Consider the following 57,671-nt stretch of genomic DNA (forward strand, 5'->3'; position numbering starts at 1 on the left):
TAAATAAGCCATCAAATGCCATATGAATTCCTCTTTCCAACGATATCAAGCATCTTGGTACTTTCGTATTTTTTTTCTTAATGTATCTGCATTTACTATTTTTAAGCTTCCGCAAATACTCTTTTGGTATGTTTATCATAGCATTTTTTAGGTGAATATTAAAATATAGCTTCAATTGTGGTAGAATTAGCTTTTACTTTATCCAAATTTTTTTGGAGAGTCGTCATAATCGACAAAGCTTATGTTATAATAATCCCAGTATGCAAAGAAAGGTGTGACGAACCTTGGTGCGTAGTATGACTGGTTTTGGCAGAGGTGTCACAACAACTAGAGACTTTCAATTAACCGTGGAAATGCGCTCGGTCAACCATCGTTTTTTAGAAATTAATGCAAAATTTCCGAAAGAATGGCTTGAAGCTGAAATTTTTGCAAAGAAACTAATTACTCAAGCTTTGTCACGCGGCAAAATTGATGTGATGGTATATGTGAAGGACTTAGAGAACGTAGAGCAATCTATTGAGATTAATTGGTCATTAATTGAAGCGTATCGTAAGGCAAAAGAGCAATTAGCAAGTAAAGTACCACTTGAAGAAAAATGGACGATGCAAGAGCTTTTATCGTTAGAGCAGGCACTTGTACAGCAAAAACCCCAGATTACACCAGAGGATTTGCTCAGTGCTGTTGAACAAGCGATTTCACAAGCAATTGAACAGCTCGTTCAAATGCGTGAGCGTGAAGGGCAAGAATTACAAGAGGTTGTTGTACAATATAAGGAACAGTTAATGGAGCAGGTCAATCAGATTCGTTTGTGTTCTTCACTTGCTGTTGAAAAATATCGTACACGATTAATAGAGCGAATTAATGAAGTTGCAAATGGCACATTGCTAGAAGATCGTTTACTGGCGGAAGTAGCAATTTTTGCAGAACGAGTAGACATCTCCGAAGAGTTAGACAGATTAGATAGTCACTTCAATCAACTGGAGGAAACATTACTTGAAAAGATTTCGGTTGGGCGTAAATTGGACTTTTTAATGCAGGAAATACATCGCGAGATTAATACGATTGGTTCAAAAAATCAATCTACAGAAGCAGCGGTTGCTGTTGTTCAGGCGAAAACAATTTTAGAAAAGATGCGTGAGCAAGTGCAAAACATCGAATAACTTGCACGTATCTGTTATAAATTAAGGGAGATATAGAGAATAAATGATAAAAGAACGTGGATTATTAATTGTTCTGTCTGGCCCCTCTGGTGTAGGTAAAGGGACAGTGCGAAAAGAATTATTTTCTCAGCCGAATACGAATTATGAGTATTCCATCTCGATGACAACACGAAATCCTCGCGAAGGTGAAGTAGATGGTGTAGACTATTTTTTCAAGACACGTCATGAATTTGAAGTGTTAATTGAACAAGGTGGCTTATTAGAGCACGCTGAATTTGTCGGTAACTATTATGGAACACCATTAGCTTATGTAAATGAAACACTTGATGCAGGTCGTGATGTATTTTTAGAAATCGAAGTGCAGGGTGCAGCACAAATCCGTAAAAAAGCACCAGATGCCTTATTTATTTTCTTAGCCCCTCCAAGTTTAACGGAATTAAAAGATCGTTTAGTTGGACGTGGGACAGAAACAGAGGATATCATTGCCAAACGAATCGCTACTGCAAGTGAAGAGCTTGAAATGATGAGCTTGTATGATTATGTTGTGGAAAATGATGAAGTGACGAATGCCTGTGATCGTATAAATGCGATTATTAAAGCCGAGCATTGTCGTAGAGAACGTGTTGAAAAAAGATATTTGTCAATGTTGAGAGGAGAATAAAACAATGCTATACCCATCAGTAGACGCTTTAAAAAAAGAAATCGATTCAAAATATTCATTAGTGAGCCTTGCTTCTAAACGTGCTCGCCAAATGCAAGAAGAGCAAGACACAGAACGCTTACACAAGTATGTTTCCCATAAATATGTAGGGAAAGCACTTGAAGAAGTAGCGGCAGGTGTACTTACGAAAGTATCACAGGATGAGTCAACTGTGTATGAGGACGAAATCTAACATCGTGTAAAGTGCTTTACTATGTTTACAAGCATGTTAGTCTAGTTAGCAGTTGATTTTGATTATACAGAATGCCGAAAGCTCCCAGGGAATCCTTCTTTGGGAGCTTATCGTTTGAAAGGACGACACCTAACATGAATAAAAATATTTTACTTTGTGTTTCAGGCGGGATTGCCGTATACAAGGCTGTGGCACTCGTAAGCAAGCTATCACAAGCAGGAGCCAATGTAAAAGTCATCATGACAGCTTCTGCTAGAAAGTTTGTAAATCCATTAAGTTTTCAAGTGATGTCCAAAAATGATGTTTATTTTGACACGTTTGATGAAAAAGATTCAAGTGTGATTGCTCATATAGACTTAGCAGACTGGGCTGATTTAATTTTAGTAGCGCCTGCTACAGCAAATATAATAGGAAAAATGGCCAATGGTATAGCAGATGATATGATCACAACAACCCTGCTTGCTACGACAGCACCCGTATGGATTGCACCAGCCATGAATGTACACATGTACGACCATCCAGCGGTAAAACGTAATTTGGATAGGCTATTAGCTGATGGCTACAAATTTATTGAGCCTTCCGAAGGGTTTTTAGCATGCGGCTATGTCGGGAAGGGACGTCTAGAGGAGCCAGAAAAAATCACTGCACTTGTTCAAGATTTTTTTTCGGGAAAAACTAAACAACTGACAGATAAAACAGTCATAGTGACAGCAGGTGCCCTGCATGTACCATTGGATGAACAGCATGTAATTAGCCCACAGGCAAATGGAGCCATAGGACGAGCTTTAGCACATGAAGCAAGAATGCTAGGCGCACATGTAATTGAAATAGAAAATTCTAATTTGTTTGATGCTATACAGCAACTAGAAGCTTATAAAATCCAATACCCTCAAGCAATATTAATCCATGCGGCAAATGTGCCGACTATAAAGGAAACGCCGATCATTTCGGTAGAAGGCATAAAAGCGATCACTTTCGGACAAAAAGTGCAAGGAACACCAATGCTTAACATACTTTCTGAAAGTTGGATTGATTTTAGTGAAAAAGCGCAGCTTAACGGACAGTTTTTAGCTACAATGAACCCACAACTTTTTGCTCAGACATTATGGTCTTATATTATAAAGGGTGAGGAACAATGAGCTTTTTGATAGCAGAGATCATTGTAGATGTCTCTACTTACCATGTAGACCGTCCATTTGATTATCAAGTACCTGTAGAATGGGTTAGTGTTATCGAATTAGGAAGTCGTGTTAAAGTGCCATTTGGTCCACGAAATGTCCTGGGTTTTGTTGTTGGATTGAAGAAAGAAACAGATGTACCGTTAAATAAACTAAAGGCAATCAATCAAATTTTAGATATGGAGCCAGTCCTGACAGAAGAGATGTTGCGAATGGCGAAGTGGTTGAAGAACGATACGATTTGCTATGAAATAGATGCCTTACAAGTGATGTTACCATCTGCACTTCGAGCCAAGTATGAAAAAATGATTAAGCTACAACAAGGTCAACAATTGCCACTAGAGGTACAGGCTATATTCGGCAAGCGTCAACGGGCAAATTTTAAAGAATTTGAACGAGCAGGTTTACTACCCCTATTAAAACATTTGGTTGCAGAAAACATTGTTACAATCGAAAATGTTGTCAAGCAACAGGGAAATGTGAAAGAAATTCGAATGGTTCAAATAACAGCAGACCAACAACTTATTGAACATGCTTTAGAGCAGTCATCCAGAGCAGTTAAACAACGGCTATTACTGCAATGGATGTGCCAACACTTAGGAGAGGTTTTTTCTCCTCAACAAATTTGTGATGAAGCAGGGGTCTCTATATCAGTATTAGAGGCAGTAATTGACAAGGGAGCTGCTCAATTTATTCAAGAGGAAGTATTTCGTGATCCATTTACGAAGGAAGTTTCACGTACACAAGCCTTACAATTAACGGGAGAGCAACAGGTTGCTCTCAAAGCTATTACTACAGCTATGGATCAGCAAATAGCGCAAACCTTTTTATTACATGGTGTAACAGGGAGTGGCAAAACAGAGGTTTATTTGCAGGCTATTCAAAAGGTATTAGAAGAAGGAAAAGAAGCCATTATGTTGGTACCTGAAATCTCTTTAACTCCACAAATGACCGAACGATTCCGCAGTCGCTTTGGTGAGCTGGTTGCTGTGATGCATAGTGGATTATCTGTAGGGGAGAAATATGATGAATGGCGTAAAATCCAACAAGGCAAAGTGAAGGTCGTAGTTGGAGCTCGTTCAGCTATTTTTGCTCCCTTTACGAATATAGGGCTTATTATATTGGATGAGGAACATGAATCAACTTATAAGCAAGAAGATTCACCGCGTTATCATGCAAGAGATGTAGCCATCTGGCGTAGCGAATTTTATAACTGTCCTATTATTTTAGGGAGTGCAACACCAGCATTAGAATCATTTGCAAGAGCTAAAAAGGGAGTATATAAGCTACTCTCCTTAAAACATCGTGCTTTACATCAGGCTTTGCCGACTGTTTTTATTGCAGATATGCGTGAAGAGCTGAGACAGGGTAATCGTTCGATGTTTTCCCAATCACTGATTGAAGCAATCCGTTTAAGACTTGAGAAAAAAGAGCAAATGGTGCTGTTTTTAAATCGTCGTGGCTATTCATCATTTGTACTCTGTCGAGATTGTGGAACAGTTGTCCAATGTCCAAATTGTGATATTTCATTAACCTATCATCGAACAACTGAAAAATTGAAATGTCATTATTGTGGTTACGAGGAACATGTTCCTCAAATATGTCCGCAATGTCAAAGTGATCATATTCGTTATTTTGGTACAGGTACACAAAAGGTGGAAGAGGAACTGTACAAGTTGTTTCCTGAGGCAAGAGTATTACGTATGGATGTAGATACTACGAAGCATAAAGGGGCACATGAAGAAATATTGGAGACATTTGGGGCAGGGCAAGCAGATATTTTGCTGGGTACTCAAATGATCGCGAAAGGTCTGGATTTTCCAAATATTACACTTGTCGGTGTACTTAGTGCTGATACATCCTTACATTTACCTGATTACCGCGCAGCAGAGCGAACATTTCAGCTATTAACACAGGTAAGCGGCCGGGCTGGGAGACATGACAAGCTAGGGGAAGTCATCATTCAAACGTATACACCTGAGCATTACGCAATTGAATTAGCTAAAACCCAAGAGTATGAACCATTTTATGAACGTGAGATGTTTTTACGTCGCAGATCCAACTATCCACCTTATTATTTTGTAGCTCTTATTCAATTATCCCATGAAGATGTCATGATGGCTGCTGAATATGCTGGTCGAGTGGCTGATTGGTTACGAGGAAACTTATCGAATCAAGTAGCAATAATAGGACCAACAACTGCGAGTATTGCTCGTCTCCAAAATAGATATCGTTATCAATGTTTGATAAAATATAAAATTGAACCAAATCTAATTCCCGTGTTACAACGTTTACTTGCTATGTATAGAGCAGAGTGGATTAAACAAGGAATATTAATGACGGTAGATTTAGATCCGTCTACTATATAGTTAGCGTGTAAGAATAGCACGATTTTTAATAAAAGTATCAATTAGCTAGTGCACTAGCTTTAAAGCAGAAATGAGGAAATAATAATGGCTATAAAAAAAGTAATTGAAAACCCTGCAAAAGTACTATCAACACCGTGTGCTGAAGTGACAGAAATTAATGATGAAATTATTACATTACTGGATGATTTATATGACACTATGGTGGAATATGATGGCGTTGGAATTGCGGCACCACAAATAGACGTAGGGTTACGGGTAGCAATTGTTGAACTAGGTGAAGAACGTGATATTTTAGAAATGATTAATCCAACTGTCGTTGAAACGGACGGAGCAGAAGTAGATATTGAAGGATGCTTGAGCTTTCCAGGGTTATATGGAGAAGTGGAACGTCCTAGTTATGTCAAAATTGAAGCGTGTGATCGTGAAGGACGTGTTTATGAATTAGAGGCAGGTGGCTTTGATGCCCGTGCGATTTTACATGAAATTGATCATTTAGATGGTGTGCTTTTCGATTCAAAAATCAAGCGTATTGTCACAGCAGAAGAATTAGAAGAAATGTACGCTGAAGAGGAGGAATAAAATGACATCTATCGTTTTTATGGGGACACCTGACTTCTCCGCACCTATTTTGCGTATGCTACATGATGAAGGATATGCTATTAAAGCAGTTGTAACACAACCAGATCGTCCAGTTGGGCGTAAGCGAGTATTAACACCGCCGCCAGTAAAGGCAACAGCTTTGGAACTTGGCTTGCCAATTATTCAACCTGAAAAATTGCGTGGCTCCGAGGAGTTACAGCAGATTCTTGCTTTACAGCCTGATCTAGTAATAACAGCAGCATTTGGACAGATACTACCAAAAGAATTATTAGATGCACCAGCTCTAGGCTGCATTAATGTCCATGCCTCACTATTACCAAAATATCGTGGAGGGGCTCCAATTCACCAAGCCGTCATGGATGGTGAAAAAGAAACAGGAGTAACAATCATGTATATGGCAGAAAAGCTTGATGCGGGAGATATTATCTCTCAAAAAGCAATCCCTATTGAAGAGGATGATCATACTGGTGGACTTTTTGATAAGCTAAGTATGGTTGGCTGTGAATTACTTAAGGAAACACTTCCTTCAATTATAAATGGTACAAATAACCGTATAGTTCAAGATGAAGCACAAGTTACCTTTGCGCGTAATATTTCAAGAGAACAAGAACGGATTGATTGGACCAACGATGCTATTACTTTATACAATCAAGTGCGTGGTCTTCATCCGTGGCCTGTTGCTTATACCACTTTTGAGGATGGTAATTTTAAAATTTGGTGGGCAACGATTGGCAAAAGTAAGCATGAAGCTAATCCAGGTACAGTGGTGGCCATTGCTAAAGATCATTTTGAGGTAGCAGCTAGCAACGGGACAACTTTAGCATTATATGATGTGCAACCAGCTGGAAAAAAGCGTATGACCGCAGAGGAATATTTACGTGGGACAGGTTCTAAATTACAGATTGGGGACCAATTTAAATGAGTAAAAAAAGTGTAGTGATTTGGGATGGCAATGTACGAGATGCCGCATTGTCAATTCTATTAGCAGTTGATAAAAATCAGGCTTATAGCAACTTATTGCTAAATGAAACAATTAAACGACATAAAATTGAAGCAAAAGATCGTGCTTTATTGACTGAAATAACGTATGGAACTTTACAGCATAAAATGACACTTGATTATTACTTAGAGCCATTTATTCGTGGTTCAATTGATCATTGGGTTCGCTGGTTATTAAGAATCTCGTTGTATCAAATCCATTATTTAACACGTATTCCTCCACACGCTGCAGTAAACGAAGCAGTAGAAATTGCCAAGCGTCGAGGGCATCGTGGGATCGCTTCTATGGTCAATGGCATATTAAGATCCGTGTTACGCGGTGGAGTCTCTTCAACAGATGACATAGCAGATCCAATTGAGCGTCTTTCTATAGAAACAAGTCATCCAATGTGGTTAGTTCAAAGATTTGTTGATAACTACGGTCTTGAAGTAGCGACTGAAATGTTGCATGAAAATAATAGACCGCCTGTGCAGACTGTGCGTGTTAATACAACAAAAGCAACTGTTCAGCAAGCAATTGCCGAGTTAGAGGCAGAAGGATTAACGGCTAATCAAAGCGATGTTATACCAGAGTGCTTATACATTACAAACGGTCAACCAGCTCGTACAAAAGCCTTCAAAGAAGGTATAATTACTATTCAGGATGAAAGTTCAATGATACCTGCTAATGTGCTAAAACCAGCTCCAGGTATGCGTGTCTTGGATATGTGCGCGGCACCTGGTGGAAAAACAACACATATTGCCGAAATAATGAAAAATGAAGGGTCTATTTTAGCAACAGACCTTCATCCACATAAATTAGATTTAATCGACCATAATACTGAACGTCTAGGGCTTGATATTGTTGAAACAGCCCCAATAGATGGACGGAAAGCACCAGAATTTTTACAAGCAGCGTCTTTTGATGCTATCTTAGTCGATGCACCATGTAGTGGACTAGGAGTTATGCGACGTAAGCCAGATATTAAGTATACAAAGCGAGAAGAAGATTTAGAAAGTCTTCAAAAAATCCAATTAGCTTTACTTGATGCTGCAACGAAAGTTTTGAAAACAGATGGTAAGCTTGTATATAGTACGTGTACAGTAGACATACAAGAAAACGAAGGCACTGTGAAAGCCTTTTTAACAGCACATCCAGAAATGGAAGCTATACAACTAGAATCTTTACCAACAAAATTAGCGGAAAAGCAAGCTAATGGCATGCTTCAAGTCTTTCCACAAGACTTTGGCAGTGACGGTTTCTTTGTCGCCGCCTTTCGTAAAAAAGGAGAATCCAACTAATGGTGGATCAAGAGAAATTTAATGAACGTATTAACGATTTAGTCGAAGAAGCAGAAGAAAAGCCCGTTCGACGTGTAAAAAAAGAAAAGCCAAATTTAAAAGAATCCATTTATTCATTACAACCTCATCAATTAGAAGAATGGCTAAAGGAAAATGGCGAAAAGCCTTTCCGTGCTGCTCAAATTTTTGACTGGCTGTATAATAAACGTGTAAAGACATTTGAAGAAATGTCAAACCTTTCAAAGGGATTACGCGAAAAACTAACTGCAAATTTTGCATTATCCACACTATCAACCATTATTAAACAAGAATCTAAAGATGGTACCATTAAATTTTTATTCCAATTACAAGATGGCTATTCAATAGAAACTGTGTTAATGCGCCATGAATATGGAAATTCTGTCTGTGTAACAACACAAGTAGGTTGCCGAATTGGCTGTACGTTTTGTGCATCCACTTTAGGTGGTTTGAAGCGACATTTATTAGCAGGGGAAATTGTGGAGCAAGTTGTCAAAGTCCAACAAACATTAGATGAATTGGGCGAGCGAGTATCTCATATTGTCATTATGGGTATTGGTGAACCTTTCGATAACTATGATGCAATGATGAACTTCTTAAAAGTGATCAATCATGAAAAAGGTTTAAATATCGGAGCACGTCATATCACGGTTTCAACATCGGGTATTGTACCTAAAATTTACCAGTTCGCAGATGAACAATTACAAATTAACTTTGCTGTTTCTCTGCATGCGCCAAACCAAGAAGCACGTCAAAAGCTAATGCCAATTGCCCGTGCTTATAAATTGGAAGAATTAATGGAAGCAGTGCGATACTATACAAAAAAAACAGGTCGACGAGTGAGTTTCGAGTATGGACTGATGTCGGGTGAAAATGATTCAGTAGAAATAGCAGAGGAACTATCTGCTTTAATTAAAGGAATTAAATGTCATGTCAACTTAATTCCTGTAAACTATGTACCAGAACGTGATTATGTTCGTACATCTCGTAGTCAAATTTTTGCTTTTGAAAAAACATTAAAGAAAAATGGTATTAACGTAACGATCCGCCGAGAGCAAGGTTCAGATATCGCTGCTGCGTGTGGTCAATTACGTGCACAAGAGAGATCTGAAGAAACGAGGTGACCAGTATTGGAATACACAGTCGAAAGTGATATTGGTTTAAAACGATCCATTAATGAGGACCGTGCTGCATTCTTTAAACGTCCAGATGGGCTTGCACTAGCACTTGTAGCGGATGGCATGGGTGGTCATAATGCTGGTGATGTAGCAAGTGATATGGCAATTCAACAAATGGAATCCTTTTTTTTACAGGCAGACACACATCATTTTGTATCCACAACATCAAAAAAAGAATGGTTATTACAAACAGTTAAGCAATTGAATAAAACAATATATGACTATTCTTTATCACATGAAGACTGTAAAGGAATGGGCACGACATTTATTGCAGTGTTAATCGAAGAACAACATTGCTTCATTGCACATGTGGGGGACAGTCGTGTGTATTATTTCTTTGAAGATGGTGCACAACAAATAACAAGAGATCATTCATATGTGAACGTCTTGGTCGAAAATGGTGAGATAAGCGAAGAAGAGGCTTTGACACATCCAAAGAAAAATTTCATCTTAAAAGCGGTTGGGACAGAGGACACAATCGAACCAGACTTTTATGAAGTAGATTTAGCATCAGAATCGTATTTACTCATTTGTTCAGATGGATTAAGCAATAAACTAACTGTTTATGAAATGGCATCGATCATTACGTATCCAGACTCCATTAAGGAAAAGGGACGTAAACTTGTAGAATTAGCAAATGCCAGCGGGGGAGAAGACAATATCTCCCTCGTGCTATTAACAAAAAGGGATGAGGAGGTGTAAGAATGCTTGTAGGTAAAAGAATTAGTGACCGCTATAAAATTATAGAACTCATTGGTGGCGGAGGTATGTCCAATGTTTATTTAGCACACGATATGATCTTAAATCGTGATGTAGCCATTAAAATATTACGCTATGATTTTTCCAATGAGGATGAATTACATCGACGTTTTCAACGTGAGGCACTGTCTGCTACAAGTCTTACACATCCGAATATTGTTAGTGTTTATGATGTAGGTGACGATGGAGATCTACACTATATTGTGATGGAATATGTTCAAGGAAAAACATTAAAGCAGTACATACAAGAATTTGCACCAATTTCTCCTGCAAGAAGTGTGCATATTATGAAGCAATTAACGTCTGCCATTGCTAATGCCCATGAAAACCATATTATCCACCGTGATATTAAACCGCAAAATATTTTAATGGATGCGGAAGGTAATGTGAAAATTACGGATTTTGGTATTGCCATGACGTTAAGTGCTACATCATTTACTCAAACAAATTCTGTGCTTGGCACAGTGCATTATTTATCACCGGAGCAAGCTCGCGGCGGTACAGCTACAAACAAATCAGATATTTACGCACTCGGTATTGTATTATATGAATTATTAACAGGTGAACTTCCATTTTCTGGTGAATCAGCTGTTTCAATAGCACTTAAGCATTTACAAGCCGAAACGCCTTCTGTCCGTGCTTTTGATGCAACGATTCCCCAAAGCTTGGAGAATGTAGTATTAAAGGCTACTGCCAAAGATTCATCCCATCGTTATACGACAGTGGAAGAAATGTATGAAGATTTGGAAACTGTACTATCACCATCTAGAATCAACGATCCCAAATTTGTCATACCTGTAGATAATGATGTAACGAAGGCTATTCCCATCATTAAAGAGCAGATGCATAAAAAAGACGAAGATTTAACTAAAACAAGAGTTATTGAACCAATTATGGAAGCTAAAGCTCCTTCTCAACCACAACCTAAAAAGCCTGTAGAAAAGCCAGTTCCTGTTAAGGCAAAGAAGAAAAATTGGCCCAAATATGTTGCTGGACTATTCATTGCTGTGATTGTCATTTTCTTATTCTTTATTTTTGCAAAAGATTTATTTAGCCCGAAAAAAGTGGCTATACCAGATGTAGCAAATTTAACAATAGAGGAAGCGACAAAAAAATTAGAAGCAGATGGATTTGTTGTTGGTGAAGAGCATCAGGAGCGAAATCATGAGGAAATTGAAAAGGGGAAGGTTATTGAAACGGACCCATCAAAAAATTCATTACGTGAAAAAGGCTCAGAGGTAGATTTAATCGTTAGTTTAGGTGTAGAGATGACGACTGTAGATAATTATGTAGGACAAAATTATAGTCAAGTTGAAGCTTTAATAAAAGGAAAGTATAAAGACGTGGTAAAAGAGGATGTCCCTTCTAATGAGCCAGAAGGAAGTATCATTGAGCAAAGCATCCCTCCAAATTCTGAGGTAGTAGCGAAAGAAGAAACAATCACGTTTAAAGTTAGCCAAGGAGTTAGAATGGTAAGGGTTGAAAACGTTGTAAATTATACGAAAGCGGATATGGATGACTATGTGAAAAGAGTAGGCCTCAATTGGCGTATATCTCGTGAAGAACATCATGAAACCATCCCAGCTGGGAGTGTAATTTCGCAATTGACAAAAGCGGGTACTATGGTAGAGGAAGGTTCTATGATATCGGTTGTAATAAGTAAAGGGCCAGCGAAACAGCCTGATAAACTACGTCTAATACCTGTAGTCATTGAGTATAAACCTACAGAAGAGGGAATAGCTCAAAATATTCGAATTGAAATTCAAGATAAAAATCATACATTGTCTGAACCTGTTGAAGTATTTGAAATTTTAGGTGATACGCCATACAACATTCAGCTTACAATTGAAGATGGCAAAGATGCGAGTTATAGAATAATTCGGGATTCAGAAATAATTTTAGAAGGCAAAGTTCATTATAATGATGTCGATTAAGGAGGAATTGGATGGCGCAAGGCCAAATAAGAAAAGCATTAAGTGGTTATTATTATGTATTTGATGGACATCAACTGATTCAATGTCGAGGACGTGGGGTATTTCGTAATCGTGGCGAATCCCCACTCGTAGGCGATATTGTAGAGTATACAATGGAAACTGAAGGCTCTGATGGGACAATACAAAAGATTTTTGAGCGTCAAAATGAATTAGTACGTCCGCCAATTGCGAATATTGATCAAGGTATTTTGGTGTTTTCCGTAAAGGAACCGAATTTCAATACCATTTTACTGGATCGTTTTTTAGTTGTGTTAGAATCCTTCCATGTACATCCTATTATTTGTTTAACAAAAATGGATTTGCTAGAAAATGATGAACGTGATGAATTACAAAATTATATAGCAGATTATGAAGGCATGGGCTATACAGTTTTGCAAACATATAAAGATGAAGAAGAATTAGTAAAACGATTACGTCCTATTTTAAAGGGAAAAACCACCGTTTTAGCGGGCCAATCGGGCGTTGGCAAATCAACTTTGCTTAATACGCTCATTCCAGAGTTGAACTTAAAAACGGGTATTATCTCCCAAAGCTTAGGACGGGGTAAACATACTACTCGTCATGTTGAACTGATAGAAGTCTGTGATGGTTTATTGGCAGATACTCCTGGATTTAGTTCCTTTGATTTTGACGAAATTGAGAAAGAAGAATTAGGTGTATGTTTTCCTGAAATGGCTAGAGTAGCGGATGATTGTAAATTTAGGGGTTGCTTACACTTGAAAGAGCCAAAATGTGCAGTAAAGGCAGCAGTAGAAGCAGGGGAAATTCGTGACTACCGCTACAAGCATTATGAACAATTTATGCAAGAAATTATGGATCGAAAGCCGAGGTATTAATGATGATACAAATAGCACCATCAATTTTAGCAGCAAATTTTGCAAAGTTAGGTGAAGAAGTAAAGGAAGTAGAGCAAGCAGGTGCACAACTTATTCATATTGATGTAATGGATGGTCACTTTGTACCGAATATCTCATTTGGTTCCATTGTATTGGATGCTATCCGTCCATTAACGAAGTTACCATTAGACGTGCATTTAATGATAGAAAATCCAGACCAGTATATTGAACTGTTCGCAAAAGCTGGAGCAGATTATATTACGGTACATGTAGAAGCATGCCGTCATTTACATCGAACAATTCAATTAATCCGTTCTTTTGGAGTAAAAGCGGGTGTCGTATTAAATCCACATACACCGATAGACTCAATTCAACACATTTTAGAAGATATTGATATGGTATTATTAATGACTGTTAATCCTGGATTCGGTGGACAAAAATTTATCCATTCTGTTATACCTAAAATTGAAGCATTATCAACATTGATTAAGGAGCGTGGCTTAGATATTGCCATTGAAATTGATGGTGGTATTACTGCTGAAACAATTGTGCCATGTGCACAGGCTGGAGCGACAATTTTTGTAGCTGGGTCAGCTATCTATAGTAAAGAAGATCGAACAGCTGCTCTTCAAGAGATTTTACTAGCTGGAGAGGCAGCGATTAAAGGATGACGACAGTCGTTGTTTGTGCAGGTGGTCCAAAAAATGAGCTATGTTCATTTTCATCGTTTCAGCAACAACAGGATGTTGTGTTTATCGGGGCTGATCGTGGTGCTTTATATTTAATTGAGCAGGGAATTACACCTCATGCCATTGTTGGTGATTTTGACTCTTTAACGGATGAAGAATATCGACAAGTGATGGCACAAACCAATGATCAACAACGTTTTCAAGAAGAGAAAAATGAAACAGATACGGATTTAGCTTTGCTTAAAGCCTATACGTTTGCACCACAAGAAATTGTTCTGACAGGTGTGACGGGTGGGCGTTTAGATCATTACGAGGCAGCTGTTCGTTCTATTTATCGGTTACAAAAAGAGCATCCTCAAATTGAGCTAAAGATAATCAATCATACTAATATGTTGCAATTTTTACTACCAGGTACACATACAATTTATGCGGATGATCGATACCGATACTTGTCTTTTTTTGCTCACGAGGAGCCTATTCAAGATGTAACTTTACGACAAGTAAAATATGAAACAACGAATGAGGAAATTTCCTTAGGAACATCTCGATTTACAAGTAATGAAATAATAGGAACTTCAGGGTCTATATCTTTCTCGCATGGCATATGTTTAATGATAAGAAGCATAGATTAGCGTAAGGGGGAGAGAGTCCTGAAAGTATATACGTTCCAATTGCCGAAATTCGTGAGTAGTATCACGCGTACGTGTATTAACCTATTTAAAAAAGATAAGAAAGTAAAAAAATCCGACTAACACTAGTCGGATTTTTTTACTTTCTTCTAGAATACTAATCAAGAAAAAAATCGATTGCGCTCAATGCGAAATCGATTTTTTAGAAGCAGCGATTAAACGCGCTCGATTTTACCTGATTTTAATGCACGAGCAGAAACCCATACACGTTTTGGTTTACCGTCAACTAAGATACGAACTTTTTGAAGGTTAGCACCCCAAGTACGTTTGTTAGCGTTCATAGCGTGGGAACGGTTGTTACCAGTACGAGCTTTACGTCCAGTGATTACACATTGTTTTGGCATGTTGTATTCCCTCCTTACTGTTGATGCTGAAAGATTATTATTTCAGTTCGGTATTTCACATACCATAATAATTTAACATACGATGGCGTTCAGTGCAACAGTTTTCACATAACCTTTCAAGAAAAAAACCTTTACAGACATAAAACGTTTATGAAAAGTAGAGAAGTTTAATGGGGAATAGTTCTCCTAACCTTTTCCTCGATAACCAAGTTTCAGTGATACACGTCTACCAGTATCAACTAATCGCTCAATTAATGTATTAATATGATCTTGAGAGACATTAAAGTTTACAAAACTAATACTGACTGCTCCTATCACTTCACCAAAACCATCTAAAACAGAGACAGCAATAGAGGAAGTACCTGCAGTTCGTTCTCCGTGACTTATTGCATAGCCTTGTTGTCGAATTTGATGAAGCTGTTCCTCTAATTCGGCCATTTCATCTTTAGTTACTAGTTGCTCTAGTATTTCTTTGGATTGAATCACGGACATTGAGGCAAGTATGGCTTTATTGGCCGCTCCGATATGCATAGGTATGCGAATACCCAACTGATCATAAATACGAATCGGATTTGCTGCACTGTCTATTCGTTCTATAATAATCGTATCTAATCCAGCTGGTTTACTTAAATAAACGCTTTCTTCAACCTCTCTGGCTAATCGTTCTAACTCAGGTCTGATTTTGCTAATATAATCCATCGTATCATACACCTGTAAGCCAAGTTCCATCCATATGGTTCCAAGCCGATAATATTTAGTCTGTTCATCTTGCTCAATCATCCCTTGTTTAATCATGGCTTTTAAAATTCTATGTAAAGTACTTAGCGGTAAATCGCATTTTGTAGAAAGCTCTGAAATGGACAAGCTACTGTCATTTGCATCAGCAGCTAAAACCTTGGCAATTGTCATCGCTCGCTCTAATAATTGCATTTGTCCCACCTCCCTTCATCCTATTTTATTTTTATTCTCCATCTACGTCTAGTTTCAATATTCCCAGAAAAATCAGAAGTCTAAACAAAGGCTTTATTTTAATACACGAAAGCGACAAAAGAATCCTTTTAGGCTTATTTAATAAATGTTTTACGGCTCTTTTTCCAAGGGTGAATGCAAGCTAGATTAAAAGAAAAATTAAAAGTTTTCTAAATATATTGACAGTATAGCATAAAACGAATATATTCTTCATATAAACTTTCCTCTTAACGGAAACGTTTTCCACTACACGGAAAAGAGGTGAAAGGAATGCATTATTGTTCATCAATGTATGCGCCTTTGAAACACGTTATTGTAAAAGATCCAAAAGATGCTTTCCAAAGCCAAACACATCTTAGTAAGGAATGGAAAACATTTAACTACTTATCTGAGCCTAATTATGAAGAAGCTCTAAGCGAATACGTTGAATTTATTGGGATTCTTGAAAGGTATGTTGAGACTATTGAATATCTGCCTAAAGCAGATGAAGTAGGATTAGATTCTCTTTATGCACATGATCCAGTTAAATTCACACCAAATGGTGCCATTATACTGAAATCAGGCAAAAAATTAAGACAACCAGAAGCAGCAGTATACAAGGACTTTTTACGGCAAAAAGGTATACCAATAATTGGTGAACTTACTGGAGAGGCAGTTTCAGACGGTGGAGATATTGTTTGGCTAGATAATCGAACGCTCGTTGTGGGTAGAGGTTATCGAACAAACGATGAAGCCATTCGTCAGTTAAAGGAAATGACAGCCGATATGGTAGATGAATTTATAGTTGTACAACTACCACATGATCTTGGTGAAGCTGAATGTTTACATTTAATGTCTTTCATAAGTATGGTAGACCGAGATTTAGCTGTTGTGCATTCGCGTTTAATGCCAGTATTTTTCAGACAACTGCTAATTGAGCGGGGCATCCAGCTAGTAGAAGTACCTAAAGATGAATACGATTCGTTAGGCTGTAATGTGTTAGCGCTTGCACCGAGGGTATGTGTGATTCCTCAAGGCAACAAAGAAACAAAGCAACAGCTACTTGATGCTGGAGCCACTGTGTACGAATATAAAGGCGATGAAATTACTGTTAAAGGAACAGGTGGGCCGACTTGCCTAACTTGCCCAGTAGTAAGAGGATAAAGGAGAAGATGAATATGTTTAAAAATGTTATTGTTAAAAATCCAGGAAATAGTTTTGTAAACGGTTTAACAACTAGTGATTTAGGAAAGCCCATTTTAGAAAAATTATTTGAACAACATGAACACTATGTAGAGGCTTTAAAAAAATGCGGTGTAGAAGTTACACATTTACCAGCAAACGAAGCATTTCCAGATTCAACATTTGTAGAGGATACAGCTGTATTAACGCCTGAATTTGCTATTATATCGAATCCTGGAGCAGCAGCTCGTAACCGCGAAATTGAAGAAATCGAACCAGCTGTAAAGCAATTCTATGAAAAAATTTACTATATTAAAGGTTCAGGAACACTTGATGGCGGAGATGTACTACAAGCAGAGAAAAAGTTTTACGTAGGGATCTCAGATCGCACAAATGAAGAAGGCGCTCAGCAATTTAAAGAGATTGTTGAACAAGAAGGCTATGAAGCAACTATTATTCCATTAAAAGAATTCTTCCACTTAAAAACTGGAATTGCCTATGTTGGGGAAAATCGTATGGTGTTAGCTGGTGAATTTGTCGATCATCCTGCATTTGAATCTTACGAAAAAATCGTGATTCCTAAAGAGGATGAATATTCAGCTAACTGTATTCAAGTAAATGATTATATTATTATCCCAGCTGGCTATCCAGAAACAAATCGTAAATTACTGGACCTTGGCTATCAAATAATTGAACTTGATATGTCTGAATTTAGAAAACATGATGGTGGTTTAAGCTGTTTATCATTACGTTTTTAAGTAAATCTAACAATACCCAATCAATTTAAAAGAGAAAATTGATTGGGTACTTTCATTCTAGAAAAATCAGAATATTTAATATTTTTACATTATATGGGAAGTAGGGATGGATGTTGAATAAAGGGGATCAGCTTCACAATAATCAATTAAAACGTTCGATGAAAAGTCGTCACTTGTTAATGCTTTCACTTGGGGGGGTAATTGGAACAGGTTTATTTTTAAATGTAGGCTATACCATTAACCAGGCAGGACCCGGAGGTGCACTGATTGGTTACTTATTTGGTGGCTTAATTTTGTTTATGGTCATGAATTGCCTTGGGGAATTGGCTGTTTACATGCCTGTTACAGGCTCTTTCCAAACATATGCAACACGTTTCATTAGTCCTTCAGCTGGTTTTTCATTAGGTTGGATGTATTTTGTCGGGTCTGCTGCCACAGCGGGCGTTGAATTTACGGCTGCAGGTATTTTAATGCAGCATTGGTTTCCGAGTGTACCAATTTGGATATGGTGTGCTGTGTTTATGGTTCTTTTATTTGTCTTAAATGCTTTAACAACGAAGGGCTTTGCTGAAGCAGAGTTCTGGTTTGCTAGTATAAAAGTTGTTGCAGTGATTGCATTTATCATTATTGGTGGAGCGGCAATCTTTGGTTTAATTCCATTAGCAGATCGACCTACCCCACATCTCACAAATTTAGCACCTTCTGGTTTATTCCCAGCAGGTATTACGATTATTTTTGTCACAATGATGAATGTAATTTTTTCTTATCAGGGATCAGAGCTGGTGGGGATTGCAGCAGGGGAGACCGAGAACCCTGAAAAAAATATTCCAAGAGCGATTCGTACGATTCTATTTAGAATCATCGTTTTCTATATTGCTTCCATTATTGTATTATCAGCAATATTCCCAGCATCAGAGCTTGGGCTGATGGAAAGTCCATTTGTCACGTTAATGAATTTAGCTGGTGTACCATATGCCGCTGGTATCATGAACTTTGTTATTTTGACAGCTATTTTATCAGTCGGTAATTCATGTTTATATGCATCAACACGTTTATTATTTTCCATGTCACAAGAGGGGATGGCGCCCAAGTTATTTGGTCGATTAACGAAAAATAAAGTACCTTTAAATGCGCTTATTTTTACGATGGTATTCTCACTCTTATCTTTATTAACTAGTGTTATGGAAGCGGATGCTGTATTTGTATTACTAATGTCGGTAGCAGGTATATCTGTCACAATTTCATGGATGGGGATATGTGCTTCTCAGTTAATGTTCCGTTATCGCTATGTGAAGTCGGGAGGAAATGTGGCTGATCTAAAATTTAAAACACCACTATTCCCGTTGATTCCAGTATTTTGTATAATCTTTTGTGTTTTAATTTTAGTATTTTTAGCGTTTGATCCAACGCAAAGGATTGGTTTACTATACGGGATTGGCTTCTTTATTGCCTGTATGATCTTTTATCAATTGAAATTAAAAAAAGCGGCGACTGCTGCTACAGATAGCAAAAATGAAGAAACACTAGAAGTTCGTTAATCGTACCTCTAACGAAGGGGAGTTAAAGGAGAATTTTATGAATACTTTTATGTGGGATATACCCGAAAAACTACGTGCCCTATTATGTGAGCTTGTGAGCTGGGAAAGCCGAACATTAACGGAGGGCGAAAATAAATTTGCCTTTCGCTTAAAAGATAAATTGTTAACGCTTCCATATTTTGAAAAGCACCCAGACTTGATTGAATTACATGATGCTGGACTTGGCAGGAATGCAGTGACAGCCTTCTATAAGCATCCAACGGCAACTGAAACTGTTGTGTTAATTAGTCACTTTGATACCGTGCATACGGAGGAATATGGTGAACTAGAGCCGTTAGCCTTTTCTCCAGAAGAACTAACGAAAAAGCTAATGGAACCTAAATACCTAAAAGATTTACCAGAGGCAGCTCGCATTGATTTGGCGTCTGGAAATTATTTATTTGGACGCGGCACAATGGATATGAAAATGGGTCTTGCCTTACACATGCAGTTGATCGAAAAGGCAAGCTTTGAGCAATGGCCGATTAATTTGATTTTAACAACGGTCCCTGATGAGGAAGTCAACTCTGCTGGTATGAGAGCGGCTGTTGTGGAGCTGGTGAGACTGCGGGAACAGCATGGCTTAACCTATAAATTATTTTTAAATAGTGAGCCATCGTTTTCACAAGGGCCATCGGATACGAATGAATATATTTATTCAGGTACAATTGGTAAAATCATGCCTGCTGCTTTGTTCTATGGAAAAGAGACACATGTCGGCGAGCCATTAAAAGGGATGACGGCTCCCTTTATCGCTTCCTATATGACACAGCATATGGAGTGGAATCCCCTTTTCCGTGAAACAGATTTAGGAGAAAGCACACCACTACCCGTCTCTCTACAATTAAAAGATTTAAAAATGGAGTATTCTACACAAACACCATACCGTGCGGCGGCACTTTACAATGTCTTCTTGTTAAAACGGACAGCGGCAGAGGTAATGGCTATTTTTGAGGAAGTTGCGTTACAGGCAATGGCTGCATGCAATACGCACTATCAGGACATTTGTACACGCGAAAATGTTCAGGGTGTGGGCAAGGTAAAGGTCTTACGCTACGAGGCATTATTGGAGCATGCGATCCATAAGCTAGGGGCTGAGGAAGTACAAGCGATTAAGCAGCAGGTTCAGCAGCATCGTGCATGGGATGATCGTGAAAAATCCATTCGCATTGTGGATCAGCTCATGATTCGCTGTCAGGAATTAGCACCTGCCACAGTTCTGTTATATGCACCACCTTACTATCCAGCCATTAATTCATCCAACCATCCATTAGTGAAACAGTCGATTGAATTAATGAAGCAAACAGCTCAAACATTTGATATTGAGGTGGAGCAGATCCACTACTTTAACGGAATTTGTGATTTAAGCTATGTCAACTATTCAGATGCATCCAATGAGTGGCTAGCATTTGAGCGGAACACACCTGTATGGGGCGATACGTACCATATTCCATTCAAAGAGATGGCAGCATTACAAGGTCCTGTCTTAAATGTCGGTCCATTTGGTAAGGATGCCCATCAAAAAACAGAGCGATTGCATGTGGATAGTGCGTTTAAAGAGATGCCTGTTATGATTGACACGCTTATTAAAAGCCTATTTTAGCCATATAAATTTTTTTAGATTTAATTGAATACAATGTAAAAAGTTGATGCTATAAAGGTATCAACTTTTTTATTTATCAGAAAAATTTAGATTGACTTGTATTTTTTGTTATGATGACGATACATATAGGACATTATAATTATTTGAAAGCGGGCATGAGGAGAGAGCATGATGGAAAATCAAGAAAAATTAGCTTTTTCTATTCGCGAAGAAATGGTTCAGTCGAATTTAAAAGGGATGAGAATAGTTGCTTGGACACTCATGTATGTATCAGCCATTATTTCGTTAATACATTACGGAGAGGTATTTTTTGTGAAGGCGGAAAGAGCCATGGTTCCCGTCTATATTGCCATTCATAACGCCATGTTTTATATAGATGTTGCAGTATTATTGTTTATCCGACAAAAGCGAATTCATATTACTCCTGTTACTATACAGAAGTATGAACGGTTGGTTGTTGTTTATATCTACACAATAATGCTATTGATTACTGCGATATCGATATTGGATGTTTACTTCTTCCGTCATGCAGCACTGTATGAGGTTATTTTAATCATTATTTGTACAGTATTCGCATTACCTTTACGAAAAATTATCTGGATTATTTTGCTTTCTGCATCAGCCATTATTGTGAGTGCATATATGAGTGCTGGAATATCGAGTGAAAATATAAAAATTATATTACCCATGTCCTTATTAATACCTATTGGTGTAATGATTCAATATCAAACCTATAAGGTTCGTAAACAAATCCATACCCAGCATATTTTATTGAATGAGGAAATGACCAAAACGAAGCGACTATCAGAATTGTTGGCTATTAAAAATAATGAATTAGCAGAGCAAGCATTAAAAGATTCTTTAACGAATCTACCTAATCGACGTGCATTTAACCAAAAATTGAATAAGATAGGACAGCAACTTTATCAAACACAACCTTTAACAGTCATAATGATTGATATTGATTGCTTTAAAAAATTTAATGATTATTATGGTCATTTGCAGGGAGATGCAGCAATTGTCAAAGTCGCATCTCTATTGGAGGAAATTGCAGGGAAGTATAATGCATTTGTTGCCCGTTGGGGTGGCGAGGAATTTGTTATGATAAGCCAGCATACTCATAAGGTTGCTGAACCTGTATGTGAAGAAATCTTAGAAGAAATTCGACAACTTAATATACCGCATTTACAATCTACTATTGCCCAACAAGTTACTGTTAGTATTGGAATGTGTCAAGCTAAAATCGCAAAATATGAGCATTTACAAACATGTTGTGAATTAGCTGACCAAGCGCTATATTTGGCAAAGCAAAACGGACGAAATAACTATTTCTGCAAAATGGCAATTTTTGATGAAGAAGCAAATGCGTCTATTTGAAGTCAGAAAACGTTGCTACGAAGCCCTTCAATACCCCCTTAGGTTGCTTAAATTATAACGAAAGTGTTACAATATAGTTTAGTCAAAAAGAGCCAAGGGGGCATTTCTATGTCAATTGAATTAAACAATGAATTCGGCCAAATTGATATTTCAACAGATGTACTTGCACAAATTGCTGGTGGAGCTGCTGTAGAATGCTACGGTATTGTTGGCATGGCATCTAAACATCAAATTCGTGATGGTCTAACTGATATTTTACGTAAAGAAAACTTCGCAAAAGGTGTTGTAATTCGACAACAGGACGACGATTTACATATAGATATGTACATTATTGTTAGTTACGGGACAAAAATTTCGGAAGTGGCTTATCAAGTACAATCGAAAGTGAAATATACAGTAGATAAAACATTAGGTATGAGCGTAAAATCTGTCAATATCTTTGTACAGGGCGTTCGTGTAGCGAATTAAGAGGAGGAACTAAATCGAATGCAGTCTTTAGACGGTATAAAGTTTGCTGAAATGGTACAAATGGGGGCGCATCACCTTTACCAAAATGCAAATTATGTAGATTCATTAAATGTTTTCCCCGTTCCAGATGGTGATACAGGTACAAATATGAACTTATCGATGACATCTGGTGCAAAGGAAACAGAGCATGCTGCCTCAGAGCATATTGGTAAAACAGCACAGGCATTATCAAAAGGCTTGTTAATGGGAGCGCGTGGGAATTCAGGCGTTATTCTATCTCAATTATTCCGTGGTTTTGGGAAGTTTATTGAGAAGGAGTCAACAATTGATGCAAAGGGCTTTGCTGGAGCATTCCAGGCGGGGGTTGATACGGCATATAAAGCTGTTATGAAGCCAGTAGAAGGAACGATATTAACGGTGGCACGTGAAGCTGCAAAAAAAGGTGTAGAAGTAGCAGAAACTGAAAACGATATCATTGCCGTAATGGAAGCTTTTACAGCAGAGGCAAAGGCATCGCTGGATCGTACACCTGAACTACTGCCTGTTTTAAAAGAAGTAGGTGTGGTAGATAGTGGTGGTCAAGGCTTACTATTTGTGTATGAAGGATTTTTAGCTTCCTTGAAGGGGGAGGCTCTTCCAGAGAAAAATGACGCGACGCTAGATGATTTAATCAATGCAGAACATCATAGAGCCCAAGATTTCATGAACACTGCGGATATTGAATTTGGTTACTGTACAGAAGTAATGGTACGCTTAGAAGAAGGAAAAGAACCTTTTAATGAAGAACAATTCCGTAATGAATTAAATCCTTTAGGTGATTCTTTACTTGTTATTTCAGATGAGGAAATTGCGAAGGTTCATATCCATTCCGAGCAACCAGGTTCTGTTTTATCAATTGGCCAAAAATACGGTAGTCTTATAAAAATTAAAGTTGATAATATGCGTGAGCAGCATTCAGCAATCGTTGGCGAGGAACATAAAGCCCCTACGCCTGCTAAAAAAGTAGAAAAACATCCATATGCTATTGTAACGATTGCTATGGGTGAGGGTGTGGCTGAATTATTGCGCTCTATCGGTGCTTCCTATGTCATTGAAGGCGGTCAAACAATGAATCCTTCAACTGAAGATATCGTGAAGGCTGTACAAGAAATCGGTGCAGAGAAAGTATTAATCTTACCGAATAATAAAAATATAGTGATGGCAGCGGAGCAAGCGGTTGAACTATTAGAAATTGATGCAGCAGTAGTTCCTACAAAGACGATTCCTCAAGGAATGGCAGCGATTTTAGCGTTTAACCCAGAGGCGGCTGTTGATGTAAATAAAAAAACAATGTCAGAAGCATTTACAAATGTGAAGACAGGTCAAGTTACCTATGCAGTGCGTGATACATCTATTGATGGTGTTGAAATTCACAAAGATGATTTTATGGCATTGGCAGAAGGGAAAATTGTCCTTTCTACACCAGCACTAAAGGATGCAGCTGAAAAAGTAATTAAGGATTTAGTCGATGAAGATGCTGAGATTGTTACAGTCATTTATGGTGAAGATACAACTGAACAAGCTGCCTCTGAGTTGGTAGCTTTCATTGAAGAGAACTATCCGGATGTGGAAGTTGAATTATTTGATGGTAAACAAGGGTTATATCCATATATTATTTCAGTAGAATAATTACATGCTACTTTGCTATTCCGTAAAGAAAGCAGTGCACAAAACGTGTACTGCTTTTGTTTATGCTACAAAGAGAATATTGGATTAAATTTATTAAAAACGTACTAAATATGAATCATTCAATGTACGTACCCACAGGATATAAAATTTGGAAATATTGGAATGTCAACGCTTTCGTAGTTGTGTATATATGGTACGGACAATAAATAAGCATAAATATTTACTATAAATTATAGTAGTGGTAATTTTCTGAAAGTTGATAAATTAAATGCTTTACTTTTATAGTAACTATCAAGCATGATATAAATAAAAATAAATATTATTATACGGATAGAATAGAGGGGTGTTTGTATGAAGTTTACTTCAGTATTTGATATTATTGGACCAGTCATGATTGGGCCCTCCTCCTCTCATACGGCAGGAGCAGCTCGCATCGGGCGTGTTGCAAGGGATTTATTTGGTAGACAACCTAAATGGGCAAAAATTCATTTATATGGATCGTTTGCAGAAACGTATAGAGGGCATGGTACAGATGTTGCGATTGTAGGAGGCTTATTAAATTACGATACATTTGATGATCGTATTAAAACGGCATTTGAAGATGCTAAAAAAGCAGGATTAGAATACGAATTCATTCCTGAAACAGCTAATACCGAGCATCCAAATACGGCTCGACTTGTCATTGGAGACGATGAAGGGGAAATGTCAGTAGTCGGTATTTCAATTGGTGGCGGAAAAATTGAAGTCAGTGAAGTCAATGGCTTTAAATTACGTTTAACTGGTGGTATGCCAGCTATTCTTGTTGTTCATGATGATCGTGCTGGCTGTATTGCCAATGTAGCCAATTGCTTGGCGATGCATGAAGTCAACATTGGGCATATGGAGGTATCACGTATCGAACGTGGCTTAACTGCTTTAATGGTAATTGAAGTTGATCAAAACATTGAGGATAAGGTGCTACAGCAAATATCTTTAATTCCATATATTACAAAGGTCTCGAAAATTAATAACTAAGGAGGTGTCCTGTGATGGACGTTTTATTTCATAATGTTCGGGAACTTGTTGAACGAGCAGAGAAAGAAGATAAATTAATATCAGAAATTATGATTGAACAAGAAATATTGATAACTGGTAGAACGCGTGAAGAAATCATCCGGCAAATGGATCGAAATCTAACAGTGATGGAAGAAGCAATTGAACGTGGATTACAAGGTGTGCAATCAGTAACAGGTTTAACTGGTGGGGATGCCGTATTACTTCAAAATTATATTGCACAAGGAAAGTCACTTTCAGGTGATTTATTATTAGATGCAGTAAGTAAAGCGGTTGCAACTAATGAAGTAAATGCTGCAATGGGAACAATCTGTGCAACACCAACAGCAGGTTCAGCAGGTGTAGTGCCAGGAACACTGTTTGCAGTAAAAAACAAACTAAATCCAACTCGTGAGCAAATGATTCGTTATTTATTTACGTCAGGAGCATTTGGATTTGTGGTAGCCAATAACGCTTCCATCTCTGGGGCTGCGGGTGGTTGTCAGGCTGAGGTTGGTTCAGCTGCAGGTATGGCTGCCGCTGCTATTGTCGAAATGGCTGGAGGTACACCACAGCAATGTTCAGAAGCGTTTGCCATTACACTAAAAAACATGCTAGGTCTTGTTTGTGATCCAGTGGCTGGCTTGGTTGAAGTGCCTTGTGTCAAACGTAATGCTATGGGTGCATCTAACTCCCTTGTAGCGGCGGATATGGCACTTGCTGGTGTAACAAGTCGTATTCCATGTGATGAAGTAATTGGTGCTATGTATCGCATTGGACAATCTATGAGTCCTAATCTTAAAGAGACGGCACGAGGCGGTCTAGCAGCAACACCAACTGGTAAGGCGATCAGTAAAGCCATTCTTGAAAATGGTGGCTTACAAAGCATTAAAGCACTTCAATAAATATAAGAAACATGCTATCTAAATAGGTAGCATGTTTTTATGTTGGTTGATAACTTACTGGAAAGAAAAAACCTCTTACGTACATAGTCGATTTAAGTATAATTAAATTTTAATAAGGAAATGTATTTATCTTAATTATATAGCAGGGACGTGAATAGAGATGGATTTGCGTAATTTGAAAACATTTCATGTTGTTTCAACTTACCTCAACTTTACAAAAGCGGCTGAAATTCTTAATTATAGCCAGCCTACAATTAGCCAACAGATTAAAGCGTTAGAGGAAGAGTTAGGGCATATCTTAATTAATCGAATGGGTAAGAAGATGTTCCTTTCTCAAGTAGGAAAAATAGTAAAGGAACATACAGATCAATTATTTGGGATTATTGAAGAAATGGAACAGGATTTGAAGAATTTCGAAAAGCCATTTGGTCATTTGACAATCGCTGCACCAGAGTTTTATTGCGGCTATTATTTATCACATATTATCGGCTCGTTTTTAAAACAGTACCCTCAGGTAAACCTAAAACTTCTTTGTGCCAATAGTAAAGAAACAGCCAAACTTGTGAGTTCAAACCAAGCAGATATAGGTTTTGTAGCTGGATCCCCTAGTTACGCTGGTGTAGAGGGGATTTTATTGGAGGAAGAGGATTTAGTATTGGTTGGAAATCCACTTATTATAAAGGATCGTACTGTGCAGGAAATATTTGATGATTATCCCTTTATAACCTATGGAATGGATGAGTGTATTGTCAGTTGCCTGCAAGAAATTAAGTGTAAGCCACAAACAATAGTGGAATTTGGAAGCGAGGAAGCAATTAAGAGAGCAGTAATGGAACAAGTGGGTCTAGCCTTGTTGAGTGATATTATTATTCAAAAAGAGGTAACCAAAGGGAGTCTTCAAGTTCTGTACCGATTCCCTAAAAAGTTACCCACTTATTTAATTTTTCCTCAAAATGCTAAAACATTTAGTAATGTAAGTACATTTATTGATTTAGTTAAAGACACATGGAAAACAATTTAATTGGTTTGTATATCGAAAAGAATGAAAAGAATGTTGCTGCCTGGTGAAATCGCAGGGATGTAACGTTCTTTTTATTTGTAATTTTTTTGATGTATCCCAAAGAATTTATATGTAAATTTATCAATAGTAACTATTCAAAATAGTAATTTTTTATTTATTTTTTTATCAATTACAATAAATAAGACGGAAATTTCAAAAAAAGGGGATGGCTTTTTATGTTGGAGAGATATGTTACGTATTGATAGTGGACATAAAAATTTGTTTTTATTCAATGATTCAACTAAGGAGGATGGCGGATGAGTAAATTTATAGCTAATAAAGAAATAGAGCAACAAAAAGGAATTAATGTTTATGTGTTAATCTTTTGCCTTATTGTTATATCATCCATTTTAACGTATTTTATTCCAGCTGGTTCATTTCAACGGGAAGAAGTTAATGGACGTCAAGTGATTCAACCTGGGACATTTAGTTTTACAGATATGAACCCCATTGGATTTTTGGATATTTTTAGCAGTGTACATTCAGGCATGCTGCAAGGAGCAAGTATTATTTTCTTCGTATTGATTGTAGGAGGTACCTTTGGAATACTATCAGCCACAGGGGCATTAGAATCCTTTATCGCCATGCTATCTGTAAAAATGGCAAAACGCGAAATGTTAATAATACCAGTATTAATGTTGTTTTTCGCCTGTGCTGGGTCATTAATGGGGATGTCTGATGAAACGATTGTATATGTAGGAATTCTTGCACCGCTTGCTGTTGCCCTAGGGTTTGATGCAATTACAGGTTTTGCAATTGTTATTCTTGGTGCATCTGTCGGATTTTCGGCAGCTGTTATGAATCCGTTTACAGTAGGAATAGCGCAAGAGATTGCGGGCTTGCCATTATTTTCAGGAATTGCTTTTCGAATTGTCATTTTTATTGTCTTATACACAGTAGCAACAATATATGTTTATCGCTATGCAAGAAAAGTGAAAAATAATCCTAAACTCGGCTTTTATGGAAATTTTCGCAATGATGAGGGTGATTTCGTACAGGGGAATTCGAAAATGGAAATAAGACATAAGCTTGTTATGGCTACATTTCTTTTGAATTTTATCGTATTAATGTACGGGGTTGTAAAACTAGGTTGGTACATTACTGAAATAGCTGGTTTATTTTTATTGTTTGGTATTTTAATGGGGCTTATTGGCAAATTATCACCTTCGCATATTGCTAATTCATTTATGAAGGGTGCAGGTGATTTAGTAGGTGGCGCTCTTATCATTGGGTTAGCTCAGTCTATTTTAGTGATTTTCAATAACTCAGGATTAATTGATACAATTCTCTTTTACACATCTGCATTGCTTGATTCAGTTCCACCTGCACTAAATGCTGTAGGGATGTTTATCTTCCAGTTATTTTTAAATTTTTTAGTACCATCAGGAAGTGGACAGGCTGCCTTAACGATGCCAATTATGGCACCTTTATCAGATATGATCGGTGTTACAAGACAAACAGCCGTACTTGCCTATCAATTTGGCGATGGTATGTCGAATATTATATTCCCAACAGTAGGTTTTTTAATGGCGGGATTATCAATTGCGGGTATTCCTTGGGGTAAATGGATAAAGTGGATTTTTCCGTTTATGCTTATTCAAGTAACAGTTGCGGTAATATCGCTCATTATTGCACAAGTCATACAATACGGACCTTTCTAAAGGAGTTTAACAATGGAAATAATGAATATAAAAAAATTAGCAGAAAAGGCAATAGAGGATCGCCGTCATCTGCACCAATACCCAGAGCTTTCTGGTGAAGAATACGAAACAAGTGAGTTTATTCGTAAAAGACTAGAGGAGTTAGATATAGAAATTCTAGATTATGAACCTCCAGGTGTAGTGGCGTTTATAAAAGGGACAAAGGGAACAAAAACTATTGCATTACGTGCCGATATAGATGCCTTACCTATAAAAGAAGAGGGAGACAAACCGTACATTTCAGACAGGCAAGGTGTTGCTCATATGTGTGGCCATGATGGTCATACAGCGATTTTATTAGCAGTTGCAACATGGATAAGCTTAAATAGAGAGAAAATCGAGCCGAATATCAAGCTTATATTTCAATCAGCAGAGGAAATCACCCCAAGTGGCGCTGATTTATTAATTCAAAAAGGTGTGTTGGAAGATATAGATGCTATTTTTGGCATTCACTTATGGCAAGGTTTAGAGAAAGGGAAGATAGGTTTAACACATGGACCGATGATGGCTTCTATTGATGATTTTGAAATTATCATTCAAGGGTATGGTGGTCATGGTTCGATGCCACATGAAACAATTGATCCTATTTATATAGCTAGCCATTTAATGCAAGCTTTTCAAAGTATCATAAGTAGAAATGTCAATCCTATCGATGCGGGTGTCATTACAGTTGGTAATATACAAGCGGGAACCACTTATAATATTATTCCTGATACGGCAAAATTAACTGGAACGATCAGAGCATTGACACCGAACACTGTAAAAATCATTAAATCGAAAATGGTAAGTTTAACAGAAGGGATTTGCCGAGCATTTGGAGCAGAAGGAAAAATCGATTTTATTTTAGGAACACCTCCGCTCGTCAATGATCCAACACAATCACGATTTATTGAATCGATTGTACGGGAACAATTCGGAGATACCGCATTTAAGGTAGTCGAACCAGTCATGGGTGGAGAAGATTTTTCTTATTATTTACAACATAAGCCTGGAGCATTTGTTTTTGTAGGTATGGGTGGTGAAAAAAGCCAATATCCACATCATCATCCACGATTTGATCTAGATGAAGATGTTTTCCCTGATGCGATTCAACTATTTATAAATATTATCTTGCAACATAAATAATCAGACTATTTATACGAAAAGGAGTTTTACATCGTGATAAAAAAGATTGAAGTGTTTGCAGCACGTTTACAATTAAAGGAACCCTTCGTTATTTCTTATGTTCATTTAGATGATATGCCAACTATTCTTACCAGAATCGAGACGGATGAGGGTGTAGTTGGCTGGGGTGAAGCTGTGCCTGATCAAAATGTGACGGGTGAAACTTGGGAGAGCACGTATCACGTTATTAAACATGAACTAGCACCATTACTGATTGATGAAGATCCATTTGCAGTAGACCGTATCCATAAAAAGTTTAATGAAAAAATTGATGGAGTCCCTTCAGCAAAAGCCGCATTGGACATTGCACTCTACGATTTGATGGGGAAAATGACTGGTCAACCAGTTTATCAATTAATTGGTGGAAAAGCACATGAGGAATTACAGGTACCAAGAGTGATTAGCATTAAGAGTCCTGAGGAAATGGCTAAAGATGCAAGTGAATTTGTAAAATCGGGTTTCCGTAATATTAAAATAAAGGTTGGTACAAATGCTGATTTAGATATTGCTCGTATTCGTGCGGTAAGAGAAGCAATAGGTGAGGAGGTGCAACTGCGAGTAGATGCCAATCAAGGTTGGAATAGAATGGAGACACTAAAAGTAATAAGAGAAACTACAGCTTGTCATGTAGACTGGTACGAGCAACCTGTAAAAGCACATGATTTAAGAGCGTTAAAAGAAATCAGAGCCCTTTCACCTTGTAGTATTATGGTAGACGAAGGTGTTCATAATATTTATGATTTAGTCGATGTCATAGAAATGCGTGCTGCCGATATGCTAAATATAAAATTAATGAAATCAGGTGGAATCTATCCAGCTTTAGCGCTTGCAAGTCTTGCGGAGGCTGCAGAGATGCCTTGCCAAGTTGGCTCTATGGTTGAATCAGCAATCGGAACAATGGCTGGGGCACACCTAGCCATCAGTAAGTCGATTATCCATACAAACGAGATGGTCGGACCATTAATGTTTGTAAAAGATGTGGCAAATGTTACATACTATAAAGACATCCTGCAGTTAAGTGATAAAGCTGGATTAGGAATAGAAGTTGATGAGCAATATGTGAAAGAAATTACATGTTTCTCCTGTGAAATTAAATAATCAAAAGTTTAACCCTATCAATCATTGGTAGGGTTTTTGCTTATGTGTAGGGTTAGGGAAATAATTTATGGTACATTAGATAGAGAGAGTATAACACTACATAAACAATCAATGAAGGGAGTTGTGGGATAAGATGACTGAATTATATGGACCCGTCAATGAATTAAAAGGCGTCGGGAAAGAAACAGCAGCCCATCTTGAATCACTAGGAATCAATACAATAGCTGATTTATTATGGACGTTCCCACATCGACATGAAGATTTTCGTTTAAAAGATTTAGCGCAAACACCACATAACGAACGGGTTACAGTTGAGTGTAAGGTGGAGCGGGAGCCTACGATTTTATTTTTAGGTCGTAATAAGTCAAGACTCCAAGTAACTGTTTTAGCAGGAAGACATTTAGTAAAAGTCGTATTTTTCAATCAGGGCTATTTAAAGCAAAAGCTTGTACCTGGTTCCATTATTACGGTGACTGGTAAATGGGATCGAGGTAGACAAGTAATCAATGGCACTTCAGTTACATTTGGTCCTAAAACAGATCAAGTTGACTTTGAGCCTGTCTATAGTCTGAAAGGCTTGATCCCCCAAAAAAGATTTCGAAAATATATGCGACAAGTGTTAGACGATTGTGGAGAAGTACTGCCAGAGACCATTCCATATTATTTACAAGAGTCGTATAAGCTTGTTTCAATAAGAGAGGGCTTGGAGGGTATTCATTTTCCACTGGATGCTGGGCATGCTAAACAAGCAAGGAGACGCTTTGCCTATGAGGAGCTATTAAACTTCCAATTGCGTATTCAAGCTTTACGGAAAATAAGGAAGGATAGTGAACACGGTACAGTTATTCAATTTAATGTGCATAAGTTACGAGATTTTATCGCTTCCTTACCCTATGAATTAACGAATGCTCAAAAACGCGTGGTGAATGAAATTTGTAAGGATTTGAAGGAGCCGCATCGAATGAATCGCTTGCTACAAGGGGATGTAGGTTCGGGTAAAACCGTTGTAGCAGCAATAGGGCTATATGCAGCCGTAACAGCAGGTTTTCAAGGAGCCTTAATGGCACCAACTGAAATATTAGCAGAACAGCACTTAGAGAATTTGAAAGAATGGTTCCAACCATTTGGCGTTCGTGTTGCACTCTTATCCGGGTCCACTAAAACAAAAGAGCGACGTGTGATCTTAGCTGATTTGGCAAATGGAGATCTTGATATTGTTATTGGTACACATGCACTAATCCAGCCAGATGTTGTTTTTCATAAACTTGGCTTTGTCATCACGGATGAACAGCACCGCTTTGGTGTGGAGCAACGACGTATTTTGCGTGATAAAGGGGAGAATCCCGATGTGCTTTTTATGACAGCTACCCCGATACCACGAACATTAGCTATTACTGCATTTGGGGAAATGGACGTATCGATGATTGATGAAATGCCAGCAGGGCGTAAGCAGATTGAAACGCATTGGATGAAGAAAGAACAATTCGGCTCCGTTTTATCTAAGCTAGAATTAGAGTTAGCGGCTGGAAGACAAGCCTATGCGATTTGTCCGCTTATCGAGGAATCCGATAAGCTTGATGTTCAGAATGCTGTGGAAATTTATGAGCAGCTAGCGACTTACTTTAAAGATCGTTATCATGTCGGTTTAATGCATGGACGTTTATCAGCTGATGAAAAAGATGCGGTTATGCGTGCTTTTAGTGAAGGGACTATTCAAGTTTTAGTTTCTACAACCGTTGTAGAGGTAGGTGTAAATGTACCAAATGCTACCTTTATGCTTGTCTATGATGCTGAACGCTTTGGCCTAGCGCAGCTGCATCAGCTTCGAGGTCGTGTTGGTCGTGGTGAGCACCAATCATACTGTATTTTACTTGCAGATCCTAAGTCTGATGAGGGGAAAGAACGTATGCAATCGATGACAGAAACAAATGATGGTTTCCGTTTAGCTGAAAAAGATCTTGAATTAAGGGGACCAGGAGACTTTTTTGGTAGAAAACAAAGTGGTTTACCTGATTTTAAAGTAGCTGATTTAGTACATGATTATCGTATATTGGAGACCGCAAGAAAAGATGCCTCAGAGATGCTTGAAACAAAAGCATTTTGGCAGGATGACGACTATCAATACTTGCGTAAAATGCTAGAAGATACTGGTGTTTTACAAGGAGAGCGCTTCGATTAATCTGAGAAGCTTGTTAGCACAGAAAGAATGTAAGTACTTGATTTCAAAACAAGTCTTGCATTCTTTTTTTAACCTCTATATACTGATATTAGTACCAAGTGCTAATAACAACTCAAAAGGTGGCGAATGAAGTTGAGACGAACGAAAAAAGAGCGACAGCGACTACTATCTGAAACGATAGCTGAAAATCCATTCGTCACAGATGAACAGCTAGCAACACAGTTTCAGGTAAGTGTCCAAACAATTCGTTTAGACCGTATGGAATTATCAATACCAGAATTACGCGAGCGAATTAAAGATGTTGCTTCAAAAAACTATGAAAATGAAGTAAAATCTCTCCCGATTGATGAGGTAATTGGGGAGATAGTAGATATTGAATTAGATCATCGAGCACTCTCGATTTTTGATGTACAAGAAGAGCATGTTTTTCAGCGTAATGGCATCGCACGTGGGCATCATTTGTTTGCGCAAGCAAATTCATTAGCGGTTGCAGTAATTGATGACGAACTAGCACTAACCGTACATTCCAATATTACGTTTGTGAAACCTGTACGAGCTGGAAATCGTGTTATTACAAAAGCGATTGTTATCGGACGAGATGAACAAACACATCGAACAAAAGTTGAGGTAACATCTACCGTTAATGGTGAAACCGTTTTTGTTGGTGAGTTTGATATGTACCGCACGAAAGGTAAAGGTGAGTAACAATGAAATTAGCGCTTGATGGAATGGGTGGAGACAATGCACCAAAGTCAGTTGTTGAAGGTGCACTTTTAGCATTAGAGCAAATTCCAAACTTAGAAATTCAACTATATGGTCATCAAGATAAGCTGGAACCATTTTTAAAACAACATGATCGATTAAAGGTTATACATTGTGAGGAAGCAGTAGAAGGAACTGATGATCCTGCCCGTGCTGTTCGTAGAAAAAAGGATTCTTCCATGGCACGTATGATGGATGCAGTAGAAGAGGGTAAAGCAGATGCTTGCCTTTCTGCAGGGAACACAGGGGCCCTGATGGCGGGTGGCCTATTTAAAGTAGGTCGCATTGAGGGAATAGCTAGACCAGCATTAGCTACAACGCTACCAACATTAGACGGTAAAGGGTTTTTGATGCTTGATTTAGGGGCAAATGCAGATGCTCGCCCAGAGCATTTAGTGCAATATGCCATTATGGGTGATATTTATGCTAAAAAGGTTGGAGGTTTGCAAAAACCACGAATTGGCTTATTAAATATCGGTACCGAGGATAAAAAAGGGAATGAATTAACAAAAGCTGCCTTCGAATTATTGAAGGAAGCAGATTTGAATTTTATTGGAAATGTAGAAGCTCGTGATTTACTTGAAGGAGTAGCTGATGTTGTTGTAACAGATGGCTTTACAGGAAATATGGTGTTGAAGTCTATTGAAGGGACAGCAGGTGCTTTATTTTCTATGTTAAAAGAGGCCTTTATGTCTTCAACGAAAACGAAAATTTCAGCAGCGCTCATGAAAAATAATTTACGTGACTTGAAAAATAAAATGGACTATACAGAGTATGGTGGCGCAGGATTGTTTGGCTTACAAGCACCTGTTATTAAGGCACATGGATCATCAAATGCGAAAGCGATTTTCAGTGCCATTCGACAAGCCAATACGATGGTAGAGCATACGGTTATTTCGACGATTACGGAGACAGTACGCCACATAGAAATTGATTAAGCAAAGGGGATTATTCAAATGACAAAAATAGCATTTATTTTTCCAGGACAGGGTTCACAAGTAGTTGGAATGGGTCAAGAGTTTGTTGAAAATGCTGCAGAAAGTAAAGCATTTTATGATCGCGCAGATCAAGCTCTTCAATTTGAATTATCTAAATTAATGTTAGAAGGTCCAGCAGAAGAGTTAACACTGACATATCATGCACAGCCAGCGCTACTTACTACTGGTGTAATGGTGGCTGAAAAGTTACGTGCAGCAGGTATTCAACCACACTACGCAGCGGGTCATTCACTTGGAGAATATGGTGCATTGGTGTTAGCAGGTGTTATGTCATTTGATGATGCTGTGTCAATCGTGCATAAACGAGGTCTTTATATGAATGAAGCTGTGCCAGCAGGTCAAGGCGCAATGGCGGCAATTTTAGGAATGGAACTAGAGGCATTGAACGAGGTAACAGAGCAGGTATCAGCATCAGGTGACTCTGTTCAGGTGGCTAATGTGAATTGTCCAGGACAAATTGTTATTTCGGGCACTAAAGAAGGTGTGGATAAAGCAAGTGTTGCTGCCAAAGAAGCTGGTGCAAAACGAGCAATACCTTTAGTTGTAAGTGGTCCCTTCCACTCTGATTTAATGCGTCCATCTTCAGAGAAACTGCAAGCAGCATTGGCAGAGATTTCTTTATCTGCACCTGAAATTCCTGTAATTGGCAATGTGATGGCGAAGGAATTAAAAGATGTAGCAGCAATACAACAAGAGCTAGTTGAACAGGTATACAGTGCTGTTCAATGGGAAGCTTCTATGCGTGAAATGCTTGCGCAAGGTGTTGACGTCTTTATCGAATGTGGACCTGGTAAAGTATTAAGCGGTCTCTTGAAAAAAATTGATCGCTCTGTTGCAACTTATTGTGTTTATGATGAAGCTTCGTTAGAAGCGGTTTTAGAAGCGTCGAAGGAGTGGTCAATTAATGCGTAAATTAGAAGGAAAAGTAGCTGTTGTAACAGGAGCTTCAAGAGGGATTGGACGTGCTATTGCTTTAAAGCTTGCAGAAGAAGGTGCTAAGGTTGTTGTGAACTATAGTGGCTCTCAGGCAAAAGCAGAGGAAGTAGTAGCGATGATTCAAGAAAACGGTGGCGAAGCAATTGCTGTACAAGCTAGCGTCTCTCAGACAGAAGAAGTGACAGCATTAATGGATGCTGCTGTGAAAACATACGGCTCTCTTGATATTTTAGTGAATAATGCTGGTATTACAAGAGATAACTTGCTCATGCGTATGAAAGAAGACGAATGGGACGATGTATTAAATACGAACCTTAAAGGTGTTTTCCTTTGTACAAAAGCAGTCACACGTCAAATGATGAAGCAACGTGCAGGTCGCATTATTAATATTTCTTCCATCGTTGGTGTAGCGGGTAATGCTGGTCAAGCCAACTATGTTGCGGCTAAAGCAGGTGTTATTGGACTAACGAAAACGACGGCAAAGGAATTAGCTTCTCGTAATATTTTAGTTAATGCTATTGCACCAGGTTTTATCGAAACGGAAATGACAGAACAATTGCCAGAGGATATCAAACAAGGTATGCTAACACAGATTCCTCTTGCGAAACTTGGTCAGCCAGAGGATATCGCAAAAGCAGTAGCTTTCCTTGCATCGGAGGACGCAAATTATATGACTGGACAAACGCTTCATATTGATGGCGGTATGGTTATGTAATTTCAATTAGGCATATAAGCTGATTTTTTGTATAATCATTTGAGGGGAGGTGAATCATTTGTCTACAGTATTAGAACGCGTAACAAAAGTAATCGTGGACCGTTTAGGTGTGGAAGAAAGCGAAGTAACGCTTGAAGCTTCTTTCCGTGATGATTTAGGTGCTGACTCATTAGACGTAGTTGAGCTTGTAATGGAGCTTGAAGACGAATTCGATATGGAAATTTCTGATGAAGATGCTGAAAAAATCTCAACAGTAGGTACTGCAATCTCATACATCGAAAGTAAATTAAACTAATTTCGTTAAAACTTTATTTAGTGAAAATAGATCACCTCTAATGGTGTAATGGTCATCGTAATCATACAATGGTTTTATGGTAGCTTGAATAAAGTAGAAATTACTTTTTCTGCATCCCTTGTTTGAAGGAGCAGATTCAATGAATGAAGATGTATTTAAAGGGGACGAAATGGATCGGTTTTCGATCTATTAACGTCCCTTTTTTATGTTAAAAATCTAATGACCAGTCAGCTTCAGACTTCTCTCTCATGGGAGATGCATGCTGTATGAAGAGGAATTTTCGGAAAAATTTCCAAAACATTGTGTTTAAGCCGAAATACTTTTGCATAAACGCCCTGAAAAAGGTACACTAAAACGGTAGAAACTATTAGGAAGGCAGATTTGTTCAATGGCTATGAAAAGAAAAGGAACTATGCAGAAATCTGGCGTACTTCCTGAAAAAGTACGCAACCAATTTGAGCTGTTACAGCATGAATTAAATATCACATTTATTAATAAAAATTTATTGTATCAAGCATTCACGCATTCATCTTATGTGAATGAGCATCGCCGTAAATTATTTACGGATAATGAGCGTCTTGAATTTTTAGGAGACGCAGTACTTGAACTGTCTGTTTCTAAATATCTTTTTGAGAAATACCCAAATATGAGCGAGGGTGAGTTAACAAAGCTAAGAGCTTCCATTGTATGTGAGCCATCACTAGTGATTTTTGCTAACGAGCTAGGCTTTGGACGCTTTGTATTACTTGGAAAAGGTGAAGAATTAACAGGTGGTCGGGAACGTCCAGCGTTGCTTGCAGATGTCTTTGAGTCATTTGTAGGTGCACTCTATTTAGATCAAGATTTACAGACGGTCGTGTCATTTTTAGAACGAGTCGTGTTCCCAAAAGTAGAAGTAGGTGCTTTTTCGCATGTGATGGATTTTAAAAGTCAATTGCAAGAAATGGTACAGCAAACGAATAATGGACTTCTTCATTATGAGATTATCGATGAAAAGGGCCCAGCACATAATCGTACCTTTGTATCAAGCGTATTATTAAATGGACAAGAGCTTGGTATTGGTCGTGGAAAATCAAAAAAAGAAGCCGAGCAGCAAGCTGCACAATGTGCAATGCGGATGATGCGTGAAGAAGCTGCAAAAGAGGAGGCTTAATAGATGTTCCTAAAACGACTAGAAGTGATTGGCTTTAAATCTTTTGCGGAACGCATTGGAATTGATTTTGTACCTGGTGTTACAGCCGTTGTTGGACCAAATGGCAGTGGAAAAAGTAATGTCACAGATGCGATTCGTTGGGTACTTGGGGAGCAATCGGCAAAGTCGTTACGTGGAGCAAAGATGGAAGATGTTATTTTCGCTGGGAGTGACTCTCGTAAGCCACTCAACTTTGCAGAGGTAACACTTATTTTAGATAATACTGACGAGCAACTTGCTTTTTCTTATACAGAAGTCAGTGTAACAAGACGCGTATACCGTTCAGGTGATAGTGAATATTTATTAAATAACCAACAGTGTCGCCTGAAGGATATTACGGACTTGTTTATGGATTCAGGACTTGGGAAAGAGGCATTTTCAATTATTTCTCAAGGTCGTGTTGATGAAATATTAAATAGTCGACCTGATGACCGTCGTTCTATTTTTGAAGAGGCAGCTGGCGTTTTAAAGTATAAAATAAGAAAGAAAAAAGCTGAACATAAGCTTGTTGAAACAGATGAAAATTTGTATCGTGTATTAGACATTCTCCATGAATTAGACAACCGATTAGAGCCGCTTGAAATGCAGGCATCTAGTGCAAGAGATTATGTACAAATGTCTTCTGAGCTAAAGGATTTTGATATTGCAATTCTTGTGCATGATTTTAGAAATTGTGCACAATCTTTGCATGCGCTTAAAGAGGAATTTACGGAGCTTTCTGCAACAGAGCTAGAACAAGCTCAAAATATTTCAATGATTGATAAACAGACCGCTAATATACGTAAGCTATTAAAAGATCTAGATGATTACTTGGATGTTTCGCAGGCTGAGCTTGTCAATGCCACTATGGAGGTAGAGCGTTGGGATGGTCGTAAGGCATTAATGGCTGAAAAACGCCAAAATGCATCGAATCAACTACTACAACTGAATACAACATTACAAGAGGCTAAGGCAGAAGTAGAATTACTCCTGGTTCAAGAACAGGAGAAAAAAGAAGTGTTCTCTGAGAAGCAACAAGCCGTATCAGTATTAAAGCAGAGCATCAAGCAGTTAGAGCAATCATTAAATCGATCTGTGACAGAAATCGAGGAAGAAATAGAAGACTATAAAAATCGATATATTGATTCATTAAATGAAGAAGCAACAGTCAAGAACGAATTGAAAAATATCGATCAGCAATTAGCTCAACAAAAGGCAATGGCGGCAAAAATGTCCGATCAAACAGATGAAATTGGACAAGAGCTTATGCAAATCATTGCTGAAAAAGAAAAGCTAGTGGTTGAACATGCCTTAACAACCAATGATTTACAGAAAAAAATAGAGCAACATGAAACCTTACAAATACAGTTAAAAAATGTCAATATTTCCTTTGCTGAAAAGCAGGATATGTTGTACAAAGCGTATCAACACCAACAACAACTAAAGGCTAGAAAAGATACATTAGCTGAACTCGAAGCTGATTTTTCTGGGTTCTTCCAAGGTGTTAAAGAAGTTTTGCTTGCTCGAGATAAAGGTGATTTACAAGGTATTGAGGGTGCTGTAGCAGAGTTAATCCAAGTTGAAGGAAAGTATTCGCAAGCGATTGAAACAGCTTTAGGTGCTGCCTCTCAACATATTGTCACAACCAATGAGCGTCATGCGCAACAGGCCATTCACTGGTTAAAACAAAAACGGGCTGGACGTGCTACTTTTTTACCGAAAACAGTCATGAAATCACGCAAAATTAATCCAGGAACTATTCAGCTAGCAACTGAACATCCTGCCTTTATTCAAATGGCAGATGCACTTGTCACTTTTAACGAAGACAATCGAACAATTGTTGAAAATCTTTTAGGTAATGTCATTGTGGCATCAAATTTAGAAGGCGCAAGTCAAATTGCCCGATTATGTGGTTTCCGATACCGAGTTGTCACTCTTGAAGGAGATATTGTTAATGCAGGGGGTTCCTTAACAGGTGGTGCACTGAAACAGCAATCCTCACTCTTTACAAGAAAAGCTGAGTTAGATGATTTAATCATTAAGCTAGAATCGTTACAGGCCTCCATTTATAGTGCAGAACAGGCTGTTGCAGCCGAAAAAGAGAAGCTTGCGGTACTGCGAGATCAAGTAGAGCAATTAAAGCTTGAAGGAGAGCAATTACGAAAAGATGAGATGCAACAGTCAAGTCGTATTCGTGAGCTAGAAGTCGTTGAAAACAGCTTATCAGCCAGAGTAACCTTTGCTTCAACTGAAACAAAGGATGTAAAAACACGTGAGGAAGCATTGTTAACACAAAAACAAGCAGCAGAGGAGCGCTTAAATACCCTTGCCATAGAGCTTGTCGAAATCAATGAAACTGTCGAACAATTAAGTAAGGTAAAGTTACAAGGGGAGACAGAGAAAGACGTCTTACGAGAACAGCTTGCCGAAAAGCGTTCACAGTTAGCGGTTATGCAAGAACAAATGTCCCAAGTTCAAATTACAACTGCTGAACTGGCACTACAATTAAACAAAGCACAACAAAAAGTTAAAAATATTTCTCAGGAAATAATGTGGCTGCAATCTGATGAATCGACAAATCATTTAAGTGATGAAGAGGTTGAGGAACAGGTTGCGACATGGAAAGCAAGAAGAGATGCCTTACAAGAGACTATTTCTGAAAAGAAAGAGCAGAAAATAGGACAACAACAAGAACTCTCTACATTGGAAGAACAACTCAAGGAACTGCAACGTATTCATAAAGGATACCTTGAAGCAATTCGTGCCAATGAGTTAAAACGTAATCGTGTAGAATTTGAAATGGATAATTTTATCGAACAACTCGAAGAAAATTATCAGTTAACATTCGAAGAGGCTGAAAAAGAAGCTCTGGCAATAGAAGATGAAGAGTTTGTGCGAAGACGTGTTAAATTGTTAAAAAGATCCATTGAAGAGCTAGGACCTGTTAATTTAAGTGCGATTGAGGAATATGATAGAGTACTAGAACGTCATACTTTCTTAACTGAACAACGGGAGGACTTGCTTGCTGCACAGGAAACATTACATGAAGCAATCAAAGAAATGGATGAAGAAATGACGTTGCGCTTTAGTGAAACGTTTTATGCTATTAGAGAGCAATTTAAACGTGTTTTCCGTGAATTGTTTGGTGGGGGACAAGCTGATTTGGTTTTAATTGACCCACAAAATTTATTGGAAACAGGTATTGAAATTGTGGCACAGCCTCCAGGAAAAAAATTGCAGAATTTAAGTTTGCTTTCTGGTGGTGAGCGTGCACTTACAGCCATTGCTTTGCTATTCTCCATTTTAAATATTCGACCTGTACCATTTTGTATTCTGGATGAAGTAGAGGCGGCTTTAGATGAGGCGAATGTTGTGCGTTATAGCCAGTATTTGAAAAAGTTTAGTCTCGACACACAATTCATTGTGATTACTCATCGTAAAGGAACAATGGAGGGAGCTGATGTCTTGTATGGTATAACCATGCAAGAATCAGGTGTGTCGAAACTTGTATCAGTAAAACTAGAAGATGAACCCGTACTTGCGGAGCAAAGGAGCGAACAAGCATGAGTTTTTTTAAACGTTTAAAAGATAAATTAATGGGTAATCCAGCAGAGGAAGAGAAGCTAGACGCAACCGACAAAGAACAGGAATCTGACCATTCGGAGCCAGAGCTTAAAGAATCAAACGAACCTGCTGCCATTGAGACCGTTGATCTAAAAGTGTCTGAACAAGATGAAGAATCACCAGAAATGGAGATTGTGAAAGAAGTGGAAGCCGAGGCCTCGCCTGAAATAGAAGAAGCACAGCTAGATGTTCAGGAGCTAGCAGTAGTAGAGGATGAACAACTGGAAGAGAAAAAGCCTTCTGCTTGGTCAATAACACAAAAATTCAAGGCTGGTCTTGAAAAAACACGTAATTCTTTTACATCAAAAGTGAATGACCTTGTGGCACGCTATCGTAAAGTGGATGAGGATTTCTTTGAAGAATTAGAGGACTTACTATTACAGGCTGATGTCGGATTTGAAACAGTCATGGAACTTATGGATAAACTGCGTTATGAAGTGCAACGTAAAAATATTAAAGATACAAATGGCATCCAAGCAGTGATTTCTGAGAAGCTTGTCGAAATTTATGAGCAAGGTGAAGAAGATTTAATTGAACTAACTATGCAGCCAGATGGTGAACTAACTGTTATTCTATTTGTTGGCGTAAATGGTGTTGGGAAAACAACAACGATAGGTAAGCTAGCACACCGTTTAAAATCTCAAGGGAAAACGGTTGTATTAGCTGCGGGTGATACGTTCCGTGCAGGTGCTATTGATCAATTACAAGTATGGGGAGATCGTGTTGGTTGTGAGGTTATTAAACAATCAGAAGGCTCTGACCCGGCGGCAGTCATGTATGATGCGATTCGTGCAGCAAAAAACAGAAAAGCAGATGTGTTGATTTGTGATACAGCGGGACGCTTGCAGAACAAAGTGAACCTAATGAATGAGCTTGAAAAAGTTCATCGTGTTATTTCACGTGAAATTCCAAATGCTCCACATGAAGTATTATTAGCATTAGATGCAACAACTGGTCAAAATGCGCTTGTTCAAGCACAAACATTTAAAGAGGCAACGAATGTGACAGGGATTGTTTTAACAAAGTTAGACGGTACTGCTAAAGGGGGTATTGTTCTTGCTATTCGTAACAAGCTGCACATTCCTGTGAAATTTGTGGGTCTTGGTGAGAAAATGGATGATTTACAGCCATTTGATGCAGAAAGATATGTCTATGGATTATTTGCTGATGGTTTGGATAAGGAACTACAAAATAATGATGAGTAACAGCTAACAGTGGCTGAATAGTTTTAAATTGATTGCCATGTATGTCTTCTATTGAGAAAGCTGGATGCTTAGTTTGCTTCAGTTTTTGAACAAAATTGGATAAAATGACACTGACACATAATAGATAAAAACGCTCGATTGTGTATAGGATAATTGACTTGTTTAAAAGCGTAATACTAGCCAAAGGCAAAAAATGCCTGAAAGCTGCAATTTAGGTTTTTAGACAAGGAGATTACCTTGACACAGACGGGCGCTTTTCGTTATGATACAAATGACTAATAGCGGGAGGAGAAACATTCGATGCTACTTGAAAAAACAACACGCATGAACTTTCTCTTCGACTTTTATCAAGCATTATTAACAGATAAGCAAAGAAGTTATATGGAGCTATACTATTTGGATGATAACTCTCTAGGAGAAATCGCTGAATCGTATGGTGTTTCACGCCAAGCTGTTTACGATAATATTCGTCGAACTGAAGCGATGCTTGAGGAATATGAAGAAAAATTATGTTTACTTGAAAAATTTCAACAACGTACCCAAATGCTGTTACAGCTAACACAGGGGATTACAGAAAAAAGTATGACAGCTGAAGAGCAGCTAGCACTTATTGAGCAGTTGAAAGAATGGGATTAGGAGGCGAAAGCAATGGCTTTTGAAGGATTAGCGGAACGACTCCAAGGAACGATCCAAAAGATTAAAGGCAAAGGGAAAGTATCAGAGCAAGACGTTAAAGAAATGATGCGAGAAGTCCGATTTGCTTTAATCGAGGCGGATGTTAACTTAAAAGTAGTCAAAGAATTCGTGAAAAAGGTAAGTGAACGTGCTGTCGGTGTTGATGTTATGCAAAGTTTAACACCAGGTCAGCAAGTTATTAAAATTGTACAGGATGAACTAACAGAATTAATGGGGGGCGAACAAAGTCCCATTAAGTTTAATACGAAGCCACCCACTGTCATTATGATGGTCGGTCTACAAGGTGCGGGTAAAACGACCACTACAGGTAAATTGGCAAATGTTCTACGAAAAAAATATAATCGTAAACCATTATTAGTTGCCGCTGACGTTTATCGTCCAGCAGCTGTCCAACAATTACAAACATTAGGAAAACAGTTATCACTACCTGTTTTTGCGCTAGGTACTGAGGTATCTCCTGTAGAAATTGCACGTCAGGCAATTGAATTGGCAAAGGAAGAGCATCATGATGTAGTGATTATTGATACAGCTGGTCGACTTCATATCGATGAAGACCTAATGCAAGAGTTAAAGGATATTCGTGCATTAAAAGAGCCAGATGAGGTTTTCCTAGTTGTTGATGCCATGACGGGTCAAGATGCAGTCAATGTAGCAGAAAGCTTTAATGAGGCAATCGGTATTACTGGGGTTGTTTTAACAAAACTTGACGGTGATACGCGTGGTGGTGCTGCATTATCTATCCGTTCTGTGACGCAAAAACCAATTAAATTTGTCGGGATGGGCGAAAAAATGGATGCGCTTGAGCCATTCCATCCAGAGCGTATGGCCTCTCGTATATTAGGTATGGGCGATGTTCTGTCCCTTATCGAGAAAGCTCAGGCAAATGTAGATGAAGCCAAGGCCAAAGAATTAGAGGAAAAGTTTAAATCTCAAACATTCACTTTTGATGATTTTGTCGAGCAATTACAGCAAGTCAAGAAAATGGGCCCTCTTGATGAAATTTTAAAAATGCTACCAGGTGCTAACAAAATCAAAGGCTTAGATAATGTAAAAGTTGATGATAAGCAAATGGGGCGTGTAGAGGCCATTATTTACTCGATGACGCCTGCTGAAAAGACCAACCCAGAAATCATTAATGGTAGCCGTAAAAAGCGTATTGCGAAAGGCTCTGGGACATCTATTCAAGAGGTGAATCGTCTCATTAAACAATTCGATGAAATGAAAAAAATGATGAAACAAATGACTGGAATGGCAAGTGGTAAAGGGAAGAAAAAAATGAAATTACCAGGCTTTGATTCATTGTTTAAATAATAATTTTTAGGTGTTAAGAAAAAACACTTTACAAACAACCTAAACATTGATAATATACTATCTTGTGTGAAACTTATTCGGAGGTGCTATTAAAATGGCAGTTAAAATTCGCTTAAAACGTATGGGAGCTAAAAAATCTCCTTTCTATCGTATCGTAGTTGCAGACGCTCGTTCACCACGTGACGGTCGTCAAATCGAAACAGTTGGAACTTACAACCCACTAACTCAACCAGCTACTGTAAACATTGATGAAGAGAAAGCTCTTAAATGGTTAGCTGACGGTGCAAAACCATCAGATACAGTACGTAACCTGTTCTCAGAACAAGGTATCATGGAAAAATTCCATAACCAAAAATTCAGTAAATAATCGGGGGCGACGTCTTTGAAGCAGCTGATTGAAGCAATCGTTTTACCGTTAGTCGATTATCCAGAAGAAGTTCGTATTGAGACGGATGAAAATGCAAATCGAATTGTTTATAAACTTTTTGTTCATCCAGAGGATAGAGGGAAAGTCATAGGCAAGCAAGGGCGAGTAGCAAAAGCGATTCGTACAATTGTTTATTCAGCGGCAGGTAGTCACCATCAAAAGAAGACCTACGTCGATATATTGGATTAATAGAAAAGATTTTCACGCTCTTGCAACAAGTACTAGTGAGTCCTGATAGGTGTGTTTACATGTCGCTTAGGAGTTCGAAGTGGCCTTTTAGTATAAAGCGTAAAATCTGGACGAAAAAGGAGGGAGCTTGTAGGTTCCTTCCTTTTTTTATCTTTTTTTAACATCAGCATATCGCTATGACTGCTCTTTAAGTGGAAAATAAAGCTTAAATAAGGAGTATAGCTAAAGGATATTGCTTATATTATTGTTGACAAGACAAATGCGTCTTAGCTAAAACTACATTCTTCCAAAGCACATCTGCAAGAACGGAACCTTTTTGGGATGAGCCAGATGCTTTGTGAAGATAAGCATGTTTTTACGAGGTGAAATAGAATGGAATGGTTTAATGTAGGTCGAATTGTCAATACGCACGGTATTCGTGGTGAGGTACGTGTATTATCGACAACAGACTTTGAAGAAGAGCGCTTTACAGTAGGAAATAAGCTTGCTGCCTTTAAAAAGGACGATAAGAAGCCAACCTGGGTAACGATTGAATCTGTGCGTCGTCATAAAAACTTTATTTTATTAACTTTTGAAGGCATGAACAATATCAACTTGGTTGAGCCATTTAAAGAAGGCATGTTGAAAGTGACAAAGGATCAAATGAGTGATGATCTTCTTGAAGAAAATGAGTTCTTTTTCCATGAAATAATAGGCTGCACAGTTATTTCTGAAGAGGGCGAAACAATCGGTGTTGTAGCAGATATCCTGCAAACAGGGGCAAACGATGTATGGGTAGTGAAAGGGACTAAGAAAGAACATTATATCCCTTATATAGAAGATATCGTGAAAGATATTGATGTTATAGACAAAAAAATAGTCATTCATGTTATGGAAGGCTTATTATGATGAATATTCATGTATTGAGCCTGTTCCCTGATATGTTTTCGGGCGTTTTTGGTGCATCTATTTTAAAGAAGGCACAAGAAAAGGGAGCTGTAAATTTAGAGGTAACGGATATTCGTACATTTTCAGGGAACAAGCATAATCAGGTTGACGACTATCCATATGGTGGAGGTGCAGGTATGGTATTAAAGCCTGAACCAATGTTTAGTGCAGTAGAGGCTATAACTGCAGGGAAACAGCCACGTATCATATTAATGTGTCCTCAGGGTGAACGATTTACCCAGAAAAAAGCAGAGGAGCTAGCGCAGGAGACCGAGTTAGTGTTCCTATGTGGTCATTATGAAGGTTATGATGAGCGTATACGGCAGCATCTCGTGACAGACGAGATTTCTATTGGCGATTTTGTCTTAACAGGTGGGGAACTAGGTGCTATGACTGTTATTGATAGCGTAGTGAGATTGTTACCTGGTGTCTTAGGGCAAGAGGATTCTCATATCCAGGATTCTTTTTCAACGGGTCTACTTGAGCATCCACATTATACACGTCCTGCGGAGTTCCGTGGCATGAAGGTACCTGATGTTTTATTATCGGGGAATCATGCTAAAATCGAGCAATGGCGAGAGGAACAGTCGCTGAAGAGAACTTTTGAGCGCCGTCCTGACTTACTGGAGCAATACCCATTAACAGACAAGCAAAAATTGTATCTAGAAAAACTAAAAAACAATCGTCTAGATGCTTGATTGCTGAATCTATTTATGATAACATCTAATCTGTACTTCTATGTAGAGTACTGAATTACGGTGTTCCGCTGTGGCATAGATTGCGTGCATGAGCATCTGTCTAAGGAGAGAAAACAATGTCAAACATTATTGCAGAAATTACAAAATCTCAGCTTCGCTCTGATCTACCAACTTTCCGTCCTGGTGATACTGTTAAGGTACACGTGAAAGTAGTAGAGGGTACTCGTGAACGTATCCAAATTTTCGAAGGTGTAGTAATTAAACGTCGTGGTGGCGGAATTAGCGAAACTTTCACAGTTCGTAAAATTTCTTATGGTGTAGGTGTTGAGCGTACATTCCCTGTACACACACCAAAAATCGCTAACTTAGAAGTTGTACGTCGTGGTAAAGTACGTCGTGCTAAACTTTACTACCTACGTAACCTACGTGGTAAAGCTGCTCGTATTAAAGAAATTCGATAATTATGACTTAAAAGTGAGGGGCTTGTGTTCAAGCCTCTTTTCTTTTTGCTTGTCATCTTTATTGACTATCATCTAAAATGGTGTTAGACAAGGGGGCAATTCTCAATGGAAAAACAAGTGAAAGAAAAAAATGAATTATGGGAATGGACAAAAGCACTATTAATTGCATTTGCGATTGCTGCAGTTATTCGATATTTTTTATTTACACCCATTGCAGTTGATGGAGAGTCCATGATGCCAACCCTTGAAGATGGCGACCGAATGATTGTGAATAAAATTGGTTATAAAATAGGTGAGCCTAAACGTTTTGATATCGTTGTATTTCATGCACCTGAACAAAAAAATTACATAAAGCGTGTAATTGGATTGCCAGGAGATACACTAGAGTATAAGGATGATCAATTGTATATAAATGGTGAACCAATTGAAGAACCCTATTTAGATGCCTATAAAGCGCAAATCACAGAGGGCACTTTAACAGAAGATTTCACCTTAAATGACATTGATGTTTCCTTGGATAGCAATACCATTCCTGAGGGGTATATCTTTGTTATGGGAGATAATCGTCGATATAGTAAAGACAGTCGACATATTGGCCTTGTTAACCAAAAAGAAATTATCGGTAATACCAGTCTGATTTTCTGGCCATTTAGTGATATAAAAATTGTAAAGTAATGTAAGAAAGGGAGAGCATAATCACTCCCTTTTTCTTTTAGTTTAGGAGGTATAGCTGTGACGATACAATGGTTTCCAGGGCATATGGCTAAAGCCCGACGTGAAGTAACTGAAAAATTAAAGCTTGTCGATATTATCTTTGAATTAATAGATGCACGTTTACCGCTATCCTCACGTAATCCGATGATTGACGAAGTCATTAACCAAAAACCTCGTCTTTTGATCTTAAATAAAGCGGATATGGCAGATGAACAAGAAACACGGAAATGGGTAGAGTATTTTGCAAAGCGTGGCCATAAAGCAGTAGCCATTAACTCACTTGAGGGCAAGGGCTTACAGCAAGTCACAAAAGCGGCACAAGATATTTTAAAAGAAAAATTTGATCGCATGAAAGCAAGAGGAATGAAGCCTAGAGCTATTCGTGCCATGATTGTGGGTATTCCAAACGTGGGAAAATCTACATTGATAAATCGATTAGCGAAAAAAAATATCGCTAAAACAGGCAATACACCAGGTGTGACAAAGGCACAGCAATGGATCAAAGTTGGTAAAGAGCTTGAACTATTGGATACACCAGGTATTTTATGGCCGAAGTTTGAGGATCAAGAAGTAGGCTTTAAATTAGCTTTAACTGGTGCTATTAAGGATACTATTACAAATATGGAAGACCTAGCTGTCTATGGGTTACGCTTCTTATCTAATCATTATCCAAAGCGTATGGAGGAGCGTTACGGTCTTGAGTTTATCCATGAGGAGTTAGTGGATACTTTTGACCATATTGGTAAGCTGCGTCGTGTATTTGGTCCTGGTGGAGAAATAGATTATGATCAAGTAGCTCAACTAATTGTTCGAGATATCCGTGGATTACAATTAGGTAAACTTACCTTTGATTTTGTGGATGAGCAGTTAGAAAAGGAAACTGAACAATTATAAGTATTTAAAACTGTCACGCGTTCTTTTGTGACAGTTTTTCTTTTAGGAATACATTTTTTAACCGATAATGACTATAGAGAGGAAAATAGTTTTCAAGTTAAAGAGACTACATAAGAACTGACCATGATATAGTTTGAATGAATAGAAGCAAGAAGGAGTACACAATGAAAACCATTAAGGAAATTACAACTGCATTGAAAGCTGCTGAGGAATGGCAAGATTGGATGAAAGAAGTTGCAGCCGATGAAAGAGCAGGTGTACAAAAGGCTTGGCTAACTTGGCAAAAGAGACAAGATAAAAAACATCAATTACTGCAAGAGCATCAAAAAAAAGTTACATTTGATTTAAGTTATGGGGGAACAGATACATTTATTGCGGGTGTAGATGAAGCAGGAAGAGGACCACTAGCAGGACCAGTCGTAACGGCAGCAGTAATTTTACCGACAAATTGTGAGGCACTTGTTGGTCTGAATGACTCGAAGCAATTATCGAAGGATAAACGAAACGGCTTTGCTACATTAATTAAAGAGCATGCCATAAGCTATTTTATTCATTTTCAATCTGCCCAACAAATTGATGAACTGAATATATATGAGGCAACAAAACAATCTATGAAGGTAAGTGTTGAATCATTGTCAACGAAGCCCGATGTTGTTTTAGTAGATGCAATGACATTGCCTATTACAATTCCTCAAGATTCGATTATAAAAGGAGATGCTAAGAGCTTAGCGATAGCAGCCGCATCCATTTTAGCTAAAACGGCAAGGGATGAGTATATGGAGCAATTAGACGAGGAATTTCCAATGTATGGTTTTGGGCAACATGCAGGGTATGGGACTAAGCAACATTTAAAAGCGTTAGAAGAATTTGGACCAACTATTCACCATCGTAAATCATTTGAACCAATAAAATCTATGTTTTCATAAAGCTAAAAAACGGTAGACAATTACACGAAGGAGTAATTGATGAAAGGAGTATGTATATGACAGCCACATCATTTAATCCAATTCAATTGCAGCAAAATGCAATGACTTCGACAAATCAACCACTTGCTTTAAAACAAGGTCAAGTATTTCACGGAACAATTAAGCAATTATATCCAGATCAAATGGCAGAAATCCAAGTAGGTAATCAAAAATTTATAGCTAAACTCGAAGTGCCGTTAAAAGCTGGGGATGCCCACTTCTTTCAGGTAACAGGGACAAATCCACAAACGGAATTGAAAATAGTGACTGGACCGATGGCGCAGGCATCTACACCAAGTCAGCAAATTAATCAGTTGTTAGATTCCATGAATTTGCCTAAATCACCAGAGATGCAGCAATTATTAGGGCATTTTATGAAAGCGCAGCTACCCATTTCTAAAGAACAAATGCTGCAAGCAGAAATGTGGTTAAAGGCCTTGCCAGAGGGTATATCAAAAGTAGATGCTCTACAAACCATTCAAAAAATGATAGAGCTTAAAATGCCTATGATAAACGATGTGTTTCAAGCATTGATGAGTGGTCAAAAGACATCTGGGATGACCGCTATCATGGATAACTTTGCTCAGCTTTTAGCGAAGGATACAACCCTATCTGAGTCATTGAGGCAAAATTTAATGCAACAAGTACAAGCGATTGCCAAGCCCTTTGAAGTAGAAACAGGCAGTGCAGTGCTTGCAAGGCTTTTACAAAGTTTAACGAATAGTGCTGCGACAATGAATGAAAAAATGCAAGCTTTATCAATGCTAAAAGAGTCGGGAATTCTTCCCCAGCAGGCTACATTACAAAACTGGTCAAAGATGAATGAAGCAAAAGCCTTTCAGCCAATACAGCAAGCTGGTCAAGTTATTCAAACCATTCTTGCTACAAAGCCAGAAAATGCTAGTCAACTGGTGGCACAGCTTAAATCATGGACAGAAAGTCAAAATTTATTAACAAATGAGCAAAAACAGCAAATCAATCAGCTGGTGGAACGCTTTAATCAGTTACCAGTATCAAAACAAACGCTAGATGTTTTTGCTAAACAAATGCAGGATCAGCTATTAAAAGCATTTACTCAAAATACAGCTGATCGTTTGTTTACACAAGATGCCCACACACTTTCGATGAAGGATCATTTGTTATCCCTATTTAAACAAGAGGCCCATTCTCCTTCACAGACTGAGGCACTCATGCGCAATCTGGTGAAAAATAGTATTAATTCTTCGCAACCATTTATACAGCAAATTGTGACACAAGCAGATGCACTAGTACAAAATTCGATGGATAGTAAAGCAATGGAACATGCACTTAAAACGGTGTTGAAAAATTTAGGCATTAGCTATGAGGCTACACTCGGAAACAAGTCGGCTGATTTACACATGATTGCGCATCAGCTAAAGCCACAACTCCATACATTATTGCAGGAAACTAATATACCACCTCAAATGAAGGAAGCGGCAGAGATGCTTATGACGCGTATGAATGGAATGCAGCTATCTTCGGGAGAAAATGGTCACCAACATCAGCTCATCATGCAAGTTCCACTTGAATTTTTTGGCAAGAAGATGGATGCAACCTTACAATGGAATGGTCGCATGAAAGATAATGGCAAAATTGATGCTAACTATGCACGCGTATTATTTTATTTACAAATGGCATCTATGCAAGAAACAGTGATTGATATGCAGGTTCAAAATAGAGTTGTCACAGTAACGGTCTTTAATGAAAATTCGGAAATTCAATCACTTGCTGAGCCGTTGAAGGCTGCTTTAAAAATTGGACTGGCTGAAAAAAATTATCAACTTTCAGGTGTGTTTATTAAACAATTTGATAAAGGGCAAACGGAAAAAGTAGGTCCTGTAGTAGAACAGCGAGAGGAGCAGAGTGGGGTGGATATCCGCGTATGAGCGAAGAAAAACTTACTCGAAAAGAGGCAATTGCGCTTACGTATAAGCTTGGTCAATTTGATAGTCCCACTGTTGTAGCAAAGGGAAAAGGGAAAATTGCCGAGAACATTTTGGCAAGAGCAAATGAGCATAATGTGCCGATTTATGAGGATCCTAACCTTGTGCAGTTACTTGGTCAATTAGATTTAAATGAGTCTATTCCTGAAGAATTATATCAGGCAGTAGCAGAAGTTTTCGCATTTATTTATCGTTTGGATCAGCAACATGCGCAAAAATATAGAAAAAATGAATTATTCTGATTATTTTTACAAGCTGTTTTAGTACACAAAATAGAAAAAAACGTCATAATAAGAGAGAAAATTCGAACTAAAGACAAAGTGTAGACTTTATCAGAATCTTTCGTTAGAATAGTCTATGTTAGTAAAACAATTCTATGCAAATGTTTGATGGGAGGATGTATTATGAATATCCATGAATATCAAGGGAAAGAGATTCTGAGAAAATATGGTGTAGCTGTACCAAACGGAAAAGTTGCTTTTTCCCCTGATGAAGCAGTAAAAGTAGCGAAGGAACTTGGCTCAAACGTAACAGTAGTCAAGGCGCAAATCCATGCAGGTGGACGCGGTAAAGCAGGCGGTGTCAAAATCGCTAAAAACCTTGACGAGGTGCGCACATACGCAAAAGAGTTATTAGGAAAAATTTTAGTGACTCATCAAACAGGTCCAGAAGGAAAAGAAGTAAAACGTTTGTATATTGAAGAGGGTTCTGATATCCAAAAAGAATACTATTTAAGTCTAGTATTAGACCGTGCCACATCTCGTGTAACAGTGATGGGATCTGAAGAAGGCGGTATGGATATTGAAGAAGTAGCAGAAACAAATCCAGAAAAAATCTTCAAAGAAGTTGTGGATCCTGTAGTTGGATTAACAAGCTTCCAAGCACGTCGTATGGCGTTTAATATGAATATTCCAGCAAACCTTGTAGGGAAAGCTGTTAAATTAATGTTAGGCTTATATCAAGCATTTATCGACAAAGATGCATCAATTGTAGAAATTAATCCACTTGTTGTAACTGGACAAGGCGAAGTAGTAGCATTAGATGCTAAATTCAATTTTGATGCCAATGCATTATATCGACATAAGGATATTGTCGAATTACGCGATTTTGACGAAGAAGATGCAAAAGAAATCGAAGCTTCAAAATATGACCTAAGCTATATTTCATTAGATGGAAATATTGGCTGTATGGTTAACGGTGCTGGTCTTGCAATGGCAACGATGGATACAATTAGTTATTATGGCGGAAGCCCTGCTAACTTCCTAGATGTAGGGGGCGGTGCAACAGCTGAAAAAGTAACAGAGGCTTTCAAAATTATCCTTTCTGATCCAAACGTAAAAGGCATTTTCGTAAACATCTTTGGTGGAATTATGAAGTGTAACATTATTGCTGAGGGTGTTGTAACGGCTGCTAAAGAGATTGGTTTAGCTGTGCCATTAGTTGTACGCTTAGAAGGTACAAATGTTGAGCTTGGAAAAGAAATTTTAAATGCATCTGGTTTAAACATCGTTGCAGCGGATTCAATGGCTGACGGTGCACAAAAAATTGTGGGACTAGTAGGCTAAGGAAGGCAGGGAGAACAATGGCTGTATTTATTAACAAAGATACGAAGGTAATTGTACAAGGGATTACGGGCGAAACAGCTCTTTTCCATACGAAGCAAATGCTTGAGTATGGTACTAAAATCGTAGCAGGTGTAACACCAGGTAAAGGTGGACTTGAAATCGAGGGAGTTCCTGTTTTCAATACAGTAGCAGAAGCTGTAGCTGCAACAGGTGCTACAACTTCAGTTATCTATGTACCTGCACCATTTGCGGCAGATGCAATTTTAGAAGCTGTTGATGCTGAATTAGAATTAACAATCTGTATCACAGAGCATATTCCTGTCCTTGATATGGTTAAGGTTAAACGTTATATGGAAGGCAAAAACACTCGACTAGTAGGTCCAAACTGTCCAGGTGTTATTACAGCTGATGAATGTAAAATTGGTATCATGCCTGGTTATATTCATACAAAAGGCCATGTAGGAGTTGTTTCTCGTTCTGGTACATTAACATATGAAGCAGTACACCAATTAACACAAGCTGGAATTGGTCAAACAACTGCAGTAGGTATTGGTGGAGACCCTGTCAACGGTACAAACTTCATTGATGTACTTGAAGCCTTTAATAATGATCCAGAAACATACGCAGTTGTTATGATTGGTGAAATCGGTGGTACAGCTGAGGAAGAAGCAGCGGCATGGATTAAGGCAAATATGACAAAACCTGTTGTAGGCTTTATTGGTGGACAAACTGCACCTCCTGGCAAACGTATGGGTCACGCTGGTGCTATCATTTCTGGTGGTAAAGGAACAGCAGCGGAGAAAATTAAAGCAATGAACGAAGCTGGTATTGAAGTTGCAGAAACACCTTCTGTAATTGGTGAAACATTGATTAAAGTAATTAAAGAAAAAGGGCTATACGAAAAGTGTAAAACCCATTAAAATGGAAGATGTAGCCATTACGGCTACATCTTTTTCATTATTTATACACTGTTTATCATACTTCATTCAACAATTACCTACTTACTGATGAAGAAATCAACAATTTTGTGGCAGATGTTATAAAAAATAATGCAATGTTGTGTTGAAAATTATCATGCGGTCATTTAATTTCTTCTATTATAAAAGGAGGTTTATTGAATGATTCTCGCAGTAGATACGCAGAGATTACTAGCCTTACATTATGTGTACCCATTACCACTACAGAAACTTCAGCAATTGTTGTCCCCTGTGAATATTTTAAGCTCTTTTGAAGACATTCATTATGACGACCTCGCAAAAGTTTTACAAATATCGGCACAAAAAGCACATCAACTTTCTCAGCGCTTTCGACAAATTATGACAACACCACTTGAAGAGGCCTATGCACGGGCTAATATATTCCCCATCCCGTTTTATCATCCTTATTTCCCGGCGCAATTATTTGAAATATCAAGTCCACCTACTGTATTGTATGTGAAAGGTCAATATTCCCTGTTAACAAACAAAAAACAGATAGCTATTATAGGCTCTAGGAAGGCGACAGCGTATTCAAAAAGAGCGATAGACTTAATTGTTCCGCCGCTTATTCAACGTGATTATACGGTTGTTAGTGGGCTTGCAAGAGGTGCAGATACAATGGCACATAGGGCGACTATCGATATGGGCGGTCATACAATAGCTGTGCTTGGACATGGTTTTAATTATCTCTATCCATCAGAAAACCGCATTCTCGCTACGCAAATGGCAGAGCAACAGTTATTAATGACAGAATATCCTCCCTATATGAAGCCTGAAAAATGGCATTTCCCAATGCGTAACCGAATCATTAGTGGTTTATCTCAAGCATTAGTTGTGACAGAAGCGGCATTAAAAAGTGGCACGCTTATTACAACAGAGCTTGCATTAGAGCAAGGAAAAGATGTGTTTGTGGTGCCAGGACCTATAGACGCAACGCAATCAAAAGGGACAAATCAATTGCTTTTTGAAGGAGCAATTCCCATAGTGAATGGTCATCAAATCCTTGAAACATTAGACCTCTTTTCTAACAAAAATTGAAAAAAAGTTGCATTATCTTAAAATCTGTTATACATTTTGCAACAGGTAACTTAAAAAATTAGTAATAGACCTCGCTAAGGGGGAGACATAGATGGCGGATTATTTAGTGATTGTAGAATCACCAGCAAAAGCAAAAACAATTGAACGGTATTTAGGAAAGAAATATAAAGTGAAAGCGTCGGTTGGACACGTACGGGATCTTCCACGTAGTCAGATGGGCGTTAGCGCGGAAAATAATTTCGAGCCTAAATATATTACGATACGTGGTAAAGGACCTGTGTTACAGGAATTAAAGTCTGCAGCTAAAAAAGTAAAGAAAGTTTATCTAGCAGCCGATCCAGACCGCGAGGGAGAAGCAATTGCTTGGCACCTTGCGACTGCATTAAATATTGATATTCACTCAGATTGTCGTGTTGTATTTAATGAAATTACTAAAGATGCAATTATAGAGTCTTTTAAAAATCCACGTCCAATTAACATGGATTTAGTAGATGCGCAGCAAACAAGACGTATATTGGATCGACTTGTTGGTTATAACATTAGCCCGATTCTATGGAAAAAGGTGAAAAAAGGTTTATCGGCAGGTCGAGTACAATCTGTAGCACTACGCATGATCATTGATCGTGAAAATGAAATTAAAAACTTCCAACCTGAAGAATATTGGACAATTGAAGGAACGTTTGAAAAGGGAAAAAAATCATTTGATGCCCTTTACTATGGAAATGGTAAAGACAAAATAAAATTAACAAATGAAGCACAAGTCAAGGCAATCTTAAAAGATGTTAAAGGAACAAACTTTGATGTTGTCAATGTAACGAAAAAAGAACGTAAGCGTAATGCTGCACCAGCCTTTACAACATCATCTTTACAGCAAGAAGCAGCACGAAAATTAAATTTCCGTGCTAAGAAGACCATGATGCTAGCTCAGCAATTATACGAAGGTATAGATATTGGAAAAAAAGAGGGAACAGTCGGGTTAATTACTTATATGCGTACCGATTCCACACGTATTTCTGATACGGCAAAAGCAGAAGCAGTTACTTACATTGAGGGTAAATATGGAAAAGAATACATTGCAACAGATATAAAACAAACAAAGAAAGCTTCAAATGCACAGGATGCGCACGAAGCAATACGCCCAACAAGTACAATGCGCACACCAGATGAATTAAAGGCAGTACTTAGCCGTGATCAGCTACGCTTATATCGTTTAATTTGGGAGCGCTTTATTGCGAGTCAAATGGCACCAGCAGTACTTGATACTGTAGCTGTAGATCTTCAAAATGGTGATGTTTTATTCCGTGCAAACGGCTCACAAGTTAAATTCGCAGGCTTTATGAAACTATATATTGAAGGTACTGATGATCAAACTGAAGAGACGACAAAACTTTTACCTGAGATGGAAATTGGTGATCAAGTAAAATCGCTCGAAA

General features: G+C 38.2%; 56 protein-coding genes (2 of these 56 running past the window's edge). 53 read left to right on the top strand and 3 right to left on the bottom strand.

The genetic code is table 11. The annotated features are described in order from the left end of the window. Positions 1-22, bottom strand: the start of a protein-coding gene (locus tag L6W14_RS04500; protein WP_237899596.1) for an Rqc2 family fibronectin-binding protein. The gene continues 1,676 nt to the left of window position 1, outside the view; 22 of the gene's 1,698 nt are visible here — the first part of the coding sequence; the start codon lies at positions 20-22; the stop codon falls past the left edge of the window. A 262-nt stretch (positions 23-284) separates the two neighbouring features. Here L6W14_RS04500 and L6W14_RS04505 point away from each other — a divergent pair, with 262 nt between their 5' ends. The 15 genes from L6W14_RS04505 (at position 285) to spoVM (ending at position 14,706) form a co-directional block, all read left to right on the top strand. After that, a complete protein-coding gene (locus L6W14_RS04505) occupies positions 285-1,160 on the top strand; it encodes a YicC/YloC family endoribonuclease (RefSeq protein ID WP_237899598.1) in 876 nt (291 codons plus the stop codon). A gap of 43 nt (positions 1,161-1,203) precedes the next feature. Next, positions 1,204-1,821, top strand: a complete 618-nt coding sequence (gene gmk, locus L6W14_RS04510) for a guanylate kinase (RefSeq protein WP_004227379.1) — start codon at positions 1,204-1,206, stop codon at positions 1,819-1,821. Between the two features lie 4 nt (positions 1,822-1,825). Then, a complete protein-coding gene (gene rpoZ / locus L6W14_RS04515; RefSeq protein ID WP_004227380.1) occupies positions 1,826-2,053 on the top strand; it encodes a DNA-directed RNA polymerase subunit omega in 228 nt (75 codons plus the stop codon). Between the two features lie 134 nt (positions 2,054-2,187). Next, positions 2,188-3,192 carry a bifunctional phosphopantothenoylcysteine decarboxylase/phosphopantothenate--cysteine ligase CoaBC gene (gene coaBC, locus L6W14_RS04520; protein ID WP_131521598.1) on the top strand — a complete coding sequence of 335 codons (1,005 nt, stop codon included), beginning with the start codon at positions 2,188-2,190 and terminating at the stop codon, positions 3,190-3,192. Beyond that, the gene (priA, locus tag L6W14_RS04525) at positions 3,189-5,600 is read left to right on the top strand and encodes a primosomal protein N' (protein WP_237899600.1); all 2,412 of its coding nucleotides are present in this window, start codon (positions 3,189-3,191) and stop codon (positions 5,598-5,600) included. The genes coaBC and priA overlap by 4 nt, the downstream gene beginning before the upstream one ends. A gap of 84 nt (positions 5,601-5,684) precedes the next feature. Beyond that, positions 5,685-6,179: a peptide deformylase gene (def, locus tag L6W14_RS04530; RefSeq protein WP_004227388.1), complete on the top strand. Its 495-nt coding sequence runs from the start codon at positions 5,685-5,687 to the stop codon at positions 6,177-6,179. A 1-nt stretch (position 6,180) separates the two neighbouring features. After that, positions 6,181-7,122 (top strand): methionyl-tRNA formyltransferase, encoded by a 942-nt coding sequence (gene fmt / locus L6W14_RS04535; RefSeq protein WP_131521595.1) that lies wholly within the window; start codon positions 6,181-6,183, stop codon positions 7,120-7,122. After that, the gene (gene rsmB, locus L6W14_RS04540; protein ID WP_131521594.1) at positions 7,119-8,480 is read left to right on the top strand and encodes a 16S rRNA (cytosine(967)-C(5))-methyltransferase RsmB; all 1,362 of its coding nucleotides are present in this window, start codon (positions 7,119-7,121) and stop codon (positions 8,478-8,480) included. Before fmt ends, rsmB begins: the two co-directional genes overlap by 4 nt. After that, positions 8,480-9,622, top strand: coding sequence for a dual-specificity RNA methyltransferase RlmN (gene rlmN / locus L6W14_RS04545; protein WP_048395368.1), 1,143 nt, complete (start codon positions 8,480-8,482; stop codon positions 9,620-9,622). Before rsmB ends, rlmN begins: the two co-directional genes overlap by 1 nt. A gap of 6 nt (positions 9,623-9,628) precedes the next feature. Next, a complete protein-coding gene (locus L6W14_RS04550; RefSeq protein WP_131521593.1) occupies positions 9,629-10,378 on the top strand; it encodes a Stp1/IreP family PP2C-type Ser/Thr phosphatase in 750 nt (249 codons plus the stop codon). Positions 10,379-10,380: 2 nt separating this feature from the next. Further along, on the top strand, positions 10,381-12,369 hold the full coding sequence (pknB, locus tag L6W14_RS04555; RefSeq protein WP_237899602.1) for a Stk1 family PASTA domain-containing Ser/Thr kinase: 1,989 nt from the start codon (positions 10,381-10,383) through the stop codon (positions 12,367-12,369). Positions 12,370-12,380: 11 nt separating this feature from the next. Continuing rightward, positions 12,381-13,265 carry a ribosome small subunit-dependent GTPase A gene (gene rsgA, locus L6W14_RS04560; RefSeq protein WP_131521591.1) on the top strand — a complete coding sequence of 295 codons (885 nt, stop codon included), beginning with the start codon at positions 12,381-12,383 and terminating at the stop codon, positions 13,263-13,265. 2 nt (positions 13,266-13,267) lie between these two features. After that, the gene (rpe, locus tag L6W14_RS04565) at positions 13,268-13,936 is read left to right on the top strand and encodes a ribulose-phosphate 3-epimerase (RefSeq protein WP_131521707.1); all 669 of its coding nucleotides are present in this window, start codon (positions 13,268-13,270) and stop codon (positions 13,934-13,936) included. Next, complete coding sequence (locus tag L6W14_RS04570) at positions 13,933-14,586, top strand: thiamine diphosphokinase (RefSeq protein WP_131521590.1); 654 nt, start codon at positions 13,933-13,935, stop codon at positions 14,584-14,586. The genes rpe and L6W14_RS04570 overlap by 4 nt, the downstream gene beginning before the upstream one ends. A gap of 18 nt (positions 14,587-14,604) precedes the next feature. Next, on the top strand, positions 14,605-14,706 hold the full coding sequence (gene spoVM / locus L6W14_RS04575; RefSeq protein ID WP_099805045.1) for a stage V sporulation protein SpoVM: 102 nt from the start codon (positions 14,605-14,607) through the stop codon (positions 14,704-14,706). Between the two features lie 92 nt (positions 14,707-14,798). Here spoVM and rpmB read toward each other — a convergent pair whose 3' ends face one another. Together rpmB and L6W14_RS04585 are read right to left on the bottom strand one after the other, a co-directional pair. Then, positions 14,799-14,987 (bottom strand): 50S ribosomal protein L28, encoded by a 189-nt coding sequence (gene rpmB / locus L6W14_RS04580; RefSeq protein WP_004227417.1) that lies wholly within the window; start codon positions 14,985-14,987, stop codon positions 14,799-14,801. 186 nt (positions 14,988-15,173) lie between these two features. Beyond that, a complete protein-coding gene (locus L6W14_RS04585; protein ID WP_131521589.1) occupies positions 15,174-15,917 on the bottom strand; it encodes an IclR family transcriptional regulator in 744 nt (247 codons plus the stop codon). A 309-nt stretch (positions 15,918-16,226) separates the two neighbouring features. Between L6W14_RS04585 and L6W14_RS04590 the strand changes: the two genes are divergently transcribed. From L6W14_RS04590 to topA, 38 genes are all read left to right on the top strand, one after another. After that, positions 16,227-17,099 carry a dimethylarginine dimethylaminohydrolase family protein gene (locus L6W14_RS04590; RefSeq protein WP_131521588.1) on the top strand — a complete coding sequence of 291 codons (873 nt, stop codon included), beginning with the start codon at positions 16,227-16,229 and terminating at the stop codon, positions 17,097-17,099. Positions 17,100-17,113: 14 nt separating this feature from the next. Next, the gene (locus L6W14_RS04595) at positions 17,114-17,875 is read left to right on the top strand and encodes a dimethylarginine dimethylaminohydrolase family protein (RefSeq protein WP_237899616.1); all 762 of its coding nucleotides are present in this window, start codon (positions 17,114-17,116) and stop codon (positions 17,873-17,875) included. 110 nt (positions 17,876-17,985) lie between these two features. Continuing rightward, the gene (locus L6W14_RS04600) at positions 17,986-19,413 is read left to right on the top strand and encodes an amino acid permease (RefSeq protein ID WP_131521586.1); all 1,428 of its coding nucleotides are present in this window, start codon (positions 17,986-17,988) and stop codon (positions 19,411-19,413) included. 37 nt (positions 19,414-19,450) lie between these two features. Then, positions 19,451-21,055 carry a M20/M25/M40 family metallo-hydrolase gene (locus L6W14_RS04605; protein WP_237899624.1) on the top strand — a complete coding sequence of 535 codons (1,605 nt, stop codon included), beginning with the start codon at positions 19,451-19,453 and terminating at the stop codon, positions 21,053-21,055. 168 nt (positions 21,056-21,223) lie between these two features. Next, on the top strand, positions 21,224-22,432 hold the full coding sequence (locus L6W14_RS04610) for a GGDEF domain-containing protein (RefSeq protein ID WP_237899632.1): 1,209 nt from the start codon (positions 21,224-21,226) through the stop codon (positions 22,430-22,432). 108 nt (positions 22,433-22,540) lie between these two features. After that, a complete protein-coding gene (locus tag L6W14_RS04615; protein ID WP_004269431.1) occupies positions 22,541-22,900 on the top strand; it encodes an Asp23/Gls24 family envelope stress response protein in 360 nt (119 codons plus the stop codon). A gap of 18 nt (positions 22,901-22,918) precedes the next feature. Beyond that, positions 22,919-24,568 (top strand): DAK2 domain-containing protein, encoded by a 1,650-nt coding sequence (locus L6W14_RS04620; protein WP_237899634.1) that lies wholly within the window; start codon positions 22,919-22,921, stop codon positions 24,566-24,568. A gap of 351 nt (positions 24,569-24,919) precedes the next feature. Beyond that, the gene (sdaAB, locus tag L6W14_RS04625) at positions 24,920-25,582 is read left to right on the top strand and encodes an L-serine ammonia-lyase, iron-sulfur-dependent subunit beta (RefSeq protein ID WP_004269429.1); all 663 of its coding nucleotides are present in this window, start codon (positions 24,920-24,922) and stop codon (positions 25,580-25,582) included. Between the two features lie 14 nt (positions 25,583-25,596). Next, positions 25,597-26,505: an L-serine ammonia-lyase, iron-sulfur-dependent, subunit alpha gene (gene sdaAA, locus L6W14_RS04630; RefSeq protein WP_131521917.1), complete on the top strand. Its 909-nt coding sequence runs from the start codon at positions 25,597-25,599 to the stop codon at positions 26,503-26,505. Positions 26,506-26,665: 160 nt separating this feature from the next. Beyond that, on the top strand, positions 26,666-27,526 hold the full coding sequence (locus tag L6W14_RS04635; protein WP_131521916.1) for a LysR family transcriptional regulator: 861 nt from the start codon (positions 26,666-26,668) through the stop codon (positions 27,524-27,526). A gap of 296 nt (positions 27,527-27,822) precedes the next feature. Then, positions 27,823-29,226 (top strand): YfcC family protein, encoded by a 1,404-nt coding sequence (locus L6W14_RS04640; RefSeq protein ID WP_237899636.1) that lies wholly within the window; start codon positions 27,823-27,825, stop codon positions 29,224-29,226. Between the two features lie 12 nt (positions 29,227-29,238). After that, positions 29,239-30,390, top strand: a complete 1,152-nt coding sequence (locus L6W14_RS04645; protein ID WP_237899638.1) for a M20 metallopeptidase family protein — start codon at positions 29,239-29,241, stop codon at positions 30,388-30,390. A gap of 33 nt (positions 30,391-30,423) precedes the next feature. Then, positions 30,424-31,527 carry a mandelate racemase/muconate lactonizing enzyme family protein gene (locus tag L6W14_RS04650; RefSeq protein ID WP_083225383.1) on the top strand — a complete coding sequence of 368 codons (1,104 nt, stop codon included), beginning with the start codon at positions 30,424-30,426 and terminating at the stop codon, positions 31,525-31,527. 133 nt (positions 31,528-31,660) lie between these two features. Further along, the gene (gene recG, locus L6W14_RS04655) at positions 31,661-33,706 is read left to right on the top strand and encodes an ATP-dependent DNA helicase RecG (RefSeq protein WP_237899640.1); all 2,046 of its coding nucleotides are present in this window, start codon (positions 31,661-31,663) and stop codon (positions 33,704-33,706) included. Between the two features lie 132 nt (positions 33,707-33,838). Next, positions 33,839-34,411 (top strand): transcription factor FapR, encoded by a 573-nt coding sequence (gene fapR / locus L6W14_RS04660; RefSeq protein ID WP_004269421.1) that lies wholly within the window; start codon positions 33,839-33,841, stop codon positions 34,409-34,411. A gap of 2 nt (positions 34,412-34,413) precedes the next feature. Further along, positions 34,414-35,406 (top strand): phosphate acyltransferase PlsX, encoded by a 993-nt coding sequence (plsX, locus tag L6W14_RS04665; protein WP_048391651.1) that lies wholly within the window; start codon positions 34,414-34,416, stop codon positions 35,404-35,406. A gap of 18 nt (positions 35,407-35,424) precedes the next feature. Then, complete coding sequence (gene fabD, locus L6W14_RS04670; protein ID WP_004269419.1) at positions 35,425-36,378, top strand: ACP S-malonyltransferase; 954 nt, start codon at positions 35,425-35,427, stop codon at positions 36,376-36,378. Then, positions 36,371-37,117: a 3-oxoacyl-[acyl-carrier-protein] reductase gene (gene fabG, locus L6W14_RS04675; protein WP_054550504.1), complete on the top strand. Its 747-nt coding sequence runs from the start codon at positions 36,371-36,373 to the stop codon at positions 37,115-37,117. The genes fabD and fabG overlap by 8 nt, the downstream gene beginning before the upstream one ends. Before the next feature lie 58 nt (positions 37,118-37,175). Further along, positions 37,176-37,412 carry an acyl carrier protein gene (acpP, locus tag L6W14_RS04680; RefSeq protein WP_009371143.1) on the top strand — a complete coding sequence of 79 codons (237 nt, stop codon included), beginning with the start codon at positions 37,176-37,178 and terminating at the stop codon, positions 37,410-37,412. Between the two features lie 388 nt (positions 37,413-37,800). Further along, positions 37,801-38,565: a ribonuclease III gene (gene rnc / locus L6W14_RS04685; protein ID WP_004269416.1), complete on the top strand. Its 765-nt coding sequence runs from the start codon at positions 37,801-37,803 to the stop codon at positions 38,563-38,565. Positions 38,566-38,568: 3 nt separating this feature from the next. Further along, positions 38,569-42,150: a chromosome segregation protein SMC gene (gene smc / locus L6W14_RS04690; RefSeq protein ID WP_131521911.1), complete on the top strand. Its 3,582-nt coding sequence runs from the start codon at positions 38,569-38,571 to the stop codon at positions 42,148-42,150. After that, positions 42,147-43,412, top strand: coding sequence for a signal recognition particle-docking protein FtsY (ftsY, locus tag L6W14_RS04695; protein WP_237899648.1), 1,266 nt, complete (start codon positions 42,147-42,149; stop codon positions 43,410-43,412). The genes smc and ftsY overlap by 4 nt, the downstream gene beginning before the upstream one ends. Before the next feature lie 300 nt (positions 43,413-43,712). Further along, complete coding sequence (locus L6W14_RS04700) at positions 43,713-44,048, top strand: putative DNA-binding protein (RefSeq protein ID WP_054550507.1); 336 nt, start codon at positions 43,713-43,715, stop codon at positions 44,046-44,048. Positions 44,049-44,060: 12 nt separating this feature from the next. Then, a complete protein-coding gene (gene ffh, locus L6W14_RS04705) occupies positions 44,061-45,419 on the top strand; it encodes a signal recognition particle protein (RefSeq protein ID WP_048391641.1) in 1,359 nt (452 codons plus the stop codon). 94 nt (positions 45,420-45,513) lie between these two features. After that, complete coding sequence (gene rpsP, locus L6W14_RS04710) at positions 45,514-45,786, top strand: 30S ribosomal protein S16 (protein WP_004269411.1); 273 nt, start codon at positions 45,514-45,516, stop codon at positions 45,784-45,786. Positions 45,787-45,801: 15 nt separating this feature from the next. Beyond that, positions 45,802-46,035, top strand: a complete 234-nt coding sequence (locus tag L6W14_RS04715) for a KH domain-containing protein (RefSeq protein ID WP_004269410.1) — start codon at positions 45,802-45,804, stop codon at positions 46,033-46,035. Positions 46,036-46,407: 372 nt separating this feature from the next. Continuing rightward, positions 46,408-46,923 (top strand): ribosome maturation factor RimM, encoded by a 516-nt coding sequence (gene rimM, locus L6W14_RS04720; protein WP_131521909.1) that lies wholly within the window; start codon positions 46,408-46,410, stop codon positions 46,921-46,923. Further along, the gene (gene trmD / locus L6W14_RS04725; protein WP_066037837.1) at positions 46,923-47,660 is read left to right on the top strand and encodes a tRNA (guanosine(37)-N1)-methyltransferase TrmD; all 738 of its coding nucleotides are present in this window, start codon (positions 46,923-46,925) and stop codon (positions 47,658-47,660) included. The genes rimM and trmD overlap by 1 nt, the downstream gene beginning before the upstream one ends. Before the next feature lie 116 nt (positions 47,661-47,776). Next, positions 47,777-48,121, top strand: a complete 345-nt coding sequence (gene rplS / locus L6W14_RS04730) for a 50S ribosomal protein L19 (protein WP_004269407.1) — start codon at positions 47,777-47,779, stop codon at positions 48,119-48,121. 105 nt (positions 48,122-48,226) lie between these two features. Next, positions 48,227-48,796, top strand: coding sequence for a signal peptidase I (gene lepB, locus L6W14_RS04735; RefSeq protein ID WP_048391637.1), 570 nt, complete (start codon positions 48,227-48,229; stop codon positions 48,794-48,796). 57 nt (positions 48,797-48,853) lie between these two features. Continuing rightward, complete coding sequence (gene ylqF, locus L6W14_RS04740) at positions 48,854-49,729, top strand: ribosome biogenesis GTPase YlqF (protein ID WP_048391635.1); 876 nt, start codon at positions 48,854-48,856, stop codon at positions 49,727-49,729. Between the two features lie 164 nt (positions 49,730-49,893). Beyond that, entirely contained in the window at positions 49,894-50,655 is a 762-nt protein-coding gene (locus L6W14_RS04745) for a ribonuclease HII (RefSeq protein WP_131521908.1), read from the top strand. 56 nt (positions 50,656-50,711) lie between these two features. After that, a complete protein-coding gene (locus L6W14_RS04750) occupies positions 50,712-52,601 on the top strand; it encodes a hypothetical protein (protein WP_237899651.1) in 1,890 nt (629 codons plus the stop codon). Next, positions 52,598-52,900: an EscU/YscU/HrcU family type III secretion system export apparatus switch protein gene (locus L6W14_RS04755; RefSeq protein ID WP_048391628.1), complete on the top strand. Its 303-nt coding sequence runs from the start codon at positions 52,598-52,600 to the stop codon at positions 52,898-52,900. The genes L6W14_RS04750 and L6W14_RS04755 overlap by 4 nt, the downstream gene beginning before the upstream one ends. A gap of 162 nt (positions 52,901-53,062) precedes the next feature. Further along, positions 53,063-54,223 (top strand): ADP-forming succinate--CoA ligase subunit beta, encoded by a 1,161-nt coding sequence (sucC, locus tag L6W14_RS04760; RefSeq protein WP_036080495.1) that lies wholly within the window; start codon positions 53,063-53,065, stop codon positions 54,221-54,223. Positions 54,224-54,240: 17 nt separating this feature from the next. Further along, positions 54,241-55,143 (top strand): succinate--CoA ligase subunit alpha, encoded by a 903-nt coding sequence (sucD, locus tag L6W14_RS04765; protein ID WP_004229280.1) that lies wholly within the window; start codon positions 54,241-54,243, stop codon positions 55,141-55,143. 198 nt (positions 55,144-55,341) lie between these two features. Further along, positions 55,342-56,238 (top strand): DNA-processing protein DprA, encoded by an 897-nt coding sequence (gene dprA, locus L6W14_RS04770; RefSeq protein ID WP_237899659.1) that lies wholly within the window; start codon positions 55,342-55,344, stop codon positions 56,236-56,238. A 91-nt stretch (positions 56,239-56,329) separates the two neighbouring features. Beyond that, positions 56,330-57,671, top strand: the 5' portion of a protein-coding gene (topA, locus tag L6W14_RS04775; protein ID WP_131521905.1) for a type I DNA topoisomerase. The gene runs 737 nt beyond the window's last position; 1,342 of the gene's 2,079 nt are visible here — the first part of the coding sequence; it begins with the start codon at positions 56,330-56,332; the stop codon falls past the right edge of the window.

The sequence above is a fragment of the Lysinibacillus sp. ACHW1.5 genome, assembly GCF_022014815.1.
GTDB lineage: Bacteria > Bacillota > Bacilli > Bacillales_A > Planococcaceae > Lysinibacillus > Lysinibacillus capsici.

Coding starts and splice junctions, on each gene's coding strand:
- gmk (WP_004227379.1), top strand. CDS start 1,204: ATGATAAAAGAACGTGGATTATTAATTGTTCTGTCTGGCCCCTCTGGT.
- rpoZ (WP_004227380.1), top strand. CDS start 1,826: ATGCTATACCCATCAGTAGACGCTTTAAAAAAAGAAATCGATTCAAAA.
- coaBC (WP_131521598.1), top strand. CDS start 2,188: ATGAATAAAAATATTTTACTTTGTGTTTCAGGCGGGATTGCCGTATAC.
- priA (WP_237899600.1), top strand. CDS start 3,189: ATGAGCTTTTTGATAGCAGAGATCATTGTAGATGTCTCTACTTACCAT.
- def (WP_004227388.1), top strand. CDS start 5,685: ATGGCTATAAAAAAAGTAATTGAAAACCCTGCAAAAGTACTATCAACA.
- fmt (WP_131521595.1), top strand. CDS start 6,181: ATGACATCTATCGTTTTTATGGGGACACCTGACTTCTCCGCACCTATT.
- rsmB (WP_131521594.1), top strand. CDS start 7,119: ATGAGTAAAAAAAGTGTAGTGATTTGGGATGGCAATGTACGAGATGCC.
- rlmN (WP_048395368.1), top strand. CDS start 8,480: ATGGTGGATCAAGAGAAATTTAATGAACGTATTAACGATTTAGTCGAA.
- pknB (WP_237899602.1), top strand. CDS start 10,381: ATGCTTGTAGGTAAAAGAATTAGTGACCGCTATAAAATTATAGAACTC.
- rsgA (WP_131521591.1), top strand. CDS start 12,381: ATGGCGCAAGGCCAAATAAGAAAAGCATTAAGTGGTTATTATTATGTA.
- rpe (WP_131521707.1), top strand. CDS start 13,268: ATGATACAAATAGCACCATCAATTTTAGCAGCAAATTTTGCAAAGTTA.
- L6W14_RS04570 (WP_131521590.1), top strand. CDS start 13,933: ATGACGACAGTCGTTGTTTGTGCAGGTGGTCCAAAAAATGAGCTATGT.
- rpmB (WP_004227417.1), bottom strand. CDS start 14,987: ATGCCAAAACAATGTGTAATCACTGGACGTAAAGCTCGTACTGGTAAC.
- L6W14_RS04585 (WP_131521589.1), bottom strand. CDS start 15,917: ATGCAATTATTAGAGCGAGCGATGACAATTGCCAAGGTTTTAGCTGCT.
- L6W14_RS04590 (WP_131521588.1), top strand. CDS start 16,227: ATGCATTATTGTTCATCAATGTATGCGCCTTTGAAACACGTTATTGTA.
- L6W14_RS04595 (WP_237899616.1), top strand. CDS start 17,114: ATGTTTAAAAATGTTATTGTTAAAAATCCAGGAAATAGTTTTGTAAAC.
- L6W14_RS04600 (WP_131521586.1), top strand. CDS start 17,986: ATGTTGAATAAAGGGGATCAGCTTCACAATAATCAATTAAAACGTTCG.
- L6W14_RS04605 (WP_237899624.1), top strand. CDS start 19,451: ATGAATACTTTTATGTGGGATATACCCGAAAAACTACGTGCCCTATTA.
- L6W14_RS04610 (WP_237899632.1), top strand. CDS start 21,224: ATGATGGAAAATCAAGAAAAATTAGCTTTTTCTATTCGCGAAGAAATG.
- L6W14_RS04615 (WP_004269431.1), top strand. CDS start 22,541: ATGTCAATTGAATTAAACAATGAATTCGGCCAAATTGATATTTCAACA.
- L6W14_RS04620 (WP_237899634.1), top strand. CDS start 22,919: ATGCAGTCTTTAGACGGTATAAAGTTTGCTGAAATGGTACAAATGGGG.
- sdaAB (WP_004269429.1), top strand. CDS start 24,920: ATGAAGTTTACTTCAGTATTTGATATTATTGGACCAGTCATGATTGGG.
- sdaAA (WP_131521917.1), top strand. CDS start 25,597: ATGGACGTTTTATTTCATAATGTTCGGGAACTTGTTGAACGAGCAGAG.
- L6W14_RS04635 (WP_131521916.1), top strand. CDS start 26,666: ATGGATTTGCGTAATTTGAAAACATTTCATGTTGTTTCAACTTACCTC.
- L6W14_RS04640 (WP_237899636.1), top strand. CDS start 27,823: ATGAGTAAATTTATAGCTAATAAAGAAATAGAGCAACAAAAAGGAATT.
- L6W14_RS04645 (WP_237899638.1), top strand. CDS start 29,239: ATGGAAATAATGAATATAAAAAAATTAGCAGAAAAGGCAATAGAGGAT.
- recG (WP_237899640.1), top strand. CDS start 31,661: ATGACTGAATTATATGGACCCGTCAATGAATTAAAAGGCGTCGGGAAA.
- plsX (WP_048391651.1), top strand. CDS start 34,414: ATGAAATTAGCGCTTGATGGAATGGGTGGAGACAATGCACCAAAGTCA.
- fabD (WP_004269419.1), top strand. CDS start 35,425: ATGACAAAAATAGCATTTATTTTTCCAGGACAGGGTTCACAAGTAGTT.
- fabG (WP_054550504.1), top strand. CDS start 36,371: ATGCGTAAATTAGAAGGAAAAGTAGCTGTTGTAACAGGAGCTTCAAGA.
- rnc (WP_004269416.1), top strand. CDS start 37,801: ATGGCTATGAAAAGAAAAGGAACTATGCAGAAATCTGGCGTACTTCCT.
- smc (WP_131521911.1), top strand. CDS start 38,569: ATGTTCCTAAAACGACTAGAAGTGATTGGCTTTAAATCTTTTGCGGAA.
- ftsY (WP_237899648.1), top strand. CDS start 42,147: ATGAGTTTTTTTAAACGTTTAAAAGATAAATTAATGGGTAATCCAGCA.
- L6W14_RS04700 (WP_054550507.1), top strand. CDS start 43,713: ATGCTACTTGAAAAAACAACACGCATGAACTTTCTCTTCGACTTTTAT.
- ffh (WP_048391641.1), top strand. CDS start 44,061: ATGGCTTTTGAAGGATTAGCGGAACGACTCCAAGGAACGATCCAAAAG.
- rpsP (WP_004269411.1), top strand. CDS start 45,514: ATGGCAGTTAAAATTCGCTTAAAACGTATGGGAGCTAAAAAATCTCCT.
- rimM (WP_131521909.1), top strand. CDS start 46,408: ATGGAATGGTTTAATGTAGGTCGAATTGTCAATACGCACGGTATTCGT.
- trmD (WP_066037837.1), top strand. CDS start 46,923: ATGAATATTCATGTATTGAGCCTGTTCCCTGATATGTTTTCGGGCGTT.
- rplS (WP_004269407.1), top strand. CDS start 47,777: ATGTCAAACATTATTGCAGAAATTACAAAATCTCAGCTTCGCTCTGAT.
- lepB (WP_048391637.1), top strand. CDS start 48,227: ATGGAAAAACAAGTGAAAGAAAAAAATGAATTATGGGAATGGACAAAA.
- L6W14_RS04745 (WP_131521908.1), top strand. CDS start 49,894: ATGAAAACCATTAAGGAAATTACAACTGCATTGAAAGCTGCTGAGGAA.
- L6W14_RS04750 (WP_237899651.1), top strand. CDS start 50,712: ATGACAGCCACATCATTTAATCCAATTCAATTGCAGCAAAATGCAATG.
- L6W14_RS04755 (WP_048391628.1), top strand. CDS start 52,598: ATGAGCGAAGAAAAACTTACTCGAAAAGAGGCAATTGCGCTTACGTAT.
- sucC (WP_036080495.1), top strand. CDS start 53,063: ATGAATATCCATGAATATCAAGGGAAAGAGATTCTGAGAAAATATGGT.
- sucD (WP_004229280.1), top strand. CDS start 54,241: ATGGCTGTATTTATTAACAAAGATACGAAGGTAATTGTACAAGGGATT.
- dprA (WP_237899659.1), top strand. CDS start 55,342: ATGATTCTCGCAGTAGATACGCAGAGATTACTAGCCTTACATTATGTG.